The 51,849-nt window shown below is 68.3% G+C and carries 41 protein-coding genes; 24 read left to right on the top strand and 17 right to left on the bottom strand.

All coding sequences use genetic code 11. From position 1 onward, the window contains the following. Positions 1 to 116: 116 nt before the first annotated feature. From ACEU5R_RS17865 to ACEU5R_RS17845, 5 genes are all read right to left on the bottom strand, one after another. A complete protein-coding gene (locus ACEU5R_RS17865) occupies positions 117 to 1,094 on the bottom strand; it encodes an ABC transporter permease (protein ID WP_103275434.1) in 978 nt (325 codons plus the stop codon). Next, positions 1,091 to 3,334, bottom strand: coding sequence for an ABC transporter substrate-binding protein (locus ACEU5R_RS17860; RefSeq protein ID WP_392411076.1), 2,244 nt, complete (start codon positions 3,332 to 3,334; stop codon positions 1,091 to 1,093). Before ACEU5R_RS17860 ends, ACEU5R_RS17865 begins: the two co-directional genes overlap by 4 nt. Positions 3,335 to 3,423: 89 nt before the next feature. Continuing rightward, a complete protein-coding gene (locus tag ACEU5R_RS17855; protein ID WP_392411077.1) occupies positions 3,424 to 4,086 on the bottom strand; it encodes a thermonuclease family protein in 663 nt (220 codons plus the stop codon). A gap of 100 nt (positions 4,087 to 4,186) precedes the next feature. Further along, positions 4,187 to 5,191, bottom strand: a complete 1,005-nt coding sequence (locus ACEU5R_RS17850; protein ID WP_103275436.1) for a magnesium and cobalt transport protein CorA — start codon at positions 5,189 to 5,191, stop codon at positions 4,187 to 4,189. After that, on the bottom strand, positions 5,188 to 6,189 hold the full coding sequence (locus tag ACEU5R_RS17845) for a LysR family transcriptional regulator (RefSeq protein WP_158658463.1): 1,002 nt from the start codon (positions 6,187 to 6,189) through the stop codon (positions 5,188 to 5,190). The genes ACEU5R_RS17850 and ACEU5R_RS17845 overlap by 4 nt, the downstream gene beginning before the upstream one ends. A 138-nt stretch (positions 6,190 to 6,327) precedes the next feature. Between ACEU5R_RS17845 and ACEU5R_RS17840 the strand changes: the two genes are divergently transcribed. The 3 genes from ACEU5R_RS17840 to ACEU5R_RS17830 all read left to right on the top strand — a co-directional run bounded on the left by ACEU5R_RS17840 (position 6,328) and on the right by ACEU5R_RS17830 (position 9,197). Continuing rightward, positions 6,328 to 7,311 (top strand): tripartite tricarboxylate transporter substrate binding protein, encoded by a 984-nt coding sequence (locus ACEU5R_RS17840; RefSeq protein ID WP_103275438.1) that lies wholly within the window; start codon positions 6,328 to 6,330, stop codon positions 7,309 to 7,311. 118 nt (positions 7,312 to 7,429) lie between these two features. Next, positions 7,430 to 8,380 (top strand): nitrate ABC transporter substrate-binding protein, encoded by a 951-nt coding sequence (locus ACEU5R_RS17835; protein ID WP_103275439.1) that lies wholly within the window; start codon positions 7,430 to 7,432, stop codon positions 8,378 to 8,380. Between the two features lie 28 nt (positions 8,381 to 8,408). Further along, positions 8,409 to 9,197: a deaminated glutathione amidase gene (locus ACEU5R_RS17830; RefSeq protein ID WP_392411074.1), complete on the top strand. Its 789-nt coding sequence runs from the start codon at positions 8,409 to 8,411 to the stop codon at positions 9,195 to 9,197. Between the two features lie 39 nt (positions 9,198 to 9,236). Here the strand turns inward: ACEU5R_RS17830 and ACEU5R_RS17825 are convergent, their stop codons facing one another. Both ACEU5R_RS17825 and ACEU5R_RS17820 read right to left on the bottom strand, forming a co-directional pair. Further along, positions 9,237 to 9,755 (bottom strand): fimbrial assembly protein, encoded by a 519-nt coding sequence (locus ACEU5R_RS17825; RefSeq protein WP_392411073.1) that lies wholly within the window; start codon positions 9,753 to 9,755, stop codon positions 9,237 to 9,239. A 173-nt stretch (positions 9,756 to 9,928) separates the two neighbouring features. Beyond that, positions 9,929 to 12,052 carry an ATP-dependent helicase gene (locus ACEU5R_RS17820; RefSeq protein ID WP_103275442.1) on the bottom strand — a complete coding sequence of 708 codons (2,124 nt, stop codon included), beginning with the start codon at positions 12,050 to 12,052 and terminating at the stop codon, positions 9,929 to 9,931. Between the two features lie 217 nt (positions 12,053 to 12,269). On the opposite strand from ACEU5R_RS17820, the gene ACEU5R_RS17815 reads away from it, so the two are divergent. Then, complete coding sequence (locus ACEU5R_RS17815) at positions 12,270 to 13,169, top strand: DUF72 domain-containing protein (RefSeq protein WP_392411072.1); 900 nt, start codon at positions 12,270 to 12,272, stop codon at positions 13,167 to 13,169. A gap of 29 nt (positions 13,170 to 13,198) precedes the next feature. On the opposite strand, the gene ACEU5R_RS17810 is transcribed toward ACEU5R_RS17815, so the two are convergent. Beyond that, the gene (locus tag ACEU5R_RS17810; protein WP_369869707.1) at positions 13,199 to 14,704 is read right to left on the bottom strand and encodes a PLP-dependent aminotransferase family protein; all 1,506 of its coding nucleotides are present in this window, start codon (positions 14,702 to 14,704) and stop codon (positions 13,199 to 13,201) included. A gap of 95 nt (positions 14,705 to 14,799) precedes the next feature. Between ACEU5R_RS17810 and ACEU5R_RS17805 the strand changes: the two genes are divergently transcribed. The 3 genes from ACEU5R_RS17805 to ACEU5R_RS17795 all read left to right on the top strand — a co-directional run bounded on the left by ACEU5R_RS17805 (position 14,800) and on the right by ACEU5R_RS17795 (position 19,065). After that, positions 14,800 to 16,065, top strand: a complete 1,266-nt coding sequence (locus ACEU5R_RS17805; RefSeq protein ID WP_392411071.1) for a 4-aminobutyrate--2-oxoglutarate transaminase — start codon at positions 14,800 to 14,802, stop codon at positions 16,063 to 16,065. 263 nt (positions 16,066 to 16,328) lie between these two features. Next, a complete protein-coding gene (locus ACEU5R_RS17800) occupies positions 16,329 to 17,789 on the top strand; it encodes an NAD-dependent succinate-semialdehyde dehydrogenase (protein ID WP_392411070.1) in 1,461 nt (486 codons plus the stop codon). A gap of 421 nt (positions 17,790 to 18,210) precedes the next feature. Continuing rightward, a complete protein-coding gene (locus tag ACEU5R_RS17795; RefSeq protein WP_103275445.1) occupies positions 18,211 to 19,065 on the top strand; it encodes an inositol monophosphatase family protein in 855 nt (284 codons plus the stop codon). Between the two features lie 194 nt (positions 19,066 to 19,259). On the opposite strand, the gene ACEU5R_RS17790 is transcribed toward ACEU5R_RS17795, so the two are convergent. The 6 genes from ACEU5R_RS17790 to ACEU5R_RS17765 all read right to left on the bottom strand — a co-directional run bounded on the left by ACEU5R_RS17790 (position 19,260) and on the right by ACEU5R_RS17765 (position 27,876). Continuing rightward, complete coding sequence (locus ACEU5R_RS17790; protein ID WP_103275446.1) at positions 19,260 to 20,078, bottom strand: NAD-dependent protein deacetylase; 819 nt, start codon at positions 20,076 to 20,078, stop codon at positions 19,260 to 19,262. A gap of 54 nt (positions 20,079 to 20,132) precedes the next feature. Further along, positions 20,133 to 21,080: a serine O-acetyltransferase EpsC gene (gene epsC / locus ACEU5R_RS17785; protein ID WP_392411069.1), complete on the bottom strand. Its 948-nt coding sequence runs from the start codon at positions 21,078 to 21,080 to the stop codon at positions 20,133 to 20,135. A 229-nt stretch (positions 21,081 to 21,309) separates the two neighbouring features. After that, positions 21,310 to 22,974, bottom strand: coding sequence for a glucose-6-phosphate isomerase (gene pgi, locus ACEU5R_RS17780; protein ID WP_103275448.1), 1,665 nt, complete (start codon positions 22,972 to 22,974; stop codon positions 21,310 to 21,312). Between the two features lie 13 nt (positions 22,975 to 22,987). After that, positions 22,988 to 24,391: a phosphomannomutase/phosphoglucomutase gene (locus tag ACEU5R_RS17775; protein WP_392411068.1), complete on the bottom strand. Its 1,404-nt coding sequence runs from the start codon at positions 24,389 to 24,391 to the stop codon at positions 22,988 to 22,990. Between the two features lie 21 nt (positions 24,392 to 24,412). Further along, entirely contained in the window at positions 24,413 to 26,674 is a 2,262-nt protein-coding gene (locus ACEU5R_RS17770; RefSeq protein ID WP_392411066.1) for a GNVR domain-containing protein, read from the bottom strand. Positions 26,675 to 26,739: 65 nt separating this feature from the next. Next, the gene (locus ACEU5R_RS17765) at positions 26,740 to 27,876 is read right to left on the bottom strand and encodes a polysaccharide biosynthesis/export family protein (RefSeq protein ID WP_103275451.1); all 1,137 of its coding nucleotides are present in this window, start codon (positions 27,874 to 27,876) and stop codon (positions 26,740 to 26,742) included. 248 nt (positions 27,877 to 28,124) lie between these two features. Between ACEU5R_RS17765 and ACEU5R_RS17760 the strand changes: the two genes are divergently transcribed. Genes ACEU5R_RS17760 through ACEU5R_RS17700 form a run of 13 tightly spaced genes read left to right on the top strand, consistent with a single transcriptional unit; the run spans position 28,125 to position 41,721 of the window. After that, entirely contained in the window at positions 28,125 to 29,534 is a 1,410-nt protein-coding gene (locus ACEU5R_RS17760) for an undecaprenyl-phosphate glucose phosphotransferase (RefSeq protein ID WP_392411065.1), read from the top strand. After that, positions 29,524 to 30,267: a GDP-mannose mannosyl hydrolase gene (locus tag ACEU5R_RS17755; protein WP_392411064.1), complete on the top strand. Its 744-nt coding sequence runs from the start codon at positions 29,524 to 29,526 to the stop codon at positions 30,265 to 30,267. Before ACEU5R_RS17760 ends, ACEU5R_RS17755 begins: the two co-directional genes overlap by 11 nt. Further along, positions 30,264 to 31,694 (top strand): mannose-1-phosphate guanylyltransferase/mannose-6-phosphate isomerase, encoded by a 1,431-nt coding sequence (locus ACEU5R_RS17750; protein WP_392411063.1) that lies wholly within the window; start codon positions 30,264 to 30,266, stop codon positions 31,692 to 31,694. Before ACEU5R_RS17755 ends, ACEU5R_RS17750 begins: the two co-directional genes overlap by 4 nt. Next, entirely contained in the window at positions 31,681 to 32,088 is a 408-nt protein-coding gene (locus ACEU5R_RS17745; RefSeq protein ID WP_199770897.1) for a VanZ family protein, read from the top strand. Before ACEU5R_RS17750 ends, ACEU5R_RS17745 begins: the two co-directional genes overlap by 14 nt. A gap of 10 nt (positions 32,089 to 32,098) precedes the next feature. Continuing rightward, on the top strand, positions 32,099 to 33,208 hold the full coding sequence (gene gmd / locus ACEU5R_RS17740; RefSeq protein ID WP_103275454.1) for a GDP-mannose 4,6-dehydratase: 1,110 nt from the start codon (positions 32,099 to 32,101) through the stop codon (positions 33,206 to 33,208). 6 nt (positions 33,209 to 33,214) lie between these two features. After that, positions 33,215 to 34,168 (top strand): GDP-L-fucose synthase, encoded by a 954-nt coding sequence (locus ACEU5R_RS17735; RefSeq protein ID WP_103275455.1) that lies wholly within the window; start codon positions 33,215 to 33,217, stop codon positions 34,166 to 34,168. Positions 34,169 to 34,204: 36 nt separating this feature from the next. After that, a complete protein-coding gene (locus ACEU5R_RS17730; RefSeq protein WP_392411062.1) occupies positions 34,205 to 35,521 on the top strand; it encodes a lipopolysaccharide biosynthesis protein in 1,317 nt (438 codons plus the stop codon). Positions 35,522 to 35,544: 23 nt separating this feature from the next. Further along, entirely contained in the window at positions 35,545 to 36,447 is a 903-nt protein-coding gene (locus ACEU5R_RS17725; RefSeq protein WP_103275457.1) for a glycosyltransferase family 2 protein, read from the top strand. Positions 36,448 to 36,486: 39 nt separating this feature from the next. Then, on the top strand, positions 36,487 to 37,776 hold the full coding sequence (locus ACEU5R_RS17720; protein ID WP_392411061.1) for an O-antigen ligase family protein: 1,290 nt from the start codon (positions 36,487 to 36,489) through the stop codon (positions 37,774 to 37,776). Further along, positions 37,769 to 38,911 carry a glycosyltransferase gene (locus tag ACEU5R_RS17715; RefSeq protein WP_103275459.1) on the top strand — a complete coding sequence of 381 codons (1,143 nt, stop codon included), beginning with the start codon at positions 37,769 to 37,771 and terminating at the stop codon, positions 38,909 to 38,911. Before ACEU5R_RS17720 ends, ACEU5R_RS17715 begins: the two co-directional genes overlap by 8 nt. 13 nt (positions 38,912 to 38,924) lie before the next feature. Further along, the gene (locus tag ACEU5R_RS17710; RefSeq protein WP_103276587.1) at positions 38,925 to 39,812 is read left to right on the top strand and encodes a glycosyltransferase family 2 protein; all 888 of its coding nucleotides are present in this window, start codon (positions 38,925 to 38,927) and stop codon (positions 39,810 to 39,812) included. Next, positions 39,809 to 40,468 (top strand): putative colanic acid biosynthesis acetyltransferase, encoded by a 660-nt coding sequence (locus ACEU5R_RS17705; protein WP_103275460.1) that lies wholly within the window; start codon positions 39,809 to 39,811, stop codon positions 40,466 to 40,468. The genes ACEU5R_RS17710 and ACEU5R_RS17705 overlap by 4 nt, the downstream gene beginning before the upstream one ends. Continuing rightward, positions 40,465 to 41,721 carry a glycosyltransferase WbuB gene (locus tag ACEU5R_RS17700; RefSeq protein WP_392411060.1) on the top strand — a complete coding sequence of 419 codons (1,257 nt, stop codon included), beginning with the start codon at positions 40,465 to 40,467 and terminating at the stop codon, positions 41,719 to 41,721. The genes ACEU5R_RS17705 and ACEU5R_RS17700 overlap by 4 nt, the downstream gene beginning before the upstream one ends. A gap of 14 nt (positions 41,722 to 41,735) precedes the next feature. On the opposite strand, the gene ACEU5R_RS17695 is transcribed toward ACEU5R_RS17700, so the two are convergent. The 3 genes from ACEU5R_RS17695 to ACEU5R_RS17685 all read right to left on the bottom strand — a co-directional run bounded on the left by ACEU5R_RS17695 (position 41,736) and on the right by ACEU5R_RS17685 (position 45,639). Then, positions 41,736 to 42,398, bottom strand: coding sequence for a response regulator transcription factor (locus ACEU5R_RS17695; protein WP_103275462.1), 663 nt, complete (start codon positions 42,396 to 42,398; stop codon positions 41,736 to 41,738). Between the two features lie 347 nt (positions 42,399 to 42,745). After that, positions 42,746 to 43,495, bottom strand: coding sequence for a response regulator transcription factor (locus ACEU5R_RS17690; protein ID WP_103275463.1), 750 nt, complete (start codon positions 43,493 to 43,495; stop codon positions 42,746 to 42,748). A gap of 554 nt (positions 43,496 to 44,049) precedes the next feature. After that, the gene (locus tag ACEU5R_RS17685) at positions 44,050 to 45,639 is read right to left on the bottom strand and encodes a hypothetical protein (RefSeq protein WP_392411059.1); all 1,590 of its coding nucleotides are present in this window, start codon (positions 45,637 to 45,639) and stop codon (positions 44,050 to 44,052) included. A gap of 382 nt (positions 45,640 to 46,021) precedes the next feature. Between ACEU5R_RS17685 and ACEU5R_RS17680 the strand changes: the two genes are divergently transcribed. The 4 genes from ACEU5R_RS17680 to ACEU5R_RS17665 form a co-directional block, all read left to right on the top strand. Next, the gene (locus ACEU5R_RS17680) at positions 46,022 to 46,693 is read left to right on the top strand and encodes a TetR/AcrR family transcriptional regulator (protein WP_103275465.1); all 672 of its coding nucleotides are present in this window, start codon (positions 46,022 to 46,024) and stop codon (positions 46,691 to 46,693) included. A 58-nt stretch (positions 46,694 to 46,751) separates the two neighbouring features. Beyond that, positions 46,752 to 49,097 (top strand): acyl-CoA dehydrogenase, encoded by a 2,346-nt coding sequence (locus ACEU5R_RS17675; protein ID WP_103275466.1) that lies wholly within the window; start codon positions 46,752 to 46,754, stop codon positions 49,095 to 49,097. Between the two features lie 17 nt (positions 49,098 to 49,114). Then, positions 49,115 to 50,407: an acetyl-CoA C-acetyltransferase gene (locus ACEU5R_RS17670; RefSeq protein ID WP_392411058.1), complete on the top strand. Its 1,293-nt coding sequence runs from the start codon at positions 49,115 to 49,117 to the stop codon at positions 50,405 to 50,407. 40 nt (positions 50,408 to 50,447) lie between these two features. Next, a partial coding sequence (locus ACEU5R_RS17665; RefSeq protein ID WP_392411057.1) for a 3-hydroxyacyl-CoA dehydrogenase NAD-binding domain-containing protein occupies positions 50,448 to 51,849 on the top strand: 1,402 nt, incomplete at its 3' end.

Raw genomic sequence — 51,849 nt, 5'->3', positions numbered from 1 at the left:
CCAGGTGGCGCGCAGCGCCGGACTGCGGCGCACGTACCAGGCGTAGGCCAGCGCCCCCAGCGCCATCAGCCAGAGCGCGATATCAGTCCAGAGCAAGACGATCTTGGGCATGGCGGCTACTCGAAACGCACGCGGGGGTCGGCCAGCGTGTAGGAAATATCGGCCAGGATCAGGCCCACGATGTAGAGCGAGGCGCCCAGGAACACCATGGCGCGCACGATGGAAAAGTCCTGCGCGTTGATGGCGTCGATGGTGTAGCTGCCCAGGCCGGGAATGCCGAAGAAGGATTCGGCGATCAGGCTGCCCATGAACAGCAGCGGCAAGGCCGCGACGGTGCTGGTCAGGATGGGCAGCATGGCGTTGCGCAGCACGTGGCGGAACAGCACGGCGCGCTCGGCCAGGCCCTTGGCCCTGGCGGTGCGCACATAGTCCTTGCCGATTTCCTCGAGGAACAGCGTGCGGTAGAAGCGCGCCTCCGGCCCCAGCCGCGAGATGATCGCCACCAGCACCGGCAGCGCCAGGAACTTGGCCATGTCCAGCCCGCCGGAAAAGCCCGAGAAAGGCACCAGCCGCAAGGTCTTGGCGAACAGCCACTGGCCCGCGATGATGTAGAACAGGCTGGAGATCGACAGCAGGATCACGCACAGCACCACGCCCCAGAAATCCAGCCGCGTGGCGCGGAAATAGACCAGCATGAGCGAGAACGCGATGCTGACGAACAGCCCCAGCAGGAAGGTGGGCACGGCCAGCGCCAGGCTGGGCCCCATGCGCGTGCGGATCTCGCGGCCGATGTCGCGCCCGCCGTCCGAAGCGCCGAATTCCATGGCCAGCAGCGGCACCGAGCGCTGGTAGAACACCGTGTCGGTCAGCCGCCCGGCGCCCTGCGCCTCTGCGTTATAGAACAGCGGCTTGTCGTAGCCGTGCTCGACCTTCCATTTCTCCACCGCGTCCTGGCTGATGCGCTGCCCGCCGATGGCCAGCCGCGCCATGTCGTCGGGCGTGTTGACGGCGAAGAACAGGATGAAGGTGAACAGGTTGACGCCGATCAGGATCAGCACGCCATACAGCAGCCGGCGAATCACGTAGCCGATCATGGTTGATGCTCCTTGCGCGCGGCCTGGGCGAACGCCGTCTGCCGCTCGCGCCGCTTCAGGGCCCGGTACGACGGCCAGACCGCCAGCGCCAGCAGCAGCGCGAACACGCCCAGCGGCCACCAGATGGGGGAATTCCATTCATCGATCTTGCGGTGCCGCAGTTCCGGATCGATCTTCATGTACTGCAGGATGTTGCGCACCATCTGGGTGGGCTTGGCATTGCCGACCCACTGCTGGTAGGCGCCGCCCGACATGGGGAAGTAGCCAAACATCCAGGGCGCGTCGCGCTGCACGATGGCGACCATGCGGGCGATCAGGCGTTCCTTCTCGGGGCCATCGTCCAGCAGCTTCATCTGCTCGAACAGCTTGTCGTACTCGGGGCTGTCGTAATTGGCCGCGTTCTCGCCGCCGGTCTTGGCCTTGGCGTTGGGGCCGTACAGCAGGAACAGGAAGTTCTCGGCGTCCGGATAGTCGGCGTTCCAGCCCCAGAAGAAGATCTGGGCCGAACCGCGCCGCATCTTGTCCTGGAAACGGTTGTAGTCGGTGGCGCGCACATCCAGCTGCACGCCGAGCTTGGCAAGCTGCCGCCGCATCCAGTCGAATTGCGGGTTGGAGCCGCCGCCGGTCATGGAGTCGTAGTACAGCACCAGCGGCGCGCCGGTCCGGGCATTGCGGCCGTCGGGATAACCGGCCTCGGCCAGCAGCCTGCGCGCCACGTCGATGGGTTTGCGCACCGGCTTGCCGTCGACCAGATCGTAGACCACCGGGTTCACGCCCTCGGGCGGCTCGCGGTAGCCCAGCACGCCCGGCGGCACCGGGCCGTAGGCCACCGAGGCCTGGCTGTTCTCGAACACCGCCACGTATTCTTCCCAGTCGAAGGCGATGCTGATGGCCTGGCGCAGCTTGCGGTTGCGGTCGGCCTGCTCGGGCGTGTCGCCCTTGCCTACCACCGGGTCCAGCCAGTTGAAGCCCATGTACCAGTTCGCGGTCTCGACCGTGGTGGGCAGCTTGATGCCATGCTCGCGATACTTGCGGGCCTTGTCCTGGCTGTCGCCGGCGGCCACCAGCATGGCCACGCCATACTCGCCGCGCTCGATCTGCGGCACGTCGTAATAGCCCTGCAGGAACTTGCCGGTCAGCGGAATGGCTTCCTTCTCGACGTTGAACACGGCGCGGTCGATGAAGGGCGTGGGCTTGCCGCAGTCGGCCAGCAGGCCCGCGGCCTGGTCGCCCGGCTCGCCTTCGCAGGGATAGGGCTCGCCGTGGAAGTTCGGGTTGCGCGCCAGCACGTGGCGGCGGTTCTGCAAGGACTCCACCAGCATGTAGGGACCGGTGCCCACGGGCCAGGTATTGAACGACAGGTCCTGCTCGGCCATGCCGGGCTGGCTGTAGAAGCGGTCGGCCTCCCAGGGGATCGGCGCCGTGAAGGTCATCGCCAGCCAGTACTTGAACTGGGGATACTTGCCGTTGACGCGGATGCGCAGTGTCAGCGGATCCAGCGCCTGCACGCCGTCGAAGCCATCGGCCTCGCGCAAGTCCAGCCAGGGCGAGGCCCCCGCCCCGCCCGGCGCGTCGCGCCGCAGCGCCTGGTCGCGCAGACGCAGCCGGTCGCCGTAGTCCTTCAGGCCGTGCACGTACTCGGCCATCAGTGAATAGATCGGCGACACCACGCGCGGGCTGGCCAGGCGGCGGATGGCATAGACGTAATCGTCGGCGGTGAGATCGCGCGTGCCGGTCAGCGGAAAATCCGGGATGGCGTACTTGTCCTGCAGCTCAGCAGCCGCCACGGGGAAATACGCGTAAGACCCGTCTGATTTCTTAGCGAAGGCCGGATGCGGCGCGTAGCGCATGCCGGGGCGCAGCTTGATGTCGTACACGCTCTGCGCGATCTGTTCGCCCGGCGCGTCGGCAGGCAGCCTGTTGCCCTGCTTGTCCAGGTAAACGGGCGGATCGATGCTCGCGGCCGCGCGGGGCACCAGCTCGTAGGGCCGCTTCAGGTAGTGGTAGCCGTAGAGCGTTTCATAGACGTTGTAGGTATAAGGCGTCTCGTCATTGGAATAAGAGCTGGCCGGGTCCAGGTACTTGGGAGAGCGCTTGACGAAGGCGGAATACAGCGTGTTCCGGCTTTCGGCGCCGGACTCATAGGGGCTGTTGACGGGGCTGCCGTCGTTGGAGCAGCCCGCCGCCGCCAGCAGCAGCAACGCGGTCGCCGCTGCCCGCAGCTGCTTCATGACGCGCATAAGACCTTCCCAGAACAATGGTTGCGACAGAGGATAGCAAAGCCAGGGCGCGACCAGAACCCCGGCATGCCCCTAATGCTCTGCCGGGCTCAACCGCACTGGCGCTGGCGCCAGCAGTCGTAGCGCCACTTCCAGGGCTGCACCGCGCCCGGCCGCGCCCACAGGCCCCGGCCGGCGGCCTTGGCCTGGCGCTGCAAATCGGGCATGGCCTGGTCGCGCAGGTAGTCGCCCTGGCGCGCGGTATAGGCCCAGGCGTAGCCCGCCTCGACCTGCAGCCGGTTGGCCGAACGGCCGTCCTCCAGGATCAGCGCGCAGACCTCGCGGCCGTACTGGTCCTTTTCATAGCATTGCGCGGTCAGGGTCTTGCCGGCCACCAGCTCCGCCAGGTGCTTGCGCGAGGCCTCGGCATCGGGCTGGCCGGGCTGGTCCGCGCCATGGCCTTCCTCGGGCGCGTCGATGCTGTCCATGCGGATGCGGCGCTGTCCGTCCGGCGCCCGCAGCGTCACTGTGTCGCCGTCCGCGACGTTGACGACGGTGCCGGTGATCGTATAGCTGCCTTTGGGAATGCCGCCGGCCAGCGGCGCGCCGGCTGCGCCGCCCTGGGGCTTGCCCGCCGCCGGCGGGCGGCCGGCGTCCTGGGCCGGTTTCGACGACTGCATCCAGTTGACCAGCGCGCCGGCCGCCGCGAGGATCAGGGCCACGATCAGGGCGGTCAGCCTGCTGCCGCCGAAGGGGGATTTGCCGCGCAAGATCGCCGCGCTCCAGGAAAATGAATGGCTGGCAGTGTGCCACAAGCCCGGCCCGTCTCCGGGCCGGAACAGGATGGCGACGCGCGGCCGGCCGGCGCGGCGGCTACAGCCAGCCCGACTTGCGGAAGCGCCAATAGAGCACGGAGCAGATCGTCACGATGACGCCCAGCGTCACCGGATAGCCCCAGGGCGATTTCAGTTCGGGCATGAACTCGAAGTTCATGCCGTAGATGCCGGCGATGGCCGTGGGCACGGCCAGGATGGCCGCCCAGGACGCCAGCTTGCGCGTGGTGTCGTTCTGCGCCGCCTGGCCGATCATCAGGCTGGCTTCGAACGCGAAGGCCAGCGCCTCGCGCAAGGAATTGAACAGTTCGTCGACGCGCAGCACGCGGTCGGCCACCTCGCCGAAATAGGGCCGCGCGTGTTCATCGACCGCCGTCATCTCGACCCGCGCCAGGCGGCGGCAGATCTCGGCCAGCGGCGACACCACGGTATGGATGCGCAGCAGGTCGCGGCGTTGGCGGTACAGCCTGCGGATATCGGAATCCTTGGCGCCCCGGATCAGCAGCTTCTGCTCGGCGCCCTCGACCACGCTCTCGATCTTGGCGGCCGCCGCCACATAGCGGTCCACCAGCCAGTCGAGCAGCTCGGACGCGACGTAGTCGCTGCCGCGCTTGAGCAGATCCGGCGAGGCTTCCAGCCGTTCGCGCAGCGGGCTGTGGCCGGCGGTGGCGCCGCGCCGCACGGTGACGAGAAAGCCGTCGCCGATCAGGAACTGGGTCTCGCCGAAGATGGGCCGCTCGGCCTCGACCTCGACGGTGATGGCCACGATCAGCACCATGTTGCCATAGTCGATGATCTTGGGCCGCCGGTGCGGCTCCAGCATCTCTTCCTGGTTCTTGTCGCAGGCGCCCAGCTCGCTCACCACCTTGCCCAGCAGCTCGGGGCTGGGGTTGCGCAGCCCGATCCAGAGCATGCCGTGCTCCGGGCGCACGTATGCGCCGACCTGGTCGATGGGCACCTCGCGGTCGCGCCGGCCATTGACATAGGAGATCGACGCGACGACCTCGCGGTTGCCGTTGGCGTCGGGTTGCGGTTCTGTGGTCATGAGCCAGTGTCCTCTTGCGCTGCTGCCCGGCGCCCCACGCGGCGACGGTGGGCCGATGATAGCGCAGCGCGTCCCGGCTCCGCGGCGTTCAGCAGGGCTTCAGCCTGTGCCAGTTTCTCGCCCACCACCCGCCGCAGATGACGGATCAGAAGGCGGGCCGCGGCCGAGGGCGGGCGCGACTTGGGATAGATCAGGCCGTACTGGAGCGGAACCGCCGGCTCGAAACGCCGCAGCCGCGCGCCGCGATGCAGCTGCGTCAGGGCGGCCAGCGGATCGCTCAGGGCCGCGCCGCAGCCAGAGGCGGCGAGCTGGCAGGCGAAGAAGCCGAACGTCACCTCGAACTGCGCCTCGGGCTGATAGCCGGCTTCGCCGAAGGCCCTGAGGTAGCGGTGGAACAGCGAACCGCCGGCGGGCATGCCGATGAACCTGCCCTGGCCCAGCGCGCGCGGCGTGATCGGGCCCGGCAGATCGGCGCGCGGATCGTCCGGCCCGAACACCGCCACGGCATGCGTCTCGGCCAGCGTTTCGGTGACCAGCAGCGGATGCTCGACCGGCAGCTGGGCCAGCGCGATATCGAAATGCTGCTGGCTGATCCAGGCGTCGACATTGGGCGGCATGCGGGCATTGACGCTGGCGCCGAAATCCGGCTCCTCGCGCGTGGCGCCGGCGATGGCGTCCACCAGCAGGCCGTCGATCAGGTGCTGCGCCACCAGCACGTTGACATGGGTGCGGCTCTTGCGGCGCGCGTGACGCAGATAGTCCGTGAGCGCATCGTTGGCGCGCAGCATCTCGCCGATGCGCTCGTACAGCTGGCGGCCCGGCTCGGTCAGCGTCAGCCGCCGTCCCTCCTTGACCAGCAGGGCATACCCGACATCGTCCTCCAGCGCGGCCAGCAGGCGGCTGACCTGGGAAGCGCTGCGGCGCAGGCGCAGCGAGGCCTCCGCGATCGAACCGCCTTCGACAAAGGCGCGCAGCGCCTCCATGCCCATGAGCTGCATAGTCGCTCCGCAAATACTTGCATGATATGCAATCATTATGCCTAATTTCACGATTGACGCACATAAACACCCCTGCCGACAATGCGGCAACGCTGTGGCCCGCCCCAGCGCCATCACATGACAAATCAGGGGAAAACCATGAACGCCTTCTTCGGCCGCGCCGCTGGCGCCATCCTGTCGCTGAGCCTGCTGTCCGCGCCCGCCGCGCAGGCGCAGGACGCCTACCCGAACAAGCCCGTCAAGGTCATCGTGCACACGTTGCCCGGCGCCTCGTCGGACGTGCTGGCGCGGGCGGTCAGCAAGGCCATGGGCGACCAGCTGGGCCAGAGCTTCGTGGTCGAGAACCGCTCGGGCGCGGGCGGCGCCATCGGCGTGGACGCGGTCGCCAAGGCCGCGCCGGACGGCTACACGCTGCTGGCCGGCGCTTCCAGCGCCATGGTCATGCTGCCCATCGTGCTCACGCGCAAGCTGCCCTATGACGAGAACAAGGATTTCGCGCCCATCGGCGTGATCTCGCGCTCGCCGTTCCTGCTGGTCGCCAGCCAGGCCTCGGGCATCCGCGACCTGCCGGACCTCATCGCCAAGGCCAAGGCGCATCCCGGCAAGATCACCTACGGCAGCGCGGGACCCGGCACCAATCCGCACCTGTTGGGCGAACTGCTCAGCCAGCTGGCCGGCATCGAGCTGACGCACGTGCCCTACAAGGGCCCCGCCGCCGCGCAGGCCGACCTGATGGGCGGCACCATCGACCTGCTGTTCGACACCCCGTCCTCGGCCCTGCCGCATGTGAAGTCGGGCAAGACCGTGGCCATCGCCGCCAGCAGCGACGCCCGCGTCACGGACGCGCCCGACGTGCCCACCCTGAAGGAACTGGGCTATCCCTCGCTGACGCTGTACGGCTGGACCGGGCTGTACGCGCCGGCCGGCACGCCGCCCGAGACGCTGGCGCGGCTGCGCGGTGCGCTCAAGCAGGCGCTGCACACGCCGGCGGTGCGCGAGTTCATCCTCGCCGGCGGCAACGACATCCTGGACCTCTATGGCGACGACATGCTCGCCATGCAGAAGCAGATGCAGGATTTCTGGCGCGGCGTGGTCAAGTCCCGCGGCATCAGGCTGGACTAGGCGCGGCTCGCCGCCAGGGCGGGTTCCGCCCGCCCCCTGCGCCGCACGCGCGGCGCCAGGCCCCCTCATCGCCCTTCCCCCTCCCACCGCGGTCCGCCGGGCCGCCAAGGCCATCCCCATGACACTCCAAATCCGACTCGCCGTGCGCGACTGGGACTACATCGTGCCGCTCGCCCTGGGCGACGTGGTCGCCGAAGGCCTGGACCTGCGCATCGACCGGGTGCCCGCCCTGCCCGAGGACCTGGCCGCCGATCCGCGCTACGACGCCGGCGAGATGTCCATGAGCCGCTATTGCCTGGGCCGCCTGCGCGGCCGCGACGATATCGCCGCCGTGCCCCACTTCCTGATGCGCGGCTTTCGCCATCGCTGCATCATCACGCATCGCGACAGCGGCATCACCCAGCTGGAGCAGCTGGCCGGCGCCCGCATCGGCATGACCGGCTGGCAGGACTCGGGCAATACCTGGACGCGCGCCCTGCTGCGCCGCGTCGGCATCGGCATCGACGACGCGCAATGGCGGGTCGGCCGCCTGACCGCCGCGCACCCGGTCGCCGACCGGCTGTCCGGCTATGGCCAGCCGGGACGCATCGAGGCCGTGGCCGGCGAGCGCCCGCTGGTGGACCTGCTGCGCTCGGGCGAACTGGAAGCCGTGTTCACGCCCTTCATGCCCGACGGCTTCTTCGACGCGGACTCGGACCTGCGCCAGCTGCTGCCGCAATGCCGCCGCGACGAAGTGGCGTACTTCCGCGACGTGGGCTACGTGCCCGGCATGCATCTGCTGGGCATCAAGCCGGACATCCTGCGCGCCCACCCCTGGGTCGGCCAGTCCCTGAGCGCCGCGCTGGACGCGTCCGCCGCGATGTGGCTGCACAAGCGCCGTAAATACGCGGACACCACGCCCTGGATCCTGGACGAGCTGATCCAGACCTCGCGCGACCTGCCCGAAGGCTGGGACCGCAACGGTCTGCAAGCCAACCAGCCCATGGTGACGGACTTCCTGGCCGAACTGCGCGCGCAGCGTCTCACCGAGCGCAGCATGTCGCCGGCGGAACTGTTCGCCCACGGCTGACGTTCTTGAACATACAAGGAGACTTCACATGAAAATCGCCCTGGGCCAATTCGCCGTGCGCCCCGACTGGCAAGACAACGCCGCGATCTGCCTGCACCTGATCGCCCGCGCCGACGCCGGCGGCGCGCGCCTGCTGGTGTTGCCGGAAGGCATCCTGGCGCGCGACATCGCCGATCCCGACCTGGTGCGCCGCGCCGCCCAGCCGCTGGACGGCCCCTTCATGACCCGCATGCTGGAGGCCACCCGCGACCGCGCGCTGACGCTGGTCATGACCGTGCACGTGCCCGCCGATCAGGGCAAGGTCTGGAACATCCAGGTCGCGCTGCGCGGCGGTCACATCGTCGCGCAATATCGCAAGCTGCATCTGTATGACGCGTTCTCCATGCAGGAGTCGGTCAACGTGGTGCCCGGCGATGAAGTGCCGCCGCTGCTCGAGGTGGACGGGCTGCGCTTCGGCATGATGACCTGCTACGACCTGCGCTTTCCCGAACTGGCGCGCCGCCTGGCGGTGGACGGCGCCGACGCGCTGCTGGTGCCCGCCGCCTGGGTCAAGGGACCGCTGAAGGAACATCACTGGGAAGTGCTGTCCACCGCCCGCGCGCTCGACAACACCTGCTACGTGGTGGCCGTGGGCGAATGCGGCCCGCGCAATATCGGCGCGAGCATGGTGGTGGATCCGCTGGGCGTGGCGATCGCCCGCGCGGCCGAGCAGGACGCGCTGCTGTACGCCGAGCTGGATCCACGGCGCCTGGCCCAGGCGCGCCAGGCACTGCCGGTGCTGGCCAACCGGCGCTTCGCCCGCCCCGAACTGGCCTGAGCCACGCCGGCCGGCGCGCAGGACGCGCCGGCCATCCACTCAAGGCGTGGCGGCGGAAGGCTCGAACAGCACCACCAGATCGCCGCGATAGATGCCGTTGATGCTCGGGCCATCGGGCGTCTGCGCCGGCGCCCGCGCGCTCACCGTGAGCCTGTGGATCTGGTCGTAGCCGCCGTCGCCGGGTGTGCTCTGCTGCACCTTCAGCGGCGCGCCGACGCGGACCTCGTCCTCGCGCCCCGGCTGCGACAGGACCACCTTGGCATCGCGCATCTCATAGACGCCGCCCCGCATCGTCAGGGGCCGAGCCAGCGCGATATTGAACTCCGTTCCCTTCGTCCATACGCGGATGGGCAAGGTCTTGGAGAACGCGCGCTGCGTGCGGTCAGTAGCGTCCAGCTCCTCATGGTCGTACCAGCCGGAGCCGTCCGGCCGGGAAACGAAGATGGAATCTCCGATCTGGGCGGTGAGCGTGATCTTCTTGACGACGGGAGCGGCATGGGCCGCGCTGGCCGAGGACATGACCAGGCTTGCGACGAGAGCAATATGTTTGAGCTTCATGATGGACGGATCAAGAGTTTGAACAAAGCCCCCGCCATGTGGGCGGGAATCCGCGCAACCGTGCGGCGGCGAGCGCCTGGGCTGACACTCCCGTTAACGGCCGACGAGGCTTGACTCTTTAAAAGCGCCAAGTCTCGTAGGACTATTCTTAACCCAACGGGGCTGAAAGCGCACTAGGAAAACAGGCCCCGCACCCGACGCGCCACGTCGATGCCCGGCGCCTGCGGCGACGGGCCCGCGCCGTTCCCCTCGGGCAGCGGCGGCGCCTTGGGCAGGTGATCGAACAGCGGCAGCATGGCATTCGTGATGAAGCGCGTGCGTGACGCATACACATGCCGGTCGCCCATGCCGGTCTGCTGATGCACGTAGAAACGCTGCGGCACGACCAGTTGCAGGCGTTCGCGCGCGCGGGTCATGGCGACGTACAGCAGGCGGCGTTCTTCCTCGATTTCCTCGGCCGTGCCGGTGCTCATGTCCGACGGAATGCAGCCGTCCACCACGTTCAGCACATACACGGATTTCCATTCCTGTCCCTTGGCGGAATGGATGGTGGACAGGATCATGTAGTCCTCGTCGCGCAGCGGCGCGCCCGATTCGTCGCTGGTGGCGTCTGGAGGATCGAGCGTCAGCTCGGTCAGGAAGCGTTCGCGCGACGGATAGCCGGCCGCGATGCGGGCCAGCTGTTCCAGGTCGGCGCGGCGCACGCGCGCATCGTCGTACAGCCGTTCGAGCTGGCCCGCATACCAGCGCAAGGCCAGGTCCACGTCGGCGGGCCATTTCAGCGCGGGATCGCGCAGCGCGGCATAGGTGTCGGCGAAGGCGCCCCAGTCCTGCTGCGCCGCCGCGCCCGGCTTGAACGCGCGCAGGGCCGCCAGCGGCTCGGCCGAGGCCGACATCGCATCCATCAGTTTGCCGGCCGTGGCCGGACCGACGCCCGGCAACAGCTGCGCCACCCGGAAGCCCGCCATGCGGCCGCGCGGATTCTCGGCCCAGCGCAGCAGGGACAGCAGGTCCTTGATGTGGGCCGCCTCCAGGAAGCGCAGTCCGCCGAATTTCACGAAGGGGATATTGCGCCGCGTCAGCTCCAGTTCCAGTGCCGCGCTATGGCTGGCCGAACGGAACAGCGCCGCCTGCGATTTGAGCGTGGCGCCCGCCTCGCGCTGCGCCAGCACCTGGTCGGCAACCCAGCGCGCCTGCCCGGCCTCGTCGCTGACATTGACCATTTCGGGCAGCTGCGAGGATTGCCGGTCGGTCCAGAGATCCTTGGCATAGCGCTCCGCCGCCAATCCGATCACGGCGTTGGACGCGTTCAGGATGGGCTGGGTGGAACGGTAGTTGCGGTCCAGCGTGACCACGCGCGCCGGCTTCGGAAACTGCGTGGGAAAGTCCAGGATGTTGCGCACGGTGGCCGCGCGGAAGGAATAGATCGACTGCGCGTCGTCGCCCACCACGGTCAGGCCGCGCCCGTCCGGCTTCATGGCCAGCAGGATGGCGGATTGCAGGCGATTGGTGTCCTGGTACTCGTCGACCAGCACATGGTCGAAGCGCGCCCCCACATCGGCCGCGATGCCGGGATCGCCCATCATCTCGGCCCAGTACAGCAGCAGGTCGTCGTAATCCAGCGCCTGCTGGTCCTGCTTGGCCGCGACGTAGGCGCGGAACAGGGCCTTGAGCTCGGCCTCCCATTGCGCGCACCACGGAAAGGCGGTCTTGAGCACGTCTTCCACCGGCGCCTGGCTGTTGATCACGCGCGAATAGATGGCCAGGCAGGTGCCCTTGAGCGGAAAGCGCGACTTGGCCGAGGACTGGCCCAGCTCGTGGCGCACCATGCCCATCAGGTCCTCGGCGTCGCCCCGATCCAGGATGGTGAAGGACTCGGACAGGCCGATGCGCAGCGCGCAATCGCGCAGCAGGCGCGCGCCAATGGCATGGAAGGTGCCCGCCCAGGGCAGGGCCGGCGGCTGCTGCGCCGCATGCAGGCGCATCACCCGGTGCAGCACCGCGCCCACGCGGCGCTCCATTTCCAAGGCGGCGCGGCGCGAGAAGGTCAACAACAGCATGCGCTGGGGATCGGCGCCGTTCAGGATCAGATGGGCCACGCGGTGGGCAAGCGTATTGGTCTTGCCCGAACCGGCGCCGGCGATCACCAGCAGCGGGCCGTCCTCGCCGCCGCCCTGCCCGGCGCGGGCCGGGGCCACGCCGAATTCCACCGCCGCGCGCTGGGCGGGGTTGAGGTCCGCCAGGGGATCGGGACGGTCCTGCGGCGCTGATGAAGACGGGGATTGCGTATCGGACATGGGCGGGGGAATGGCAATGCCCATGCGCGCCCGCGGCCCGGAAGGCGGGACCGGCCTGGGCGCGCACAGGCCAGACAACTGTTCATATATCCAGCTATCATAACCCGGTGCCCGCTCCGCCACGGCGCCCTTGCCCGGAGCGCCTGAGCGGCCCGTCGCCCCGTCCCGCGCGCCCGACCCGCCCGCGTTTCCTCGTCCTCCATCGCCCTTGCCCGCCATGCGCATCCTCACCGGCGCAGCCTCCTGGACCGATCCCACGCTGCTGGCCTGCGGCCGCTTCTATCCGCCGGCCGTGGCCGCCAACGCCGAGGCCCGGCTGCGCTACTACGCGGCGCGCTTCCCGCTGGTCGAGGTCGATTCCAGCTACTACGCGCTGCCCACGGCCGAGAACGCCTGGCGCTGGGACCAGCGCACGCCTGACGGCTTCGTCTTCAACATCAAGGCGTTCCGGCTGTTCACCGGCCACCAGACGCCGCTGTCCGCCCTGCCCGCCGACATCCGCGCGGAGCTTGACGGCTGGCCGGCACCGTTCATCTACTACAACGACGTGCCCGGCGAGCTGCGCGACGAACTCTGGCGGCGCTACACGCTGGCGCTGGAACCGCTGCGCCTGCCGGGCAAGCTGGGCGCCGTGCATTTCCAGTTCCCGCCCTGGATACGACGCGACGCGCGCGGCCACGCGGCGCTGGCCGAGGCGGCGCGGCGCATGGACGAGCATCTGATCTCCATCGAGCTGCGCCACCGCAGCTGGTTCGACAGCCCCGCCGCGACGGCCGGCACGCTGGCCCTGCTGCGTGATCTGGGCGCGGTGCACACGGTGGTGGACGCGCCCGCCGGGCCGGAGAACAGCGTGCCCGCCGTCTGGGCAAGCACGCATCCCGAGCTGACGCTGTTGCGGCTGCATGGCCGCAACGCGGCCGCCTGGAACCGGACCACGCAAGCCTCGTCGGGACGCTTCCAGTACGAATATTCCGAGGCCGAGCTGGCGGAACTGGCCGAGCGCTTTTCCCGGCTCGCCGCGCAAAGCGCGCAGGCGCACGCCGTCTTCAACACCAACTTCGAGGACCAGGGCGTGCGCAACGCGGCCGCGTTCGCGGCGGCGCTGCCGGGGTTCTGAGACACGGTCGCCGATGCGCTCTTGGCGGCTCAGGCGCGGGCCGCGCGCGCCGGCTTGCGCGCCACTTCCGCCAGGCTGTCCAGCAGCACCTCGAACTTGCGCGCGATGTCCTGCTCGGGCACGCAGGCAAACCCCAGCAGCAGCCCCGGACGCCGCAGCGCCGGGTCGGCGTAGTAGCGCGACAGCGGACGCGTCAGCACGCCGCGCGCGCGCGCCTCCTCGACCACGCGCAGGTCGTCCATGTCGGGGGGCAGCGTCAGCACCAGGTGCAGCCCGGCCAGGCTGGCGTCGCGATGCAGCCAGTCGGCGCCCAGGCGGCGTTCGATCAGGTTGACCAGCATGGCGCGGCGGCGGCCGTACAGCATCCGCATGCGGCGGATGTGCGCGGCGTAGTGGCCGTCCGCGATAAAGGCCGCGAGCGCGGCATGCGTCATCTGGTGGCCCTCGCGGTACAGCTCGGCGTGCGCCGCCTGGAACGCCGCCACCAGCGGGCGCGGCAGCACCAGATAACCCACGCGCAGCCCCGGGTACAGGGTCTTGCTGAAGGTGCCCATGTAGATCACGGGCGCATCCGGCTCCAGCCCCAGCAGCGAGGCGATGGGCCGCCCCGAGAAGCGGAACTCGCTGTCGTAGTCGTCCTCGATGATCCAGCTGCCATGGCGCCGCGCGACGGCCAGCAGCTGGCGGCGGCGCGCCAGCGACATCACCGGCCCCAGCGGGTACTGATGCGACGGCGTGACGAAGATGAAGCGCGGCGGCTCGCCGCCGGCTTCCTGCGGCACCTGCATGCCTTCCTCGTCCACCGGCAGATGGCGGATGCGCAGGCCATTGGCCTGCAGCACGGTGCGCGCGCCCCAATAGCCCGGGTCCTCGACCCAGGCCACCTCGCCCGGATCGCCCAGGATGCGCGAGGCCAGGTCGATGGCCTGGTGCGAGCCCTCGGTGATGATGAGCTGTTCCGGATCGCAGTCGATCGAGCGCGTCAGCGCCAGGTGCTGCGCCAGCGCCTCGCGCAGCGCCGGCAGCCCGCCGCCATGGGCGTAGGTGAGCAGGTCCGGCGGCGGATTGCGCCACAGCGCGCTGACGATGCGGCCGAACTTGCGGTGCGGGAATTCGGTCAGGTCGGGCACGCCCGGCATGAAGGCGCCCCATTGGTAGGGCGAGGCCGAGGCGCCGTCGACGATGGCCGCGCCGCGCGGCGACAGCGCCGCACGCGGCTGTGGCGCGGCCGCCGGGCGGGCGCGCCGTCCGCTGCTCAGGAACGAGTCCGGCAGCGAGGCGTTGACGAAGGTGCCGTTGCCCTGCCGGCTGCGCGTATAGCCCTCGGCCAGCAGCTGGCTGTAGACGTGGACCACGGTATTGCGGGCGATGCCCAGCTCGGCCGCCAGGTCGCGCGAGGCCGGCAGGCGGGTATCGGCGGCGATGGCGCCTTCCAGGATGGCTTCGCGCAGGCCACGATACAGCCGCCGGTTCATCGGCTCGGCGCTGGCCTCGGCCAGCCGGAGCAGCAGCAGGTCGCCTACGATGGAACGCAATTGGTTCTACCTGTTTTACAAAAGTGGTTCCCAACAATGGGGCCATCGTAGCATTAAATTAGGGGCTAACCCTTTACCCGCGATGCGAGGCTGAGATGAAGAATCAGGACCTGAATACCCGCCGTTCCCTGGCCACGCCGCGCGGCGTCGGCGTGATGTGCGATTTCTATGCCGTGCGCGCCGAGAACGCCACGCTGTGGGACGCCAACGGCAAGGAATACATCGACTTCGCCGGCGGCATCGCCGTGCTGAACACCGGCCACCTGCATCCCAAGGTCAAGGCCGCCATCTCGGCCCAGCTCGACAACTTCACGCACACCGCCTACCAGATCGTGCCCTACGAGGGCTACATCTCGCTGGCCGAACGCATCAACCGCCTGGCCCCCATCGACGGCCTGAAAAAGACCGCCTTCTTCACCACCGGCGTCGAGGCCGTCGAGAACGCCATCAAGATCGCGCGCTCGGCCACCGGCCGCTCGGGCGTGATCGCCTTCTCCGGCGCCTTCCACGGCCGCACCATCATGGGCATGGCGCTGACCGGCAAGGTCGCGCCGTACAAGCTGTCCTTCGGTCCCATGCCGGGCGACGTCTACCACGTGCCCTTCCCCAACGGCACCCAGGACATCACGGTGGCCGACTCGCTCAAGGCGCTGGACCTGCTGTTCAAGGTCGACATCGATCCCAAGCGCGTCGCCGCCATCATCATCGAACCCGTGCAGGGCGAAGGCGGCTTCAACATCACCCCGCCCGAACTGATGACCGCGCTGCGCAAGGTCTGCGACGAGCACGGCATCCTGCTGATCGCCGATGAAGTCCAGACCGGCTTCGGCCGCACCGGCAAGCTGTACGCGATGGAACACCACTCGGTGCAGGCCGACCTCATCACCATGGCCAAGAGCCTGGGCGGCGGCATGCCGATCTCGGGCGTGGTGGGCCGCGCCGACGTCATGGACGCGCCCGCCGCCGGCGGCCTGGGCGGCACCTATGCTGGCAACCCGCTGGCCGTGGCCGCCGCGCACGCGGTGCTGGACGTCATCGCCGAAGAAAAACTGTGCGAGCGCGCCGTCCAGCTGGGCGACAAGCTGCGCGCCCATCTCGAAGGCCTGCGCGCCAAGGTCCCCGGCATCGCCGACGTGCGCGGCCTGGGCTCGATGGTGGCGCTGGAACTGAACGACCCGGCCACTGGCAAGCCGGACGCCGACGCCGTCAAGCGCGTGCAGGCGCGCGCCATGGAACGCAGCCTGATCCTGCTGAGCTGCGGCGTGTACGGCAACGTCCTGCGCTTCCTGTACCCCCTGACCATTCCCGACGCCCAGTTCGCCCGCGCGCTGGACATCCTGTCCGAGGCGCTGGCAGCATAAGCACCGGGCGCACCCCGATCATCCGGCCGGTGGCGCCAGCCCGAAAGGGCTGAGCCCGCCCCGGCCGGATATCCGTTTACACGGCGCCATCGTGCCCCCCCCACGCCCCCTGAAACGGCCGTCCCCCCAAAATCGGGATGCCGCGGATCCGGCTCCGCCGGTCCGCCAGCATGCCCCCTTGAGGGGGGCCCGCCTAGGGGGAAGCGCGCAGCGCTTCGGGGGTGGGCCCAACACTGGCCCAAACACTCTAGGAGACTGACAACATGACCCAAATCAATCTGACCCGCCCCAACCTGCTGCGCGACGCCTGCTACATCGGCGGCGAGTGGGTCGGCGCCGGCAATGGCCCGTCCATTCCCGTGAGCAACCCGTCCACCGGCAAGACCATCGTGTCCGTGCCCAAGTTCGGCCGCAAGGAAACCGAGGCCGCCATCGCCAGCGCCGAGGCCGCCCTGCCCGCCTGGAGCGCCAAGACCGGCAAGGAACGCGCCGCCATCCTGCTGAAGTGGTCGCAGCTGATGATGCAGCACCAGAAGGACCTGGCCGCCATCATGACCTCGGAACAGGGCAAGCCCGTGACCGAGGCCGCCGGCGAAATCGCCTACGCCGCCTCGTTCCTGGAATGGTTCGCCGAGGAAGCCAAGCGTATCGACGGCGACGTGCTGCAAAGCCCCAAGGCCGGCCAGCGCCTGCTGGCGCTCAAGCAGCCCATCGGCGTCACCGCCGCCATCACGCCGTGGAACTTCCCGGCCGCCATGATCACGCGCAAGGCCGGCCCGGCGCTGGCCGCCGGCTGCACCATGGTGCTCAAGCCCGCCCAGCAGACCCCGCTGACCGCGCTGGCGCTGGCCGTGCTGGCCGAGGAAGCCGGCGTGCCGGCCGGCGTGTTCCACGTCGTCACCGGCAGCTCGCGCGAGATCGGCGCGGCCCTGTGCGAAAGCGACGCCGTGCGCAAGCTGAGCTTCACCGGCTCGACCGAAGTCGGCCGCACGCTGATGGAACAGTGCGCGCCCACCATCAAGAAGCTGTCGCTGGAACTGGGCGGCAACGCGCCCTTCATCGTGTTCGACGACGCAGACCTGGATCGCGCCGTGGACGGCATCCTGGCCTCCAAGTTCCGCAACGCCGGCCAGACCTGCGTCTGCGCCAACCGCATCTACATCCAGGCCGGCGTGTACGAGGAAGTCACCAAGCGCCTGGTCGCCAAGGTCCAGGCCATGAAGGTCGGCGACGGCTTCGGCGAGGGCGTGACGCAAGGTCCGCTGATCGACGCCAACGCCGTCGAGAAGGTGCAGGAGCACATCGCCGACGCCACCGCGCACGGCGCCAAGGTCATCGTCGGCGGCAAGCACCACGCGCTGGGCGGCACCTTCTTCGAGCCCACCGTGGTGCGCGACGTGACCAAGTCCATGCGCTTCGCCACCGAGGAAACCTTCGGCCCGGTCGCGCCACTGTTCCGCTTCGAGACCGAGCAGGAAGTCATCGAACAGGCCAACGACACCATCTTCGGCCTGGCCGCGTACTTCTTCACCCGCGACTACGCCCGCGTCTGGCGCGTGTCCGAGGCGCTGGAATACGGCATCGTCGGCATCAACACGGGTCTGATCTCCAACGAAGTCGGCCCGTTCGGCGGCGTCAAGCAATCCGGCCTGGGCCGCGAAGGCTCGAAGTACGGGATCGAGGAATACCTGGAGATCAAGTACCTCTGCCTGGATCTGGGTTAAGGCCAAGCCCTGGAGCGCACGGCGCTTCGGGGCGAATGGCATTACGCGTTTCGGACGTTTACGAACGCGACAGCGCCGTCGGCAAGGCATGTGGGGAAGGTTCCCGCGCGTCTTGCCGACGGCGCTGTTTCATGGGCGGGCGCGATAAGTACCCCGATCAGGGCAGAAGAAGCCCGTGCGCCTCCACCCCCGCCAGCATGCCGACCATGCTGGTTTTTTTCCATCATCCGTGCCCACGGTCCTGTTCATCTGATCCTGTCAGGGCACGCACAACGGGATGGCGCGTTCCGCGCGACATCATGAATCCGAAGGCGCGCTACGCCAAGCCGTCCCTGAAATGCTCTTTTGATTCAACCCCTTCCGCGACACGATCAAATGTCTTGCCGGCATGCTAGATTTGCGCGTTGCTAGGACGAATACTATGAGCAGATCTTTCACCCGCGAAGAAACGCGCCGGCTGGCGTCCATCCTGGCCGATACGGCCCAGGCCGAGGTCATGCCGCGCTTTCGCAACCTGCCCGAGGGCGCCGTGCGCGGCAAGACCTCCGTGCGCGACCTGGTCACCGATGCCGACGAGGCCGCCGAGCGCATGATCAGCGCGCGGCTGGCCAAGCTGTATCCCGGCGCGGTGCTGATCGGCGAGGAAGCCTCGACCCGCAACCCCGCGCTGTTGAACATGCTGGTCGACGCCGACCTGGCCTTCCTGATCGACCCCATCGACGGCACCCGCAATTACGTGGCGGGCCTGCCGCTGTTCGGCATGATGATCGCCGCCTGCCATCGCGGCGACGTGATCGCCGGCGTGATCTACGACCCCGTCAGCCGCGACAGCGCGCTGGCCGTGCGCGGCGAAGGCGCATGGATGGAATACGAGAACGGCAAGCAGGCGCCGCTGGCCGTGGCCAGTCCCGCGCCGCCCGAGGACATGGACGGCCTGATCTCCACCGGCGCGCTGCCCGAGCCGCTGCGCAGCACGGTCAACGGCAATCTGTCGAAATTGGGCAGCACGGCCTCGCTGCGCTGCGCGGCCCATGAATACCGCATGCTGGCGGCGGGCCATTGCCATGTCGCGCTGTACAACCAGCTCACCGCCTGGGACCACGCCGCGGGCTGGCTGCTGCACCGCGAAGCCGGCGGCTATGCCGCGCGCTTCGACGGTTCGCCGTACAAGCCCACGCACCGCAGCGGCGGCCTGCTGTACGCGCCCGACGCGGGCAGCTGGCATGCCGCGCAAAAAGCGCTGATGGGCGAGGATTTCGTGGCCTCGGAAAGCTGAGCCCGGGCGGGGTCCGTCCCCGTCCGGAGTCCCATTTTCCGGGACTCCGCCTCGGGTTATCCCTAGGAGTTATCCCCACTATCTGTGGACAACCCTATGGAAAGCTCTGTAACAGTAGAAAAAAACCCTTGCAGGACAAGGGCTTGTATAAACCGCTCAAAAACCGGCCGCAGACTGGCGGCCGACGGGCGCTTTCACAGGGCATCCAGCGCCAGCGCGCAAGGCTGTTCCACCTTCAGGGTCAGCAAGGCGTCGGCGCGCGTGCGGCCCAGATTGATCGCCGCGATCGGCATGCCGTTGCGCGCGGCGGCGGCCACGAAGCGATAGCCCGAATACACCATCAATGAAGACCCCACGACCAGCACCGCGTCGGCGGCCATCAGGCCCGCGTTGACGCGGTCCACCCGTTCACGCGGCACCGTCTCGCCAAAAAAGACCACATCGGGCTTGATCACGCCGCCACAGCGCGGACAGGGTGGAACGCGGAAGCCGGAGAAATCCACGCCATCCAGATCGGCGTCGCCGTCGGGCGCGTCGCTGGCCTCCAGCGACTCCCAATGGGGATTGAGCCCCGCCAGCTCGTCCTGCCAGGCCTGCCGCCCGCCGCGCCAGTCGCACTGCATGCAGCGCACCTGATCCAGCCGGCCGTGCAGGTCCACGACCTCGCGGCTGCCGGCGGCCTCGTGCAGCCCATCGACGTTCTGCGTCACCAGCAGGCTTAGCCGGCCGCGCGATTCCAGCCGCGCCAGCGCCCGGTGCGAGTCATTCGGCAGGACCCGGCCGAAGCGGCGCCAGCCGATCATGCTGCGCGCCCAATAGCGCGCGCGGGCCAGGTCGCCGCCCATGAACATCTGCAGGGTCATGGGCGGCTTGCGCTTCCATTCGCCCTCGGTGTCGCGATAATCCGGAATGCCGGAATCGGTGCTGACGCCCGCCCCCGTCAGCACGAACAGCCGCGGGTGGCGGTCGACGAAGCCGCGCAGCGCGGCCAGATCCGAAACGCGTGTGTCCATCCAGGCTCCCAGAATCACCGATGCGCGGACCGGCGGACGCGCCCGGCGCGACGATCAGCCGCCCAGCCCGCAATCGGGCATGTCGCTGACCAGGCTCGCCTGGGTCACGTTGCTGCCAGGCGCCACGCTGCGCGTGAGCCAGACGTTGCCGCCGATGGTCGATCCCTTGCCGATGGTGATGCGGCCCAGGATCGTGGCGCCAGCGTATATCACCACATCGTCCTCGATCAACGGGTGGCGCGGCAGGCCCTTCTTGAGTTCGCCGTTCTCGCCGGGCGGGAAGCGCTTGGCGCCCAGCGTCACCATCTGGTAGAGCCGCACGCGGTCGCCGATGATGGCGGTCTCGCCGATCACCACGCCGGTGCCATGGTCGATGAAGAAGCTGCGGCCGATGGTGGCGCCCGGATGGATGTCGATGCCGGTGTCGGCATGGGCGATCTCGGCCACCATGCGCGCCAGCATGGGCACGCCCAGCCGGTACAGCACGTTGGCCAGGCGATGGTGGATCATCGCGGTCACGCCGGGATAGCACAGCAGCACCTCGTCGGCGCTGTGCGCGGCCGGGTCGCCCTGATAGGCGGCGGTCACGTCCAGGTCCAGCGCCTCGCGCACCTTGGGCAGCTCGGCGCCGAACTGGCGCACGATGCCGATGGCGCGCTGCTGCGTGTCGGCCAGCAGCGCCGGATCATTGCGCCCGGCGTACTGCAGTTCCAGACAGACCTGGTGCAGCAGCGCGTCCAGCGCCGCGCCAATGGTGTGGCCGACGTAGAAGTCTTCCACTTCCTCGCGCAGATCGATGGGCCCCAGGCGCATGGGGAAGAGCGCGCCGCTCAGATCCTTGACGATCTGGCGCAGGCTTTCCTGCGACGGAAACTCGCGCAGGCCGGCGTCCTCGCGCAGGCGGCCGCGCGGACCGCGCCAGGCCAGGCGCGCCTCGCGCAGGCCGGACACGATGCCGTCCAGGTTCCAGTGCGCGGGCGGGGTGTGGCTGGGCCCGCTCATGGCTGCGCCCGCAAGGAAATGCCGGCGGCGCCGGCGTGGGAATGAAGGTCGAACATGAAGTGCCTCGCTGACGGAGCAGCGGCCGCCGGACTGGCCGACGGGCCGATGCTGCTTTGCAATATTCCCGTCAACTGTAACCGCTGGGGCCCTCTTCGCGGAATCCCCCCGACACGGCGTAGTGGTTATGCGGCAGGGGCCGTCCCCTTGGACGCCGGCCCCCTGGCGCCGCTCACAGATGCGCCGCGACGCCCGGCACCCAGGCATGGCGCGGCAGCGGCGCCTGGGCGTGGCCCCGGTAGCAATCGATCCAATACGACGTGGACGCGTCGTGCCCCCGGTCGGCCACGGCCGCCGACACCGGCACCGCCAGCTCGCGCTCGATGCCAGTGGCCAGCCGCTTGCCCAGCTCCACGCCCCACTGGTCGAAGGGATTGATGCCCCAGACCACGCTCTGCACGAACACCTTGTGCTCATACAAGGCCAGCAGCGCGCCCAGGCCGCGCGGATCGAGCTTGCGCAGCACGATCAGCGAGGAAGGACGCCCGCCGGGATGCACCATGTGCCGCGCCAGGCGCAGCGCCCGCTCGCGGTCGTCGATATGGGCCACGTCCAGCAGCGCCTGCTCCAGGCTCTTGCCGCGCAACAGGGCCTGGCGCTGCGCCAGGCAGTTGGCCAGCAGCATGCGGTGCGCGTCCGGGTTGTCCGGGCAGCCTTGCAGGCTGGCGATGAAATCCACCGGCGCGCCGTTCTCGCTCTGGTGCAGCCACTGGAAGAAGGTGTGCTGCCCGTCGGTGCCGGGCATGCCCCAGATGATGGGCGCGGACGGCACGCCCACGGCCTGGCCATCGCCCGCCACCCGCTTGCCCAGCGATTCCATCTCCAGCTGCTGCAGGTAGGTCACCAGGTGCAGCAGCCGCGCGCTGTAGGCCGCGATGTTCAGCGAGTTGTGGCCCAGCACGCTGCAATTGACCAGACCGGCAAGCGCCAGCTGCGCCGGCGCATTGGACGCCAGCGGCGCCAGCCGGAAATGCTGGTCCATGGCCTCGGCGCCGGCCCGCATGCCGATCAGCACCTCCGCGCCCACCGTCAGCGCGATGGACAGGCCCGCCACCGACCATACCGAATAGCGGCCGCCCACCCAGTCGCACATCGAGAACACCCGCTCGGCCGGCACGCCCAGCGCGCGCGCCGCCGCCGCGTTGGCCGTGACCGCCGCCAGATGCGCCGCCACATCGGTCACGCCGCCGCGCCGCAGCCAGGCGATGGCGGCGCGGGCATTGTGCAGGGTCTCGGCGGTGGTGAAGGACTTGGACGACACCACCACCAGGCAGCGCCTCGGGTCCAGCCCGGTCACCGCGTCGTTGAACGCATGGCCGTCGATATTCGAAACGAAACGGATCTGACGCCGCTGCGTGGGGCCGCCAAAGGCCTGCACCGCCAGCCTCGGCCCCCAGTCGCTGCCGCCGATGCCGATATGCAGCACGGCACCAATGTCCGCCTCCTGGTCCAGCGCGCGCACGAAGTCCAGCATGCGCGCGTACTCGCAGACGGAGCCGGCGTCCTGGCCGTCGGGCTGCTCGCGCGTGCGGCCCGCGCGCAGCGCGGTGTGCCAGGCGGGCTTGTCCTCGGTCCAGTTCACCGCCTCGCCCGCGAACAGCGCCTGCACCGCCCTCGGCACGCCGCGGGCGCGCAGCAGGGCCAGCCCCGCCGCCTCCAGCGCGGGCGACTGACGCTGCATGGACAAGTCCAGGCTCAGGCCCGCCGCCTCGATCAGCTTGAGCGCGCCGGCGTCCAGTTCCGCGCAACGCGCCGCATGGTCGAAGGCGCGCCATTCGGCGCAGTCCAGCAATCCCGCGGCTTGCGCCTCTTCCCTCGCAAATTCAGCCCTATCCATCGCGTAGTGCTCCTTAGAACGGTAAACGGACATGAGGCGCGACGCGACGCAAGGCGTTGCGGAAGTCCTCCTCGATGCGCGCCAGGGCGGCCATCGTGTCCCCTTCGAAACGCAGCACGACCGTCGGCGTGGTGTTGGACGGCCGCGCCAGGCCGAAGCCGTCGACGTAATCCACCCGCACGCCGTCCAGATCGTTGATCGACTGCGCGCCAGGAAATCCGCCTTGCGCGCGCAGCGCCTCGACCAGGGCGAACTGCTCGCCCTCGGCGGTCTCCAGCTTGATCTCGGGCGTGGCGCAGGACTGCGGCAACCCCTCCAGCATGGCCGAGGGATCCGACGCCGCGGACAGGATTTCCAGCAGGCGCGCGGCGGCGTACAACCCGTCGTCGAAGCCGTACCAGCGTTCCTTGAAGAACAGATGCCCGCTCATCTCGCCGGCCAGCAGCGCGCCGGTCTCGCGCATCTTGGCCTTGATCAGCGAATGGCCGGTCTTCCACATGGTGGCCTTGCCGCCGGCCTCGGTGATGGCGCGGGCCACATGGCGGCTGCACTTCACGTCGTAGATGATCTCGGCGCCCTGGTTGCGCGACAGCACATCGCGCGCGAACAGGATGAGCTGCCGGTCCGGCCAGATGATCTGGCCGGATTTGCTGACCACGCCCAGGCGGTCGCCATCGCCATCGAAGGCCAGGCCGATCTCGCAGTCCGAATAGCGCAGGCAATAGATCAAGTCCTGCAGGTTCTGCGGATCGGCCGGGTCCGGATGGTGCCCCGGAAAGGCGCCGTCCACCTCGCAGAACAGCTCGGTGACCTCGCAGCCCAGCGCGCGGAACAGGGACGGGGCGATCGCGCCGGCCACGCCGTTGCCACAATCGACGGCGATCTTCATCGGCCGGGTCAGCCGGATGTCGCCCATCACGCGCGCGGCGTAGCAGGGCTGCATCTGCATCTGCGTGCGCCCGCCGGCATGGGCCGCGCCTTCTATCGGCCGCCGCATGGCGTCACGCAGCGCGGCGATGCCGTCCCCGTAGAGCGAAGCGCCATCCAGCACGAGCTTGAAGCCGTTGTGGTTGGGCGGATTGTGGCTGCCGGTGACCGCGATGCCCGCGCCGGTATCCATCAGCCGCGTGGCGAAATACAGCATGGGCGTGGTCGCCATGCCGATGTCGATCACATGCAGGCCGGCGGCGCGCAAGCCGGCCTGCAGCGCGGCCGACAGCTCCACGCTGCTCAGCCTGCCGTCGCGCGCCACCACCATCGCGCGCGCGCCCAGCTCCAGCGCCTTCACGCCCGCCGCCATGCCCAGGCTGTGGGCAAAGCGCGCGTCGATCTCCTCGGGCACCGTGCCACGGATGTCGTAGGCCTTGAAAACCGAATCAAGGATGTTCGGAGCGTCCCAGCCAAAAGTTCCGTGCATGTCCGTTTCCTCCGGCTGGCGTCACTTGGGACCGTTCTGCTTGAAATCGCCGTAGTACGCCGCCCTGGAGTAGCGGTATCCGCCATATTTGGACCGCAGGCCGAAGCGTTCGGGCAAGAGCTTCAGGCCGTTGAACAGCACGCCGTCCACCGGCGCGCCGGCCTGGATGAGCCGCTTGGCTGTCTCGCGGATCTCGCCCACCGTGTTCATGCCGGACCGCACCACCACCATCACCGCGGCCGCATGGCTGCCCACCACTGCTGCATCCGGCGAGGACAGCACCGGCGCGGTATCCAGCACCACCATGTCGTACTGGGTGGACAGCTCGCGCAGCGTCTGGCCGAACACGGGCGAGGCCAGCAGCTCGGACGGGTCGAAGGTGACGGCGCCGGTGGAAATGAAATCCACGCCTTCGGACACGCTGTGCCGGCGCACCTGCTCCAGCGGGATCGTGCCGGACAGCACCTCGAACAGGCCGTCCTCCTTGGGCACGCCGAAATAGCGGTTGAGCTGGCCCTTGCGGAAGTCGGCGTCGATCAGCAGCACCCGCTTGCCCACGCCGCCCTGGATGAAGGCGAAGTTGGCCGACAGGAAGGACTTGCCCACCCCGGCCACGGGGCCGGTGAACATGACCATGTTGTTGGCCGACTGGCGCAGCGAGGCCTGCAGCACATTGCGGAAGCCCCGCAGGCTTTCGATGGGCGGCGCGTTGCTCTGGCTCTGCGCCAGCAGCGCGGGCACGGTCGCATTCTTGCGGCGGCTGCGGCGCCAGAGCTTGTCCTGGATGTCGCTGTAGGGAATCGCCGCCAGCACCGGCAGGCCGGTATAGCGCTCCACTTCCTCCGGCTCGGACAGGCCGCCGAACAGGGCGTTGCGCACCAGGGCCGACAGCAGGCCGATGATCAGGCCGATGGCGCTGGCCACCAGGATGATGATGGCGGCCTTGGGCCGCACCGGCTTGTCCGGCTGCACCGCCGCGTCCAGGATGCGCACGTTGCCGACCTTGCCGGCGCGAATCAGCTTGAGCTGCTGGGTATTGTTCAGCAGCGCGGTGTACAGCTCGGTGTTCACGCGCACGTCGCGCACCAGCCGCACCACGTCCTGTTCCAGGTCGGGCAACTGCTTGATGTTGTTGCCGATGCGGTTCACGTCGCCGGTCAGCGAGGCGATCTGCCGGTCGATGGCCAGGATGCTGGGGTGAGTGGGCGCGAAGCGCGTGATCAGGTCCTGGCGCTTGGCGCGCAGTTCCATCACCTTGGTCTGCGCGTCCACCGACTGCGCCAGGATCAGCTTGGCTTCCTCGCTCAGGTCGATGGTGCCGCGCTTGTTGCGCAAGGCGTTGTACTTGGTCTCGGCCGCGTCCAGGTCCTTCTTCATCTGGGGCAGCTGCTGCTCCAGGAAGCTCAACGACTTCTCGGCCTGCGCCGCCTTGCGGTTCACGTTCTGCTGCACATACTCCGCGCCGATCTCGTTCAACACGGCGGTGGTCAGCGCAGGATCGTTGCCTTCCAGCGTGACGCCGATCACGCCCGAGGCGCGACCGCGCTCGAAGATGCCCATGCGCGCCTGCACGTCCTCGATGGCCGCCAGCCGCGAGCTGCGCGACACGGTGAACTCGGTGCCCGGACGGCCGCTGAGCGCGTCGATGTGCACGTCCAGCGCACCGCCGCCCGGCAGCACGAAATGCTGCGGCGCGCCCACGGTCCCGGTGAAGGTCGAGCCGGTGATCTTGTCGAACAGCGTGTAGCGCCCGTCGCCCAGCGTCGTCACCCGCAGCGGCTTGCCCAGCCATTCATTGGGCACATCCAGCTGCGACACGGAAATGGTCTCGCCGCCCCAGGCGTAGCCGCCCCTGGGCAGGCCGCCAGGATAGGGAAAGCTCTCGTGGCGCTGCGCCAGCCAGGCGCCCACCACCGGGAAGTAATTCGGCCTGGCGTGGATATACAGCAGGAACTTGTCGACCGCCGGTCCGACCACCATGCGCGAACGCAGCACCTCCATTTCGCCAGAGGTCTCGGTCTTGGTGTCGAAGATCGCGGACACATCGCCCAGCAGGCTGCGGGCCTGTCCGTTGGGCTGCTCCTCCTCCACCTGGACGATGATGTCGGCCTGGTAGACCGACGGCGTCATCATCACGTAGATCACCGCGCCCAGCAGGGCCAGCAGCGTGATGCCGATGATCATCCAGCGGTTGGAGAAGATCGCGTCCACGTGCGAGGACAACGGGGTTTCCTGCTGACGGGCAGGCGCCGTGGGTTCAAAGGACTCGATGGGCAACGACATGCAGCTCTCCAGGAGAAGGCGCCGCCGCCGTCGCGGCGCCTCCAAAGGCGTTGTTTGTCAGGCGACTACTTGATGGAATTGACGGTCTGCACCGTTTGCGCGCTGGGGAACAGGTTGCTGATGAAACGGTTCCAACGCACCAGGCCGGCCGTATCCACGAATACGACGTCTTTGGGCTGCAACTCGAATTTCTCCGCCACCGCGAGCGCCTGCGGCGATGCCGCGTTCAGGTGAAAGACCAGCGGTTTTGCCTCCTCCGTGCTGCGCACGACAAACACCTGCGACGGATCCGAGTTCAACTGGCTGGGGCCGCCGGCCAGTCCCAACGCCTCGTTCAGCGACATGCGGCCGTCCCGCATCACCGCCACCGTGGGCGTGGTCACCTCGCCCATCACGAAGATCTTGCTGTCATCGCGCGGCGTCACCCGCACGATGTCTCCCGCCTTCAGCAGGACCTGGTTCAGGTCCTTGCCGCGTTCGATCAGGGCCGGCAGATTGATGCGCGTGCGGCGGCCTTCGCGGATGACATACACACCGCTGCGATCGCCCGTCGCCAGGATGCCCCCGGCCCGGTTGACCGCTTCCATCAGGGTCATGGGAATGTCGTTGATCGCCAGCGCGCCCGGCGTCTTCACTTCGCCTTCCACATAGACACGCTTGCTCCGGTAGCCCAGCACGCGCACGGTGATCTGCGGATCCTGGATGTACTTGCTCGAACTATTGACTATGAGATTGCGCGCCTGAAGCTCCGTCAACCCGGCCACTTTCAGCAATCCCGTGTACGGAAACTGGATGAATCCAGTGGCTGATACGGCATAGCCCGGAATGCCCGAGGCGGTGTCCCCAATGGCTAGTTCGGTCGCCCCCGCGCCGATGGCGTAGGTTTGCGTCGGAAGCACGAGTTCGGGGTGGTCCCAGACCACGATCGAAAGGATGTCCCCGGGGCCGATGCGGTACGGCTCGCTCTTGCCGTACAGGCGGTCCACGCCGTCGTTGTCGATCAGCGCGTCGCGGGCGCGCACGTCGTCCATGACCAGCGCCGGCGTGAGCTCGCGGACCTCCGAGACGGAATTCGGATCATTGGGATCGACGAGGTGGCCGGCCTTGAAGGTCATGCCGGGGGACAAGGCGCAAGCGCCCAACGAGGACACGAGCGCGATGGCTGCCAGGGCCCGGCTCACGGTTCCGAAAATTGTCGTCATGGCGACTCCACGGTGAATGACTTCGTTGCCAGCAAGAGAGCCCGATGCGTAACGGGTTGCGACATTCCACTCTCTTTTTTCCGGCCCGCACATTCGACGGATGCCCTAAGCCTTCTCCTACATCGTTTGGAGGTTTCGAGTGCGCCCTCCAGTCAATAAGATTTTTCCAGTGGCCCCAGGCTTTGCGGCAACGCAGCGGCCTGTTCCCGGTTCCTTCTGGCATCCAGCCAAGAACAGAGGAGTGCGCGATGGACACGCCCCAATCGGACGCGTCGGCAAGATTCAATGGCGCCAGCTTGCTTTATCGCCTGCTGGACGCGGGGATCGTGATCGCCTGCGGACTCGCGGCCACCGAGCTGAAGTTCGCCGAGGACATGACCGGCGATCCGCCGCCCATCCATCTGTTCCTCATCTACCTGTGCGGGCTGGGCGTGATCGCCGTCTTCCCCGCGTTTCGCCTCTACCAGTCCTGGCGCGGCCGGCGCCTGGCCGATCTGGCGGCGCGCTGCGTCGCCGCCTGGGCGACCGTGTTCGCGCTGGGCATCCTGATCAGTTTCCTGATGCACCAGGCGGCGGCGCTGTCGCGCATGTGGGCCGGCGCCTGGTTCGCGCTGGCCGCCGTCGCGCTGGTCGGCGCGCGCGTCGGCGCCTACGCCGTCCTGGGCGCGGCGCGCGATCGCGGCCTGAACAGAAAGCGCGTGCTGATCGTCGGCTTCGGCGCGCTGGGGCACGACCTGTGGCGCCGGGTGCGGCGCCATAGCGAGGCCGGTTACGAAGTCGCCGGCATCTATGCCGAGCCGCACGAGAACCTGCCGTCGCAGGTGCGACGCCTGCACAGCCTGGACCAACTGCACGCCTTCGTCCTGGAGCATGGCGTGCGCGAGATCTGGATCGTGCTGCCGATGGAGGCCGGGCAGGAATTGCGCGAAGTGCTCTATCACCTGCGCAATGACCTGGTGGACGTGCGCTGGATCCCGGACGTGCTGTCGATCCAGTTGCTGGGCCATCGGATCGGCGACTTCCTGGGCCTGCCCGCCATCCAGCTCAACACCCTGCCGGCCGCCGGCGTGCGCGGCCTGGCCAAGGAAGCGTTCGACCGGGTGTTCGCGCTATGCGCGCTGATCGGCCTGTCGCCGGTCATGCTGACCGTGGCCGCGCTGGTGAAACTGTCCTCGCGCGGTCCGGTGCTGTTCACCCAGCCCCGCCTGGGCGTGGACGGCAAGGTGTTCCGCGTCTACAAGTTCCGCACCATGACGGTGCACCAGGAGCACGGCGTGGTCACGCAGGCCACCCGGTGCGATGCGCGTGTGACCCGCATCGGCGCCTTCCTGCGGCGCACCAGCCTGGATGAGCTGCCGCAATTCATCAACGTACTGCTGGGCGACATGTCCGTGGTCGGCCCCCGGCCGCACGCGCTGGAGCACAACGAGATGTACAAGGACCTGGTGCAGCGCTACATGATGCGCCACCGCGTCAAGCCCGGCATCACCGGCTGGGCGCAGGTCAACGGATTCCGGGGCCAGACCGACACGCTGCGCAAGATGAGCGACCGCGTCGAGCACGACCTGTACTACATCCAGCATTGGACCTTCCGCATGGACCTGCGGATCATCGCCCGCACGGCGATCTCCGGATGGACGGGCCGCAATGTCTATTAGGGATGAGCCCCCCCCCGAAGCGCTGCGCGCTTCCCCCCCAGGGGGGCATGCCTGCGGACCGGCGGAGCCGGATCCGCGGCATCCCGATTGCGTGGCAGCGGTGGCGTGCGGGGGGGCTGTGCTGGAGGCCGCCGCTGGTGGTGGTGGTGCGCCCGGGCTGAAGGCCGCCGCCACTGGTGGTGGCGCTTCCGGGCTGGAGGCGGCGGCTGCATGCGGTGAATCCGGTGTGCACGGGACGGCGGCTTCGGGCGCGGCGGAACCGGCTGGCGGCCTGCTGTCGCCGGCGGATTTCCGGCGGGCGGTGGAGATGCTGCCGCTGGTGTCCATCGATCTGCTGCTGCACGACGGCCAGGGGCGCTACCTGACGGGGCTGCGCAGCAATCCGCCGGCCCAGGGCGCCTGGTTCGTGCCCGGCGGGCGCATCCGCAAGAACGAGCCGCTGGCGCTGGCGCTGGACCGCATCGCCCGCGAGGAACTGGGCCTGCACGCAATGGCCGCCGCCTGGACGCCTTGCGGCGTCCACGAGCATTTCTACTCCACCAACTTCGCCGGCGAAATCAACCGCTCCACCCATTACATCGTGCTGGCCTACGAGGCCGAGCGGGCGCTGGATCCGGCCAGCCTGCCGCACGCGCAGCATCGCGGCTACCGCTGGCTGTCGCCCGCCGCCATCGTCGCCGACCCTGACGTGCATCCCTACACCCGGGCCTACTTCAAGGAGTACGCGCCATGACCAATCCCCCTCCCCCCTACCGCGCCGTCATCCTCTGCGGCGGATCAGGCTCGCGGCTGTGGCCGCTGTCGCGCGAGCTGCTGCCCAAGCAGTTCATCCGTTTGACCGATGACCGCAGCCTGCTGCAGAACACCCTGCTGCGGCTGGACTCGGCCGGCGCCCAGACGCGCCCCACGCTGGTGTGCAACGAAGCGCACCGCTACATCGCGGCCGAACAGGCGCAGGAGCTGGGCATCAAGGATGCCGAGCTGATCCTGGAGCCGCACGCCCGCAACACCGCGCCGGCCATCGCCGCCGCCACGCTGCGCGCCATGCGCGGCGGCGAGGACCCGGTGATGCTCATCATGCCGTCGGACCATGTGCTGGAGGACGGCGAGGTGCTGGCCGCGGCCTATGCGCAGGCCTATCTGGCGGCGCGCCAGGGCGCGCTGGTGACGTTCGGCATCACCCCGACCGCGCCGCTCAGCGGCTATGGTTACATCCAGGCCGATGCGCCCGCCGCCATGGCGCCCGCCCGGCGCGTGCGCCGCTTCGTCGAAAAGCCCTCGCCGGAGGTCGCGCAGCGCTTCATCGAGGAAGGCAACTACTACTGGAATAGCGGCATGTTCGCGTTCCAGGCCTCGGTCTTCCTGGCCGAGATGGACCGGCTCGCGCCGCGCATGTTGCAGCAGGTGCGCGCCGCGATCGCCGCCGGGCATGGCGACGATGCGCTGTTCCAGCTTGACGGCCCCGCCTTCGAGGCCTGCCCCAGCGATTCGATGGACTACGCCATCATGGAACGCACCGACAGCGCCGTGGTCATCCCGCTGGCCGCGCCCTGGAGCGACGTGGGCGCCTGGGACGCGGTCTGGGGCATCGCCCCCAAATCGGTGGAGGGCAACTCGACCACCGGCGACGTGATGGTGGAGGATTCGCGCAACTGCCTGATCCATTCCACCAGCCGGCTGGTGGCCTCGGTGGGGCTGGACGACATCGTGGTGATCGAAACCGCGGACGCGGTGCTGGTGGCCCACAAGTCGCGCTCGCAGGACGTCAAGCGGCTGGTGGAAGCCTTCAAGGTCCAGCACCGATCCGAGCTGAACCATCACCGCGAGGTGCAGCGGCCCTGGGGCTCCTACGACTCGGTGGGCCAGGGTCCGCGCTACCAGGTCAAGCGGATCACGGTCAAGCCCGGCGCCCGGCTCTCGTCGCAGATGCACCATCACCGCGCCGAGCACTGGATCGTGGTGTCCGGCACGGCCCGCATCTACAACGGCGACAAGCAATACCTGCTGACGGAGAACCAGTCCACCTACATCCCGCTGGGCGAGATCCACAGCCTGGAGAACCCGGGCAAGATCCCGCTGGAAATCATCGAGGTGCAGTCCGGCGCCTATCTGGGCGAGGACGACATCGTCAGATTCCAGGACATGTATGGCCGCGCCTGATTCCGTTCAGGCGCCCTTCTGGCGTCCGGGGCTGGCGCGCGTCTGCGTGCCGGCGGCGGCGCTGTTCTTCCTGGCGCTGGTGACGATCGGCAACCTGCCCGGCCTGGCCGCGCAGATGTCCGACGCCTACGGCGACAAGCGCCTGCACCTGGCCGCCTACGCCACGCTGACCTGCCTGGCCTACGCCTCGTTCAACCGGCGGCCCGCCCTGTTGGCATTCCTGTCCGCCACGGCGCTGGGCGCGCTGGATGAAGGCATCCAGTCGTTCTTCCCGTACAGACAGGCGGATCTCTTAGACCTTTTGGCCGATATCTCGGCGGCGGGTGCGACAGTAATCTCATTGCACATTGGTTCCGCAGCCATCGGCTCCTTTCGTGCAGTCACTAAGTCTTAAGGATACAACCATGCCAAAACGGGCACTGATTACCGGCGTCACAGGCCAAGACGGCGCCTATCTGGCGGAGTTCCTGCTCGCCAAGGGCTACGAGGTGCACGGCATCAAGCGGCGGGCATCGCTGTTCAACACCGCGCGCATCGACCATCTGTACCAGGATCCGCACGACCAGCCCCGCAACTTCGTGCTGCACCATGGCGACATGACCGATTCGTGCAGCCTGATCCGCATCGTGCAATCGGTGCAGCCCGACGAGATCTACAACCTCGCGGCGCAGAGCCACGTCGGCGTGTCGTTCGAGGAACCGGAATACACCGCCAACGCCGACGGCCTGGGCACGCTGCGCCTGCTGGAAGCGATCCGCATCCTGAAGCTGGAAGACAAGTCGCGCTTCTACCAGGCCTCGACCTCCGAGCTGTACGGCCTGGTGCAGGAAACGCCGCAACGCGAGACCACGCCGTTCTATCCCCGCAGCCCCTACGCCGCCGCCAAGCTCTACGCCTACTGGATCAGCGTGAACTACCGCGAAGCCTACGGCATGTACGCCTGCAACGGCATCCTCTTCAACCACGAATCGCCCAAGCGCGGCGAGACCTTCGTCACGCGCAAGATCACGCGCGGCCTGGCGCGCATCGTGCTGGGCCTGCAGGAATGCCTGTACCTGGGCAACCTGTCCGCCCTGCGCGATTGGGGCCATGCGCGCGACTACGTGGAAATGCAGTGGCTGATGCTGCAACAGGACAAGCCCGAGGACTACGTCATCGCCACCGGCCGGCAGTACAGCGTGCGTGAATTCATCAATACCGCCGCGCGCGAGCTGGGCCTGCTGCTGGCCTGGGAAGGCGAAGGCGTGGAGGAAACCGCCACCGTGCTGTTCAGCCCCATCCACGACATCAAGCCGGGTCAGGTGATCGTGCGAGTGGACCCGCGCTATTTCCGTCCGACCGAGGTCGAGACGCTGCTGGGCGACCCCACCAAGGCCCGCGAGAAGCTGGGCTGGTCGCCGCGCACCAGTTTCGCGCAGCTGGTCAAGGAAATGGTCGAGAGCGACCTGAAGGAAGCCCGGCGCGACGCGCTGGTCGAGCAGAACGGCTATGAAATCTACGCCTACAAGGAGTAAGCCGCCATGACGAACCTGGATCAGCGGGTGTTTGTCGCAGGCCATCGCGGCATGGTGGGCGCGGCGCTGGCCCGCGAACTGGACCGGCGCGGCTATCGCAACGTGATCACGCGCGGCCGGCAGGAGCTGGACCTGGAGAACCAGAACCAGGTCCACCGCTTCTTTTCCACCACGCCGGTGGACGTGGTGTACCTGGCGGCCGCCAAGGTCGGCGGCATCCTGGCCAACCAGAACCACCCGGTGGATTTCCTGTACCGGAACCTGATGATCCAGAGCAACGTCATCCGCGCCGCCTACGCGGCCGGCGTGCGCAAGCTGCTGTTCCTGGGTTCCTCGTGCATCTATCCGCGCGAGGCGCCGCAGCCGCTGCGCGAGGACGCGCTGCTGACGGGCCCGCTGGAATCGACCAATGAGCCCTACGCCATCGCCAAGATCGCCGGCCTGAAGCTGTGCGAGGCCTACCAGCGGCAACACGGCGCGCGCTTTATCTGCGCTATGCCGACCAACCTGTATGGCCCGCGCGACAACTACGACCTGCACAGCAGCCATGTGCTGCCGGCGCTGATCCGCAAGTTCCACGAAGGCCGCGAGGCCGGACAGGCCAGCGTGACGATCTGGGGCACCGGCGCGCCGCTGCGCGAGTTCCTTTACGTCGACGACCTGGCGCGCGCCTGCGTCATGCTGATGGAGCACCCGGATGCCACGGGCATCTACAACATCGGCGCCGGCCAGGACATCGCGATCGCGGAACTGGCCACGCTGGTCGCGCGGGTGGTCGGCTTTCGCGGCGCGATCGACTATGACAGGTCCAAGCCCGACGGCACGCCGCGCAAGCTGATGGACTCCGGACGCATCCGGGCATTGGGCTGGCGTCCGGAGATCTCGCTCGCGCACGGCATCGAGCTGGCCTACGGCCATTTCCTGCGGGAGCATCCGCAACAGGCGGTGCCCGTGGCCTGAGGGTCGCGCCCGCGAGGACGACAGACAGGCTTACCGATGCGCGCTTTCCTCAGCAGACACGTCGCCGGCAATGCCTCCTTCTGGGGGCTGGTGGAGTACGGCGCGGGACCGGCCGCCGCGCTGGTCGCCCTGCCCCTGCTGTTCCGGCAGCTGGGCACGGTCGGCTTCGGGCAATATTCCATGATCATCGCGCTGGCCGGATTCGGCAACGCCGCCAACCTGGGCGCGGCCGTCACGGCCACCAAGCTGGTGTCCGAACGCGCGCACGAGCCGGGCGGCGCCTACCGCGCCGCGGGCGTGGGCATGGCGTTGATAAGCTGCGCGCTGGCCGTGGTCTCGGCCATCGCCCTGCTGCTGTGGCTGGTGGTGGGCCTGGGCTGGCCCGGCGCCACCTTCGGCGGCGTGGCGGTCACGCTGCTGGCCATGCCGGCGCTGGCCGTCTACCTGACCCAGCAATACGACCAGCTGCTATCGGGCTGCCTGAAAGGACGCGAGGACTTCCGCGCCACGGCGCTGTGCGAGGCTTTCAGCCGCGCCGGCACCATGGGGCTGGCCTGCGCCGCGGCGCTGGTGACGGCCTCGCCGACCTGGACCGCGCTGGCGCAGGCGCTCGGCCTGCTGCTGGCCGGCACCGTCAAGATGTTCGTGTTCTCGCGCGCCTACGGTCATGCGCTGCTGCGCCCGGTGATCGACCGTCCCGCCATGATGGCGGCCTTCAGATTCTCGCGCTGGTCCTGGCTCAACAGCCTGAGCGCGCTGGCCTTCGGCTCGGTGGACCGGGTGCTGGTCGGCGGCCTGATGGGCCCGGCCGCGCTGGCCATCTACACCGTCGGCGTACAGGTCGGCCAGATGATTCATACCGCCTCGGTGGCGGTGTTCCAAAAAGCCATGCCGCGCGTCAGCCGGCTGCTGGCGGCGCCGCCCTTTCCCGGCGCCGCCGAACGCGAGGTCCGCCGGCAGATGCTGTGGAACCTGGCGCTGTCTGCCGGCGCCACGCTGGCCGTGCTGGCCGCCAGCCGGCCGCTGCTGGACCTGATGCTGGGACCCGCCATCGCGGCCGGCCATCTGCACACATTCCGGCTGCTGATCGTCGCATCGGGCCTGTTGTCCTTGAACGCGGCCGCGCACTTTTCGCTGCTGGGCATGGGCAATTCGCGCGCCATCGCCATTTTGAACGGACTCGGAGGACTGGCCATGCTCGCCATCATGGCCGCGCTCGCCGCCAGCGCAGGCGAACAGGCCGCGGCCTGGGGCCGCATGGCGTATGCCGTCATCACCCTGGCCGGCGTCGCCTTGGCGATCCGCCAGTCCCGTCCGGAATTCCAGGGCGCCATGCCCGCCGCCACCCGCTAAGCCGAACCAGGAAGAGGCCCCCCATGAGCAAGCGCCACAATGAATACACCCGCGAGCTGGTCGACTTCGTCCGCGAGCTGCGTCCGCCCGCCCCCATCGCCGGCGGCCTGCTGCCCAAGCTGAGCATCGTGACCCCGTCGTACAACCAGGCCCGCTTCCTGGAGCGAACCATCCTGTCCGTGCTGAATCAGGGGTATCCGAGGCTGGAATACATCATCATCGACGGTGGCTCCACCGACGGCAGCGTGGACATCATCCGCAAGTACGAACGCTATCTGACCCATTGGGAAAGCCAGCCGGACCGGGGCCAGTCGCATGCCATCAACAAGGGCTTCGAGCGCGCCACCGGCGAATACGTGGGCTGGCAGAACTCGGACGACCTGTACTTCCCGGGCGCGCTGCGCAAGCTGGGCGCGGCGGCGGCGCGCGGCCGGGCGCCGATCGTCAGCGGCAACCTGTTCGTGGCCGACGCCAACAACCGCATCTTCCGCAAGATCCACTACACCCCGGTCAACCGGGGCACGCTGACCGTGGTGAAGGCGTCCATTCCGAACCAGTCCGCCATCTTCCGGCGCGACCTGCTGAAAAAGCACGGACTGCTTCAGGAGAGCATGCGCTATTGCATGGACCTGGAACTGTGGAGCCGCCTGCTGCGCGAGGGCAAGAACGTCATCGTTCCCGAGGCCATGGGCGTCTACACCGCGCACGACGAGACCAAGACCGCGCTGATGCAAGACGTGCTGCTGGAAGAACGCAAGCAGATCGTCGACCGCATCCGCAACAGCGAGCCCGGCCTGGGCAAGCTGTTCCAACTGTCCTGCCGCGCCTCGAAGGTGGCGGCCCATGCCCGCCAGGGCGACCTGTCCTACCTGTTCGAAAAGCTCGCCACCCGGCTGCTGGGCCGGGACGACTGGACCGCGCACTAGGCGCGTCCGCCATCCCCCCAGCGCCACGGAGCCGCCGTCATGCACAGCCGCCATCTGTCCACCCTGCATCTGCTGGGCCTTTTTGCCTTCACGGCGCTGGCCTTGAACGACGACAGCTTCATCCTCGGCGTGGGCAGCTTCAAGCTGTCGCCCTTCGACGTCATCTTCGTCGCCATCCTCGTCGTCAAGGCGATGCGGCTGGCGGATCCGGCGGCCTACGCGCTGCCGCGCGGCGCGCTGGGCCTGCTGCTGGGCATCCAGGCGCTGTCGGTGGCCTATCTGCTGCTGGTGTCCATCGACCATCCCGGCATCGAGACCGGCGACGTGGCGCGCGACCTGCGCATCGTGTTCTATTTCCTGACCACGCCCTTTCTTTGCTACAAGGACATCGACACGCCGCATGCCTATGCCGTGCTGCAGAAGTACATCATCGCAGCCTGCCTGACGGTGGCCACGCTGATGCTGCTGCAACAATTGCAGGGCTTCAGCATCGCCAACCCGGTGCGCAATGTCCGCCTGGGCGTCTGGGCGATTCCGCTGGGCGTGGTGTCGCTGCTCTACTTCCGGCGCACGCTCAGGATCTCGGGCCCCAAGGCCTATGCGCTGACGCTCTACATGCTGCTGGCGCTGGTGTTCTCGCTAAACCGCAGCCAGTACCTGCAGCTGGCCGTGTCCGTGCTGCTGGCCATGATGCTGGCGTCCGGCTCCGAGGTGCGCCGCCGCGTCGTGCTGATCTTCGCGCCCGCCGCCGTCGCCGGCGTGCTGGTGTTCGCCAGCATCGGCTACCTGGACGTGCTGACCAACCGCATCTTCAGCGTCGAGCGGCTGGACGAGGACTCCAGCTACGGCGCGCGCGTGCAGGAAATGCAAGGCCAGATGGACTTCTTCGCGCAAAGCCCGGTGTTCGGCAAGGGCGCGGGATTCCGCAGCTGGGTCATGGGCGAGAACGGCTTCGAGCTGAGCACCTTCGCGCACAACTCCTGGGCCTTCTACCTGATGAAGTTCGGCCTGGTCGGCACCATCATGATCATGCTGCCGCCCCTGCTGATCCTGCTGCTGACGCTGTTCCGGCGCTACACCCATCCCGGCCTGGAACTGCACCGGCGCTACCTGCTGGCCACCGCGCCCATCTACATCTTCATCGACTCCATGTCGGGCGGCCTGGCCTATGCGCCCAAGACCGCCTTCACCGGGTTCCTGCTGTGCTACTGCCTGTCCCTGCTGCGCAACGCGCGCGCCATGCCCGTGCCTGCGCGGGATCCCGCCGATCCCGGCAACCGTCCGGATGCGCCGCGCCGGACCCTGACGCGAGTGCTGCCCCATGCCTGATGTCATGTTTGTCGCGCCGGACCTGCACGGCGGCGTCGGAAGATGCGTGGCCTTCATCGCCGACGGCCTGCCCGCCCACGGGGTCGATGCCTCGCTGTTCCTGCTGCGCGCCCGCAACCGCGAATACCCCATCGACAATCCGAAGGTGGTCAAGGCGCTGCCGGTGATCGAATCGCCGACGGCGCTGCGACTGGCGCTGCCGCTGGCTTTCGCCCGACTGCTGGCGCAGATCCGTCGCGACAAGCCTGCCATCGTGTGCTCGCACGGGCTGCTGTGCAATATGCTGGCCGTGGCCGCCCGCAAGATCCTGCGCGGCCGTTTCGCCATCGTGGCGTTCGAACACAGCAGCCCGGCCATCCACTACGGCGCCTCGCGCATGCGCCGCCTGAAATACTGGCTGGTCAGCCAGACCTACCGCCGCCATGACGCCGTGGTCGGCGTCTCGGAGGGCGTGAAGGAAGATCTGGTCAGCATGTTCCCGCCGCTGCGCGGCAAGGTTCATACCATCTACAACGGCGTGCCGCTGGACGACGTGCGCGAGCAAAGCGTCTCGCCGCCGGCCCCCGCGACGGCTCCGGCCGCCAGGGACGAACCGTACCAGGTCGTCGCGGTCGGCAGGCTGGAGGCGGTCAAGGACTACGCCACCCTGATCGACGCGGCCGCGCTGCTGGATGATCCGCGCATCGCCTTCACCATCGTGGGAGAAGGCTCGGAGCACGCGGCCCTGCAGCGCCGCATCGATGCGCGGCCGTCCCGCACCACGGTGCGCCTGGCGGGTCATATCGACAACCCCTTCCCCACCATCGCCCGGGCCGGCGCCTTCGCCCTGACCTCCGTGCGCGAGAGCTTCGGCAACGTGCTGGTGGAGGCCCTGTGCCTGGGCGTGCCGGTGATTTCCACCGACTGCCCGCACGGCCCGGCCGAGATCCTGGACGCCGGCCGCTACGGCCTGCTGGTCCCGGTCGGCGACGCGCCCGCGCTGGCGGCGGCGGTCCGGCGCCTGGCCTACGACACGGCGACGCGCGAACGGCTGGCCGCCGAAGGGCCGGTCCGCGCCGACGCATTCTCCCTAGACCGGCACTGCCGCGACGTCATTGCGCTATTCCAGCCCTTGATGCGCCGTGGCGCGCCCTGACCTGGATCGCATCATGCAGAAAATACCGGTATCCGTTGTGGTCATGACCAAGAACGAAGAGCGCAACATCGCCAAGTGCCTGAAGGCGCTGGCAGAGTTCGACGAAGTCTTCGTCATCGACTCGCGCAGCACCGACGCGACGTGCGCGCTGGCCGCCTCGCTGGGCGCGAAAGTGGTGGACTTCCAGTGGAACGGCAAGTATCCGAAGAAAAAACAATGGTGCCTGGAGCAGCTGCCTTTCTCGCACCCGGTCGTCCTGTACGTCGACGCCGACGAAGAGATGACGCCGGCGCTGGCCCGCGAAATCCGCGCCAGCCTGCCGCGCTTCGAGGCCGGCGCCGGCGGCGCCTTCGTGCCCTTCGACTACGTGTTCTGCGGCCGCAAGCTGCGACACGGCCACCGCGTCTACAAGCTGGCGCTGCTGGCCCGCGACCGCTCGCGCTTCCTGGACTACGACGACCTGGACGTGGCCCACATGTGGGAAGTCGAGGGCCACTACCAGCCCCAGGTACAGGGCCAGACCTTCGCGTTGCGCGAGCCCATGGTCCACAATGACCATGACTCGCTGTTCCACTATTTCGACAAGCACAACCGCTACTCGGACTGGGAGGCAAGCCTGCGCGTCAAGGGCCTGATGAACGACCCGCGCGAAGCCAACCTAGGCGGCCGCGCGCTGCTCAAGCGGCTGTTCCACGCGCTGCCGTTCAAGGCTCCGATCTCCTTCCTGCATTCCTATGTGTTCCGCCTGGGCTTCCTGGACGGCAAGGCCGGCTTCGACTATGCGGTCGCGCGCGCCATGTACTACTGGCAGATCCGCATCAAGACCGAGGAAATCCGCAAGGCCCGACAGGCCTGCGCCGAGGATGGCGACGACAAGGTGGTGGCGGGAGCGGCGAAATGATCCCCGCCCGTCGGTTCCACGCGGGCCCGGCGCGCGAGGCGGATGTCGCGGATGCGACGGATGCGGCGCATGTCTGGCCACGCGTCGGAGACCCGCCTGGCGCGCTGCAGCGGCTGGACCTGTTCACACTGGCGCCCGGCCAGCGCGGCCGCTCCGCGCTGACGGTGCAGCTCTGGTGGCTGGTCCAGGGTTCCCTGTTCCGCTGGTCGCCGCAGTTCGCCTATGGGTTCCGGCGCTGGCTGCTGCGGCTGTTCGGCGCGCGCGTCGGCGCCAAGGCGCTGATCCGGCCCAGCGCCACCGTGACCTATCCCTGGAAAGTCGACATCGGCGAGCATGCCTGGATCGGCGACGATGCCGTGATCTACAGCCTGGGGCCGGTGCACATCGGCGCGCACGCCGTGGTGTCGCAGCGCAGCTACCTTTGCGCCGCCGACCATGACCCGGACCAACCCGACTTCCCGCTGCGCGAGCGCGCGGTGCGCATCGAGGACGGCGCCTGGGTCGCCACCGACGTGTTCGTCGCCCCCGGCGTGACCGTGGGCCGCGAAGCCGTGGTGGGCGCGCGCAGCTCCGTCTTTCGCGATCTGCCGCCCGCCATGATCTGCCACGGCACGCCGTGCAGACCCGTGCGTGCGCGCGGACGGGAGCGCGCATGAAGATCCTGATCTACGGCATCAACTACGCCCCCGAACTGACCGGCATCGGCAAGTACAGCGCGGAGATGGCCGAATGGCTGGCCGCCCGCGGACACAGCGTCAGCGTGGTCACGGCGCCGCCCTACTATCCGCAATGGCGGGTGCATGACGGCTATCGCGCCGGACGCTATGCGCGCGAGGAGCGCGCCGGCGTCTCGGTGCGCCGCGCCCCGTTGTGGGTGCCGGCGCGGCCCGGCGGCGTCAAGCGCCTGCTGCACCTGGCCAGCTTCGCCCTGTCCAGCCTTCCCAGCCTGCTGCGCGCCGCCGCCGGGCGGCCCGACGTCATCCTGGTGGTCGAGCCGGCGCTGTTCTGCGCGCCCGCGGCATGGCTGGCCGCCAGGCTGTGCGGCGCTCGCGCCTGGCTGCACGTGCAGGACTATGAGGTGGACGCCGCGTTCGAGCTGGGCCTGCTCAAGGGCGCCTGGCTGCGCCGCGCCGTCGCCCGCGCCGAGCGCTGGCTGATGCGCCGCTTCGACCGCGTTTCCACCATTTCCGAACGCATGCTGGCGCTGGCCAGGGACAAGGGCGTGGAGCCCGCCCGCGCCGTGCTGCTGCCGAACTGGATCGACGCGCAGGCGATCACGCCGGACCTGGACGGCGGCGCGTGCCGCGCGCAACTCGGCATCCCCGCCGACGCGATCGTGGCGCTGTATTCCGGCAACATGGGCGGCAAGCAGGGCCTGCAGGTCCTGGCCGACGTGGCCCGCCGCCTGGAAGGCGAAACGCGGCTGTGGTTCGTTTTCTGCGGCCAGGGACCGGAACGGGCCGCGCTGCAGGCGCGCTGCGCCGGACTGGCGCGCGCACGCTTCCTGGACCTGCAGCCCGCCGAACGCCTGGGCGAGCTGCTGTGCATGGCGGACATCCATCTGCTGCCGCAGCGCGCGGGCGCGGCCGACCTCGTCATGCCGTCCAAGCTGACCGGCATGCTGGCCAGCGGCCGTCCTGTGGTCTGCGGCGCCGCGCCGGGCACGGAACTGGCGGGCGTGATCACGCGCTGCGGTCTGTTGACTCCCCCTGAAGACGCGGCGGCCATGGCCGAGGCCGTGCTCAGCCTGGCGCAAGACGGCGCGGCCAGGGCCGCGCTGGGCCAGGCCGCGCGGCGCCATGCCCTGGCTCATCTGCACGTGGACGCGGTGCTGGGCGCGGCCGAGCGCGAACTGGCGGCCCTTGCCGTTCCGGGCAGGACACAAGCCTCGCGCGCCCGCGACGCCTGACAGCGTCCGTCCGATCACTCCGAAGGTTCGCGCGGCGTCGGCGGCAGGCCCACGCCGCTGACCAGCCCCAGCTGCACGGCGACATAGGCGGCCTCGGCCTGGTTGCGCGCATTGAGCTTCCAGTACAACGTGCGCGCATGGCTCTTCACGGTGGCCACCGATATGCCCACCTGCTCGCCGATCTCGCGCATGGTCTTGCCCTGCACCAGCAGCTGCAGGATCTCCGCCTGCCGCTGCGTCAGCTCGCGCAGCTCCAGCGCCGGCGCGGCGGTGCGCGGCAGCGGCCGGCCAGCCGGCTGCGGATAGCATTCGCCTCCCGCCTGGACCAGGCTGACCGCGGCCGCCAGGGCGTCCGGGCTGGATGCCTTGGGCAGATAGCCGGCCACGCCCGCGCGGGCGCAAGCCGCCATCACCGCCTGATCCAGCACGGAATACAGCACCATCGCCAGCCTGGGCCCGAAGAAGGCGATGGCCTGTGTCAACAGCGCGATATCGTTCTCGGCGATGCCGCCGCAACCGACCACCAGCATTTCCACCGGACGGTTGAGCGAATTGGGCAGGTTGAGCATCTGGGCCGGCGAGATCGCCAGGATGTCGTCCGTTTTGCGCACGCGCTCCAGCACATGCTGGATGGCGACGCGAAGCAACGCATAGTCTTCGATTAGAACGGTTGTCATCCCGAATGGAACCTTGCGACACAGGGCCCAAATGCGGTTCCCATGTCGCACGCGAGACGGATCGCGATGCGCGCGCGGCCGCGCGACGGCGCGGTTCACGGGAATCCTGTCCGCTGCTGCGGCCCGGGCGGCGTGCTGTGGTTCGCCGTCCCGGCCCGCACTTGCGGACACGAACCATGCTATCAGCGGCTATCGCCGTTGAATCTCGTTCAGGAGGATGATTGGGGGAGGACTGAGGCGCTGCGCAATGCAGGCGGAACTGCGATGAAAGCACTAGGAGGGAAGGCGGGGCGGCATCGCGTCGGGCCAGGCTGCCTGCCGGGTCGGCAGCTGGCGCGCGCGCGGTATCAGCCTGCTTTGCGGCCGTATAGTTGTCCTGCGTCGACTTCCCTGCCGTTGGGCTCGTGCCATTCCAGCGTGGCGCCGCGCTGCAACGCCGCGTACACGGCCTCGCCCTTGTTCTTCACATGCAGGCGCTGATAGAGCGTGCAGGCATGCGTCTTGGCGGTGGCGACCGAAATGTTGAGCATGCGGCTGACCGTCTTGATCGGATAGCCCCTGGCCAGCAACACCAGCACCTCGTACTGGCGCGGCGTGATCTGCAGCAATTGCGCGCCCGCGCTGATGGGCATGGCGCCCTTGGCCGCGGCGTCATCAGCGTCATGCGCCGGCAACGCGCAGATCGTCTGGGCGGGCGCCTGCAAGGCCTGTTCGCTGGGGAAGCACTGTCCTCCCGCCATCACCAGCCGGATCGCCGCCTCCAGGATCTCGACCGATGCGGTCTTCATCAGACAGCCGTAGACGCTGGCGCCCGGCAGACCCTGGACGGGCATCGGCAAGGGCATCACATCGGTCAATAGCAGGATGCGCTTGGGGGTGAGCACGCGCTGGATCTCATGCAACGCGCTCCAGGCCTCATCCGTATCCACCGGAAGTCCGTAGATCAGGAGATCAGCGCCGGCATGGACGCCATCGGCCTTGGACACGTCCGCCAGGCCCATCCCCTCGATCTCCCACACGTCATCCAACTTGCTCAGAATCTGCCACAAACCCAGCCGCAGCAGCGGATGAGCTTCAATCAGGACCATCTTGGCCATGATGTCCTCCCGGTTTACTAGACAGGCCTAGAAGGGATCTTCGCTGTACTGAAGACTTATTTTTCCAGCCCCGCGAAGCGGGTCCGCGGTAGCCCTGGATATGTGAATACATCGTATCCGGGTATTTTGGCTGGGAGACTTTGGTAGCCACCATTACGGCGGATGGCATGAGTCCATCTTATGGTTCGGGATTTGCAAAATCAAGACGTTTCAGGGCGATATAATCCGACAAAAACAGAAATCAATCGTTAGCCTTAATCGCCCTCGTAAATAAGGATGAAAACACGTTCTCATCCATTTCGACGCTAGGGTTTACACGGAGTTTCATAGAGAGGAAAAGGCCTTCCCACGGGCGGAGAAAGCCGAATGACAGCCCGGAATTCGGCTGTTGGCAAGCTTCGGGGGATGAGGCTGGCACCATCCTGGTGCCTGGCCCGATGGGACGCCGGCGTGGCAAGAATTATCGATATGTTGCGCCGGACACATCACCCCAGGATATGGGCCGATTAATCGAAATATAGGTAACACTTTTATTTTTTCGGACGCACGGTCATTTACTCCATATAGGCGAAGTCGAATACCGTGTGACCGCCCTGATGATGCCAATGGTGCATCGAAGCATGACGCCGTCCCAGAAAATTGGCGTAGTGTATTTCTCCGTCATCCTCGACGTAGGAGTGCGGCGACAACTGCTCGATCCGGTTGAGCGACACGCCCTTGCCGTAGTGGCAGAAGCCCTGGTACTGCGCGCAGCGGATGACGTCTCCGCCAGGCGAGACAACGATTCCAGCGTTGCGCGCCCGCATCGGGTTGCGCACGATGGGGTTGCAGGCATGCGGCGTCCAGTCGGTGGAGAGCGGCGAATCCGCGAAGAACGCGAACAGCTCGTCGCAATGGCTCTGCCCGTCCGTCCTGTCGATATTGGTCAATAGCCACCAGTATTCCCCGTGCTTGAATATTATCGTATCGACAGCGGAAACATTACTCATCAGATTATATTGAAGCTCCCACTTCAATGGAAAATCCGTGCATTTCCATAATTCTATGCTGCGATTACCGCAGGTCTCCGGCACCATGTAGGTGACACCTTCATATTCAAATATATACGGGAACGATAAATGGTACGGCAGGTTCAGCGCCGTCCCCAGAAGGCGGAAAGCCCCGTCGGAGTACGTCGCGACCGAGATTGTCCCTTTGCGCGAGGAGAAGTCGTAATCCTCGAAAAATATATAGGGCTGTTTATCGTGGGTATATACAAAGGGATCAGCGAAAAACCTGCCCTTGGGTGGCTGCAACACCATCGCTTCGGATATCACCGCCTGCTGCCGGCCCGACGGAAACATGCCTATCCGCCAGCGCACGTTACGTTTCATGATGCGACGCACAATAAAATCAGCCATTAACCAGGCCTGGCGGGCGACATACGCCGCGCCGTCCCAGGCCACCGGATCCCGGCGCCGCTCGCCGCTCATGATCTGCATGCCAGCCGGCGGCGTGCGGCGCGCGCGCGCCAGCGCCTGCAGCGCGTCGCGGACCATGAAGTTGCCCAGGCAGAATGCGCGCGCCCGATTCTTCAGCCAGAAGATCTCGGTGTTGAAGCTGCGCTGGTCCAGCAGCTCGTCCTCGTCCTCGCTCGCGCCCAGGCGCCACAGCTTGACCGTGGTGTGATCCGCCCGCTGATACACCTCCCAGAATCCCGCATAGCTGCCGCTGGCAACCGCAACGTCGGAATAGCTCAACTGCCAGGCGCCCTGGCGCGCCCAGCCCGCGATACGCTCACGCCGCACCGGCGGCGCGCCCAGCACGATCACCAGGTCCAGCCCCGGCGGCGCCAACCGCTCCGCGCCGCCACCCGCCGTCATCTCGACGATCTCAGTATCGGGACCGGGCAGGTGCTCGCGCAGGTCGCGGCAAGCCAGCTGCGCGCGCGGCTTGCTTCCCAGCAGCCGGGACTCGAAACGGGACAGCGCGCCGAAAAAAACCCTCGCGCCGAAATGCGCCTTCGTTTCCGTGCCCGCGCGGCCGGCCACCAGCAGGGCGGCGATCTGGAAGTCCTGGCTGTGCGCCAGCCATTCGACCAGCTCATGCATCCAGCCGGGCTGCTCGTATCCGTCGACCAGCAGTCCCACTCTGTAGGTCTTCATTTCTCCAGCTCCTGTGTCGGGGCAAGGGCCAGCCGCCGCCAGCCGGCGGGCTGGCGGCGCAACCATAAGGGCATGGCTACACAGCCTTCATACGGATACTGAAACGTTTCGCAGGCATCTTCCAGCGAGCTTTCAGCCTAGGGCTGGCGCACGAAGCCAAATGGCGCATGGCGCGCCCGCCGAGCGCCCTTGCCTCGGCCAAATTCGCCGGAGGAGTTCATCCATCCGGACGTAGCAGCGCGCGGCGCGCGGGGCGCGGCGGCCGGCATCCCTCTGCCTTGTCTCATGCCCCTGGGGTAAACCCTATTCGGGATTGCAGGGACTCGCTCTTGCCGGAAATCTGTCGCATACTCAATTTAAACGAACGTTTGAATTCAACCTCATGCAAGAACTCAGATCCTCTTCAACCCGGGAATCCATCCTGGACACTGCCGAGGCGTTGTTCGCCCAGCAGGGTCATGACGGCACGTCGATGCGCCAGATCACTGGCGCGGCCGGCGTGAATCTCGCGTCCGTGAATTACCACTTCGGCTCGAAGGAGTCGCTGGTGCAGGCGGTGCTCAAGCGCCGCCTGGCCGTGCTCAACAGCGAGCGCATGCGCCTGCTGGACGAGCTCGAAGCCCAAGCCGAGGGCAAGCCGCTCAAGCCCTCGCAAATCGTTGACGCCTTCTTCGGCACGCTGCTGCGCCTGGCCGCCGACCCGGAGCAGGCGGGCAGCACTTTCCTGCCGCTGCTCGAACGCACCATGACCGACCCCACGGACTTCATCCGCGCGCTGTTCGCGGAGGAATACGCGGACGTGCTGGACCGCTACCGCAACGCGCTGTTCGCGGCGCTGCCGGACGTGCCGCGCGCCGAAATCATGTGGCGCTTTCAATTCATGCTGGGCGCGACGTCCTACGCCATCATCGGCACGGACCTGCTGCGCTCGGTCACCGGCTGGGTCATCGACGAAGCCGAACAACCCAACAACCCCGAACTGCTGCTGCCGCGCCTGATGAGCTTCCTGCTCGGGGGCCTGCGCGCGCCGCTGCCGCAGCGGCCATCCTGTTAGAGCCTGCAAAGGTCAGGCCCCCGGCAATGGGCCGAACATTGCGATAGGAGACAAGAATATGCACCCGATCCTTCTTGCGCTGCTCGTCTTGGCGCTTCTGGCCGTGGTCCTGCTGGGACTGCGTCCCTTGCGACGAGCCGTGCTGTCGGCCCCGATCTTCAACATGTACCGCAAGGTGCTGCCGCAGATGTCGGACACCGAGCGCGACGCGCTCGAGGCCGGCACCGTATGGTGGGAAGGCGAGCTGTTTCGCGGCCGTCCCGACTGGAGCCGCCTGCACGCCTATCCGCGCCCGCGCCTGTCCGACGATGAGCAGCGCTTCCTGGACAACCAGGCCGAGGAAGCCTGCCGCATGGTCAACGACTGGGAAGTCACGCAGGAACGCTTCGACCTGCCCGCCGATGTCTGGAACTACCTGAAGAACCAGGGCTTCCTGGGCATGATCATTCCCAAGTCCTACGGCGGCCTGGGCTTTTCCGCCTATGCGCATTCAGAGATCGTGACCAAGCTGTCGACCCGCTCGTCGGCGCTGGCCGTGTCGGTCATGGTGCCGAACTCTCTGGGCCCGGCCGAGCTGCTGCTGCACTACGGCACCGACGCGCAGAAGAACCACTATCTGCCGCGCCTGGCGCGCGGCGAGGAAGTGCCGGCCTTCGCGCTGACCAGCCCCTGGGCCGGCTCGGACGCCGCCGCCATTCCCGACAGCGGCATCGTCTGCAAGGGCGAATGGCAGGGCCGCGAAGTGGTCGGCATGCGCGTCACCTGGGACAAGCGCTACATCACGCTGGCCCCGGTCTGCACCCTGCTCGGCCTGGCGTTCCGCCTGTATGACCCGGACGGACTGCTGGGCGACGAGAAGGACCTGGGCATCACCTGCGCGCTGGTGCCGCACGACCACCCCGGCGTGGACACGGGCCGCCGCCACTTCCCGCTGAACGCCATGTTCATGAACGGCCCGACGCGCGGCCAGGACGTGTTCATGCCGCTGGACTTCATCATCGGCGGCCCCGCCATGGCCGGCCAGGGCTGGCGCATGCTGATGGAATGCCTGGCGGCCGGCCGCTCGATCTCGCTGCCGTCCTCCAACACCGGCATGTCCAAGCTGACCGCCCGCGCCGTGGGCGCCTATGCCCGCGTGCGCAGCCAGTTCCGCACCCCGGTGGGCAAGTTCGAGGGCGTCGAGGAAGCGCTGGCGCGCATCGGCGGCCACACCTACATGATGGACGCCGCGCGCAGCATGACCGCCGGCGCGGTGGACCTGGGTGAAAAGCCCTCGGTCGTCTCCGCCATCGTCAAATACCACGTCACCGAGCGCGCGCGCCAGGTCGTCAACGACGGCATGGACGTGATCGGCGGCAAGGGCATCTGCCTGGGACCGTCCAACTTCCTGGGCCGCGCCTACCAGCAGATTCCCATCGGCATCACCGTGGAAGGCGCCAACATCCTGACCCGCAGCCTGATCATCTTCGGCCAGGGCGCGATCCGCTGCCATCCCTACGTGCTGGCCGAGATGCAGGCCGCGCAATCGTCCGACCGCCAGCAAGGTCTGCATGACTTCGACCGCGCCTTCTGGGGCCACGTGGGCTTCGTCGTGAAGAACAAGCTGCGCGCGCTGGGCACCGCGCTGACCGGCGCCCGCCTGGTCGGCGTGAACGCCGACGTCGCGCCCGAGATGAAGCGTTACTACCAGCAGCTCAGCCGCTACAGCGCTGCCTTCGCGCTGCTGGCAGACACCTCCATGCTGGTGCTGGGCGGCAGCCTGAAGCGCCGCGAGCGCCTGTCCGCGCGCCTGGGCGACATCCTGTCGCAGATGTACCTGATCAGCGCCACGCTCAAGCGCTACCAGGACGAAGGCCGCCAGGCCGCCGATGCGCCGCTGGCGCACTGGTCGATCCAGGACGCGCTGTTCCGCCTGCAGGAAGCCTTCGACGGCGTGCTGGAAAACTACCCGAACCGCTTCGTCGCCTGGGGCCTGCGCCGCATCGTCTTCCCCTGGGGCCATCCGCAATCGCTGCCCTCGGACGAACTGGGCCAGCAGGTCGCCAAGCTGCTGATCAACCCGGGCGCCGCCCGTGATCGCCTGACCGCCGGCTGCCACCTGCCCGCCACCGCCGACGAGCCGGTAGGCGCCATCGAACTGGCGCTGGCCGCCACGCTGGAGGCCGAACCCATCGAGGCCAAGATCCGCGAGCTGGAAAAGCGCGGCGCGCTGGACGGCAATCCGCAGGCCAACGTGCGCGACATCGCCGACGCCGCCTATGCGGCCGGCGGCCTGACCGACGAGGAATACGCCGTGGTCAAGCGCAGAAACACCTTGCGCGACACCGTGGTCAAGGTGGACGATTTCCCCTTCGATCTTGGCGCGGGCGCGATCCGTCCCGCCGCCGAGCGCCGGGCCGCATGAGCACCAAGGACGCACGGATGGCATTCAAACCGGTATATGTGGTGGACGGGTCCCGCACGCCTTTCCTGAAGGCGCGCACGGGCCCCGGCCCGTTTTCGGCGGGCGACCTGGCCGTGCAGGCCGGGCGCGCGCTGCTGCTGCGCCAGCCCTTCTCGCCCACCGACGTGGACGAGGTCATCATTGGCTGCGCCGCGCCCTCGCCCGACGAAGTCAACATCGGCCGCGTGATCGCGCTACGCCTGGGCTGCGGCAACCGCGTGCCGGGCTGGACCGTGATGCGCAACTGCGCCTCGGGCATGCAGGCGCTGGACTCGGCCATCGCCAACATCCAGTCGGGCCGTTCGCAACTGGTGGTGGCCGGCGGCGTGGACGCGCTGTCGCGCGCGCCGCTGCTGTTCTCGGACGACATGGTGCGCTGGCTGTCCGGCTGGTATGCCGCGCGCGGCCTGGGCGCCAAGCTGTCCGCGCTGCGCCGCTTCAAGCTGCGCAACCTGGCGCCCGTTATCGGCCTGCTCAAGGGCCTGACCGATCCCGTGGTCGGACTGTCGATGGGCCAGACGGCCGAAAACGTCGCCACCCGCTTCGGCATCGACCGAGCCGCCATGGACGCCTACTCGGCCGGCAGCCACCAGCGCGCGCTGGCGGCGCGCGCCGCCGGCGCCCTGGCCGAGATCGTGCCGATCATCGACGCCAAGGGCACGCTCTATCCCGAGGACGACGGCGTGCGCGCCGACTCCACCCCGGAAAAGCTGGCCAAGCTCAAGCCCGTGTTCGACAAGCCCTGGGGCAACATCACCGCCGGCAACAGCTCGCAGGTCACCGACGGCGCGGCCATGCTGGTGCTGGCATCGGAAGAGGCCGTGCAGCGCTGGAACCTGCGTCCGCTGGGCCGCATCGTCGACAGCCAGTGGGCCGGCCTGGATCCGGCGCAGATGGGCCTGGGTCCGGTGCACGCCGCCACGCCCATCCTGCAACGCCACGGCCTGGGCCTGAATGACCTGGACTTGTGGGAGATCAACGAGGCCTTCGCCGCCCAGGTGCTAGGCTGCCTGGCCGCATGGCGCGACGAGGCCTATTGCCAGGAGCACTTCGGCACGCCGGCCTGGGGCCAGCTCGACACCGATCGCCTGAACATCGACGGCGGCGCCATCGCCATCGGCCATCCCGTCGGCGCGTCCGGCGCCCGCATCGTGCTGCACCTGCTGGACGCGCTCAAGCGCCGCGGCGCGCGGCGCGGCATGGCCGCCATCTGCATTGGCGGCGGCCAAGGCGGCGCCATGCTGGTCGAAACCCTGGAGGAGCGCGCATGAGCCGCAACGCCGCCTCGACGCGTACCACGGAGACCGCCCGATGAGCGCACTGGACACCCTCTCGCACTGGCGCCTGGCGCGCGACCCCGACGGCCTGGCCTGGTTGACCTTCGACCGCGCCGCCAGCGCGGTCAACGCCCTGTCGGCCGACACCATGGCGGAACTCGCCCTGGTGCTGGACGCGCTGGACAAGGACCCGCCCAAGGGCCTGGTGATCCGCTCGGGCAAGCCGACCGGCTTCATCGTGGGCGCCGATGTCAACGAATTCGCCAGCCTGGACACGCCCGAGCAGGGCCGTGCACTGGTGGCGCGCGGCTGGAACCTGTTCAACCGGCTGGCCGCCGTGCGCTATCCCACGCTGGCCCTGATCCAGGGCCACTGCCTGGGCGGCGGCCTGGAGCTGGCGCTGGCCTGCCGCTATCGCCTCGTGGCGGACCAGCCCGGCGTATCGCTGGCGCTGCCCGAGGTCATGCTGGGCATCTTCCCCGGCTGGGGCGGCATGCTGCGGCTGCCGCGCCTGATCGGCGCGCCGGCCGCGCTGGACATGATGCTCACCGGCCGGGGCGCCGACGCGCGCCGCGCCGCCGCGCTGGGCCTGGCCGACGCGCGCGTGCCGCCGCGCCTGCTGGAAGCCGCCGCGCGCGCCACGGTGCTGTCCGGCAAGCCGACACGCCAGGCGCGCGGCCTGGCCGCCTGGACCAACCGCTGGCCGCTCAAGGCCATCGTCGCCAACCGCGCGCGCAAGCAGATCGCGGCCAAGGATCCCCTGGGCCACTATCCCGCCGCGCCGGCCATCGTGACGCTGTGGGAACAGCACGACGGCGACGCCCAGCGCGCGCCCTCGCTGATCGACGGCATCATCGCGTCCGACACCGCCCGCAATCTGCTGCGCGTGTTCCGCCTGCAGGAGCGGCTCAAGGCCAACGGCCGGCAGCCCGGGGCAGCCCCGGTGCGGCGCATCCATGTGGTCGGCGCCGGCGTCATGGGCGGCGACATCGCCGCCTGGTGCGCCTACAAGGGACTGACCGTCACGCTGCAGGACCAGGACATGGCCCGCATCGCGCCCGCCATCAAGCGCGCCGCGACGCTGTACGCGCGCCGTCTGAAGGACCCGCGCGCGGCCCGCGCTGCCATGGACCGCCTGATCCCAGATCCCGCCGGCACAGGCGCGACGCTGGCCGACATCGTGATCGAGGCCATCAGCGAACAGCCCGAGGCCAAGCTCGCGCTGTATCGCGCGCTGGAACCGCGCATGAAGCCCGACGCGGTGCTGGCCACCAATACGTCCAGCCTGTCTCTGGAAACGCTGCGCGCGGGACTGGCGCGGCCCGAGCGTCTGGTGGGCATCCACTTCTTCAATCCCGTGGCCAAGATGCCGCTGGTGGAAGTGGTGCACGCCGACGGCACGGCGGCCGAGGGGGGGGGGGGGGGGGGGGGGGGGG

Origin of the sequence: Achromobacter sp. 413638 (assembly GCF_043119405.1) — a bacterium.
Classification (GTDB): domain Bacteria; phylum Pseudomonadota; class Gammaproteobacteria; order Burkholderiales; family Burkholderiaceae_B; genus Achromobacter.
This window is presented reverse-complemented; position numbering and strand designations above follow the sequence as displayed.

Coding starts and splice junctions, on each gene's coding strand:
- ACEU5R_RS17865 (WP_103275434.1), bottom strand. CDS start 1,094: ATGATCGGCTACGTGATTCGCCGGCTGCTGTATGGCGTGCTGATCCTG.
- ACEU5R_RS17860 (WP_392411076.1), bottom strand. CDS start 3,334: ATGCGCGTCATGAAGCAGCTGCGGGCAGCGGCGACCGCGTTGCTGCTG.
- ACEU5R_RS17850 (WP_103275436.1), bottom strand. CDS start 5,191: ATGACCACAGAACCGCAACCCGACGCCAACGGCAACCGCGAGGTCGTC.
- ACEU5R_RS17845 (WP_158658463.1), bottom strand. CDS start 6,189: ATGCAGCTCATGGGCATGGAGGCGCTGCGCGCCTTTGTCGAAGGCGGT.
- ACEU5R_RS17840 (WP_103275438.1), top strand. CDS start 6,328: ATGAACGCCTTCTTCGGCCGCGCCGCTGGCGCCATCCTGTCGCTGAGC.
- ACEU5R_RS17835 (WP_103275439.1), top strand. CDS start 7,430: ATGACACTCCAAATCCGACTCGCCGTGCGCGACTGGGACTACATCGTG.
- ACEU5R_RS17830 (WP_392411074.1), top strand. CDS start 8,409: ATGAAAATCGCCCTGGGCCAATTCGCCGTGCGCCCCGACTGGCAAGAC.
- ACEU5R_RS17825 (WP_392411073.1), bottom strand. CDS start 9,755: ATGAAGCTCAAACATATTGCTCTCGTCGCAAGCCTGGTCATGTCCTCG.
- ACEU5R_RS17820 (WP_103275442.1), bottom strand. CDS start 12,052: ATGTCCGATACGCAATCCCCGTCTTCATCAGCGCCGCAGGACCGTCCC.
- ACEU5R_RS17815 (WP_392411072.1), top strand. CDS start 12,270: ATGCGCATCCTCACCGGCGCAGCCTCCTGGACCGATCCCACGCTGCTG.
- ACEU5R_RS17805 (WP_392411071.1), top strand. CDS start 14,800: ATGAAGAATCAGGACCTGAATACCCGCCGTTCCCTGGCCACGCCGCGC.
- ACEU5R_RS17800 (WP_392411070.1), top strand. CDS start 16,329: ATGACCCAAATCAATCTGACCCGCCCCAACCTGCTGCGCGACGCCTGC.
- ACEU5R_RS17795 (WP_103275445.1), top strand. CDS start 18,211: ATGAGCAGATCTTTCACCCGCGAAGAAACGCGCCGGCTGGCGTCCATC.
- ACEU5R_RS17790 (WP_103275446.1), bottom strand. CDS start 20,078: ATGGACACACGCGTTTCGGATCTGGCCGCGCTGCGCGGCTTCGTCGAC.
- epsC (WP_392411069.1), bottom strand. CDS start 21,080: ATGAGCGGGCCCAGCCACACCCCGCCCGCGCACTGGAACCTGGACGGC.
- pgi (WP_103275448.1), bottom strand. CDS start 22,974: ATGGATAGGGCTGAATTTGCGAGGGAAGAGGCGCAAGCCGCGGGATTG.
- ACEU5R_RS17775 (WP_392411068.1), bottom strand. CDS start 24,391: ATGCACGGAACTTTTGGCTGGGACGCTCCGAACATCCTTGATTCGGTT.
- ACEU5R_RS17770 (WP_392411066.1), bottom strand. CDS start 26,674: ATGTCGTTGCCCATCGAGTCCTTTGAACCCACGGCGCCTGCCCGTCAG.
- ACEU5R_RS17765 (WP_103275451.1), bottom strand. CDS start 27,876: ATGACGACAATTTTCGGAACCGTGAGCCGGGCCCTGGCAGCCATCGCG.
- ACEU5R_RS17760 (WP_392411065.1), top strand. CDS start 28,125: ATGGACACGCCCCAATCGGACGCGTCGGCAAGATTCAATGGCGCCAGC.
- ACEU5R_RS17755 (WP_392411064.1), top strand. CDS start 29,524: ATGTCTATTAGGGATGAGCCCCCCCCCGAAGCGCTGCGCGCTTCCCCC.
- ACEU5R_RS17750 (WP_392411063.1), top strand. CDS start 30,264: ATGACCAATCCCCCTCCCCCCTACCGCGCCGTCATCCTCTGCGGCGGA.
- ACEU5R_RS17745 (WP_199770897.1), top strand. CDS start 31,681: ATGGCCGCGCCTGATTCCGTTCAGGCGCCCTTCTGGCGTCCGGGGCTG.
- gmd (WP_103275454.1), top strand. CDS start 32,099: ATGCCAAAACGGGCACTGATTACCGGCGTCACAGGCCAAGACGGCGCC.
- ACEU5R_RS17735 (WP_103275455.1), top strand. CDS start 33,215: ATGACGAACCTGGATCAGCGGGTGTTTGTCGCAGGCCATCGCGGCATG.
- ACEU5R_RS17730 (WP_392411062.1), top strand. CDS start 34,205: ATGCGCGCTTTCCTCAGCAGACACGTCGCCGGCAATGCCTCCTTCTGG.
- ACEU5R_RS17725 (WP_103275457.1), top strand. CDS start 35,545: ATGAGCAAGCGCCACAATGAATACACCCGCGAGCTGGTCGACTTCGTC.
- ACEU5R_RS17720 (WP_392411061.1), top strand. CDS start 36,487: ATGCACAGCCGCCATCTGTCCACCCTGCATCTGCTGGGCCTTTTTGCC.
- ACEU5R_RS17715 (WP_103275459.1), top strand. CDS start 37,769: ATGCCTGATGTCATGTTTGTCGCGCCGGACCTGCACGGCGGCGTCGGA.
- ACEU5R_RS17710 (WP_103276587.1), top strand. CDS start 38,925: ATGCAGAAAATACCGGTATCCGTTGTGGTCATGACCAAGAACGAAGAG.
- ACEU5R_RS17705 (WP_103275460.1), top strand. CDS start 39,809: ATGATCCCCGCCCGTCGGTTCCACGCGGGCCCGGCGCGCGAGGCGGAT.
- ACEU5R_RS17700 (WP_392411060.1), top strand. CDS start 40,465: ATGAAGATCCTGATCTACGGCATCAACTACGCCCCCGAACTGACCGGC.
- ACEU5R_RS17695 (WP_103275462.1), bottom strand. CDS start 42,398: ATGACAACCGTTCTAATCGAAGACTATGCGTTGCTTCGCGTCGCCATC.
- ACEU5R_RS17690 (WP_103275463.1), bottom strand. CDS start 43,495: ATGGCCAAGATGGTCCTGATTGAAGCTCATCCGCTGCTGCGGCTGGGT.
- ACEU5R_RS17685 (WP_392411059.1), bottom strand. CDS start 45,639: ATGAAGACCTACAGAGTGGGACTGCTGGTCGACGGATACGAGCAGCCC.
- ACEU5R_RS17680 (WP_103275465.1), top strand. CDS start 46,022: ATGCAAGAACTCAGATCCTCTTCAACCCGGGAATCCATCCTGGACACT.
- ACEU5R_RS17675 (WP_103275466.1), top strand. CDS start 46,752: ATGCACCCGATCCTTCTTGCGCTGCTCGTCTTGGCGCTTCTGGCCGTG.
- ACEU5R_RS17670 (WP_392411058.1), top strand. CDS start 49,115: ATGGCATTCAAACCGGTATATGTGGTGGACGGGTCCCGCACGCCTTTC.